Origin of the sequence: Spirillospora sp. NPDC052242 (genome assembly GCF_040679555.1) — a bacterium.
Taxonomy (GTDB): domain Bacteria; phylum Actinomycetota; class Actinomycetes; order Streptosporangiales; family Streptosporangiaceae; genus Spirillospora.
The window spans coordinates 1-54,970 of record NZ_JBFAUZ010000044.1 but is presented as its reverse complement, the minus strand read 5'-3'; the positions used below and the strand labels follow the sequence as shown (position 1 = coordinate 54,970).

General features: G+C 74.3%; 58 protein-coding genes (1 of these 58 cut by a window edge). 28 read left to right on the top strand and 30 right to left on the bottom strand.

The features are described 5' to 3' along the window. Positions 1–469, top strand: the 3' end of a protein-coding gene (locus AB0L25_RS30485) for an NADP-dependent oxidoreductase (protein WP_500176177.1). The gene continues 482 nt to the left of window position 1, outside the view; only the last 469 of its 951 coding nucleotides appear in the window; the start codon falls outside the window, past its left edge; its stop codon occupies positions 467–469. A 24-nt stretch (positions 470–493) separates the two neighbouring features. Here AB0L25_RS30485 and AB0L25_RS30480 read toward each other — a convergent pair whose 3' ends face one another. Further along, positions 494–1,201, bottom strand: coding sequence for a TetR/AcrR family transcriptional regulator (locus AB0L25_RS30480; protein WP_500176176.1), 708 nt, complete (start codon positions 1,199–1,201; stop codon positions 494–496). A 105-nt stretch (positions 1,202–1,306) separates the two neighbouring features. On the opposite strand from AB0L25_RS30480, the gene AB0L25_RS30475 reads away from it, so the two are divergent. Continuing rightward, on the top strand, positions 1,307–2,041 hold the full coding sequence (locus AB0L25_RS30475; protein WP_500176175.1) for an SDR family oxidoreductase: 735 nt from the start codon (positions 1,307–1,309) through the stop codon (positions 2,039–2,041). 68 nt (positions 2,042–2,109) lie between these two features. After that, the gene (locus AB0L25_RS30470; RefSeq protein WP_500176174.1) at positions 2,110–2,316 is read left to right on the top strand and encodes a 4-oxalocrotonate tautomerase family protein; all 207 of its coding nucleotides are present in this window, start codon (positions 2,110–2,112) and stop codon (positions 2,314–2,316) included. A 6-nt stretch (positions 2,317–2,322) separates the two neighbouring features. On the opposite strand, the gene AB0L25_RS30465 is transcribed toward AB0L25_RS30470, so the two are convergent. The 7 genes from AB0L25_RS30465 to AB0L25_RS30435 form a co-directional block, all read right to left on the bottom strand. Further along, a complete protein-coding gene (locus AB0L25_RS30465) occupies positions 2,323–2,727 on the bottom strand; it encodes a DUF3592 domain-containing protein (RefSeq protein ID WP_500176173.1) in 405 nt (134 codons plus the stop codon). Positions 2,728–2,864: 137 nt separating this feature from the next. Further along, positions 2,865–5,006, bottom strand: coding sequence for an MMPL family transporter (locus AB0L25_RS30460; protein WP_500176172.1), 2,142 nt, complete (start codon positions 5,004–5,006; stop codon positions 2,865–2,867). Positions 5,007–5,011: 5 nt separating this feature from the next. Continuing rightward, complete coding sequence (locus AB0L25_RS30455; RefSeq protein WP_500176171.1) at positions 5,012–5,254, bottom strand: hypothetical protein; 243 nt, start codon at positions 5,252–5,254, stop codon at positions 5,012–5,014. Positions 5,255–5,344: 90 nt separating this feature from the next. Next, entirely contained in the window at positions 5,345–6,028 is a 684-nt protein-coding gene (locus tag AB0L25_RS30450) for a response regulator (RefSeq protein ID WP_500176170.1), read from the bottom strand. Continuing rightward, positions 6,025–7,143 carry a sensor histidine kinase gene (locus AB0L25_RS30445; protein WP_500176169.1) on the bottom strand — a complete coding sequence of 373 codons (1,119 nt, stop codon included), beginning with the start codon at positions 7,141–7,143 and terminating at the stop codon, positions 6,025–6,027. The genes AB0L25_RS30450 and AB0L25_RS30445 overlap by 4 nt, the downstream gene beginning before the upstream one ends. A 107-nt stretch (positions 7,144–7,250) precedes the next feature. Then, on the bottom strand, positions 7,251–8,216 hold the full coding sequence (locus AB0L25_RS30440) for an alpha/beta hydrolase fold domain-containing protein (protein WP_500176168.1): 966 nt from the start codon (positions 8,214–8,216) through the stop codon (positions 7,251–7,253). Further along, positions 8,206–8,766, bottom strand: coding sequence for a quercetin 2,3-dioxygenase (locus AB0L25_RS30435; RefSeq protein WP_500176167.1), 561 nt, complete (start codon positions 8,764–8,766; stop codon positions 8,206–8,208). The genes AB0L25_RS30440 and AB0L25_RS30435 overlap by 11 nt, the downstream gene beginning before the upstream one ends. Positions 8,767–8,813: 47 nt before the next feature. Here AB0L25_RS30435 and AB0L25_RS30430 point away from each other — a divergent pair, with 47 nt between their 5' ends. Genes AB0L25_RS30430 through AB0L25_RS30415 form a run of 4 tightly spaced genes read left to right on the top strand, consistent with a single transcriptional unit; the run spans position 8,814 to position 10,779 of the window. Further along, the gene (locus AB0L25_RS30430) at positions 8,814–9,290 is read left to right on the top strand and encodes a MarR family winged helix-turn-helix transcriptional regulator (RefSeq protein WP_500176166.1); all 477 of its coding nucleotides are present in this window, start codon (positions 8,814–8,816) and stop codon (positions 9,288–9,290) included. Between the two features lie 60 nt (positions 9,291–9,350). Beyond that, positions 9,351–9,689 carry an ArsR/SmtB family transcription factor gene (locus AB0L25_RS30425; RefSeq protein WP_500176165.1) on the top strand — a complete coding sequence of 113 codons (339 nt, stop codon included), beginning with the start codon at positions 9,351–9,353 and terminating at the stop codon, positions 9,687–9,689. Next, the gene (locus AB0L25_RS30420; RefSeq protein ID WP_500176164.1) at positions 9,686–10,156 is read left to right on the top strand and encodes an SRPBCC domain-containing protein; all 471 of its coding nucleotides are present in this window, start codon (positions 9,686–9,688) and stop codon (positions 10,154–10,156) included. The genes AB0L25_RS30425 and AB0L25_RS30420 overlap by 4 nt, the downstream gene beginning before the upstream one ends. Then, positions 10,153–10,779, top strand: a complete 627-nt coding sequence (locus AB0L25_RS30415) for a dihydrofolate reductase family protein (RefSeq protein ID WP_500176163.1) — start codon at positions 10,153–10,155, stop codon at positions 10,777–10,779. The genes AB0L25_RS30420 and AB0L25_RS30415 overlap by 4 nt, the downstream gene beginning before the upstream one ends. A 50-nt stretch (positions 10,780–10,829) precedes the next feature. Here the strand turns inward: AB0L25_RS30415 and AB0L25_RS30410 are convergent, their stop codons facing one another. Then, positions 10,830–11,285, bottom strand: a complete 456-nt coding sequence (locus AB0L25_RS30410; RefSeq protein ID WP_500176162.1) for a MarR family winged helix-turn-helix transcriptional regulator — start codon at positions 11,283–11,285, stop codon at positions 10,830–10,832. An 89-nt stretch (positions 11,286–11,374) separates the two neighbouring features. Here AB0L25_RS30410 and AB0L25_RS30405 point away from each other — a divergent pair, with 89 nt between their 5' ends. Further along, on the top strand, positions 11,375–12,889 hold the full coding sequence (locus tag AB0L25_RS30405; protein ID WP_500176161.1) for an MDR family MFS transporter: 1,515 nt from the start codon (positions 11,375–11,377) through the stop codon (positions 12,887–12,889). 1 nt (position 12,890) lies between these two features. Here AB0L25_RS30405 and AB0L25_RS30400 read toward each other — a convergent pair whose 3' ends face one another. The 12 genes from AB0L25_RS30400 to tkt all read right to left on the bottom strand — a co-directional run bounded on the left by AB0L25_RS30400 (position 12,891) and on the right by tkt (position 27,610). After that, the gene (locus AB0L25_RS30400) at positions 12,891–13,550 is read right to left on the bottom strand and encodes a response regulator transcription factor (protein WP_500176160.1); all 660 of its coding nucleotides are present in this window, start codon (positions 13,548–13,550) and stop codon (positions 12,891–12,893) included. A gap of 29 nt (positions 13,551–13,579) precedes the next feature. Beyond that, complete coding sequence (locus tag AB0L25_RS30395) at positions 13,580–14,008, bottom strand: pyridoxamine 5'-phosphate oxidase family protein (protein ID WP_500176159.1); 429 nt, start codon at positions 14,006–14,008, stop codon at positions 13,580–13,582. 39 nt (positions 14,009–14,047) lie between these two features. Beyond that, positions 14,048–15,193, bottom strand: coding sequence for a sensor histidine kinase (locus tag AB0L25_RS30390; RefSeq protein ID WP_500176158.1), 1,146 nt, complete (start codon positions 15,191–15,193; stop codon positions 14,048–14,050). 84 nt (positions 15,194–15,277) lie between these two features. Further along, positions 15,278–15,610 (bottom strand): cupin domain-containing protein, encoded by a 333-nt coding sequence (locus AB0L25_RS30385; RefSeq protein WP_500176157.1) that lies wholly within the window; start codon positions 15,608–15,610, stop codon positions 15,278–15,280. Positions 15,611–15,681: 71 nt separating this feature from the next. Then, positions 15,682–16,440, bottom strand: coding sequence for a 6-phosphogluconolactonase (gene pgl / locus AB0L25_RS30380; RefSeq protein ID WP_500176156.1), 759 nt, complete (start codon positions 16,438–16,440; stop codon positions 15,682–15,684). Beyond that, entirely contained in the window at positions 16,437–17,366 is a 930-nt protein-coding gene (gene opcA, locus AB0L25_RS30375) for a glucose-6-phosphate dehydrogenase assembly protein OpcA (RefSeq protein ID WP_500176155.1), read from the bottom strand. The genes pgl and opcA overlap by 4 nt, the downstream gene beginning before the upstream one ends. Beyond that, positions 17,366–18,892 (bottom strand): glucose-6-phosphate dehydrogenase, encoded by a 1,527-nt coding sequence (gene zwf, locus AB0L25_RS30370; protein WP_500176154.1) that lies wholly within the window; start codon positions 18,890–18,892, stop codon positions 17,366–17,368. Before zwf ends, opcA begins: the two co-directional genes overlap by 1 nt. 174 nt (positions 18,893–19,066) lie before the next feature. Continuing rightward, complete coding sequence (locus tag AB0L25_RS30365; RefSeq protein ID WP_500176153.1) at positions 19,067–20,758, bottom strand: glucose-6-phosphate isomerase; 1,692 nt, start codon at positions 20,756–20,758, stop codon at positions 19,067–19,069. After that, a complete protein-coding gene (locus tag AB0L25_RS30360; protein WP_500176152.1) occupies positions 20,755–22,455 on the bottom strand; it encodes a phosphoheptose isomerase in 1,701 nt (566 codons plus the stop codon). The genes AB0L25_RS30365 and AB0L25_RS30360 overlap by 4 nt, the downstream gene beginning before the upstream one ends. A 179-nt stretch (positions 22,456–22,634) precedes the next feature. After that, positions 22,635–24,326: a glucose-6-phosphate isomerase gene (locus AB0L25_RS30355; RefSeq protein WP_500176151.1), complete on the bottom strand. Its 1,692-nt coding sequence runs from the start codon at positions 24,324–24,326 to the stop codon at positions 22,635–22,637. Next, complete coding sequence (gene tal, locus AB0L25_RS30350; protein ID WP_500176149.1) at positions 24,323–25,438, bottom strand: transaldolase; 1,116 nt, start codon at positions 25,436–25,438, stop codon at positions 24,323–24,325. Before tal ends, AB0L25_RS30355 begins: the two co-directional genes overlap by 4 nt. A 45-nt stretch (positions 25,439–25,483) precedes the next feature. After that, positions 25,484–27,610, bottom strand: coding sequence for a transketolase (gene tkt, locus AB0L25_RS30345; RefSeq protein WP_500176148.1), 2,127 nt, complete (start codon positions 27,608–27,610; stop codon positions 25,484–25,486). Between the two features lie 607 nt (positions 27,611–28,217). Here tkt and AB0L25_RS30340 point away from each other — a divergent pair. From AB0L25_RS30340 to AB0L25_RS30330, 3 genes are all read left to right on the top strand, one after another. Next, positions 28,218–29,153, top strand: a complete 936-nt coding sequence (locus AB0L25_RS30340; protein ID WP_500176204.1) for a heme o synthase — start codon at positions 28,218–28,220, stop codon at positions 29,151–29,153. Positions 29,154–29,238: 85 nt separating this feature from the next. After that, positions 29,239–30,447, top strand: coding sequence for a PrsW family intramembrane metalloprotease (locus tag AB0L25_RS30335; protein WP_500176147.1), 1,209 nt, complete (start codon positions 29,239–29,241; stop codon positions 30,445–30,447). Positions 30,448–30,509: 62 nt separating this feature from the next. Beyond that, entirely contained in the window at positions 30,510–31,511 is a 1,002-nt protein-coding gene (locus AB0L25_RS30330; protein ID WP_500176146.1) for a COX15/CtaA family protein, read from the top strand. 117 nt (positions 31,512–31,628) lie between these two features. On the opposite strand, the gene polX is transcribed toward AB0L25_RS30330, so the two are convergent. The 5 genes from polX to AB0L25_RS30305 form a co-directional block, all read right to left on the bottom strand. Further along, positions 31,629–33,347 carry a DNA polymerase/3'-5' exonuclease PolX gene (gene polX / locus AB0L25_RS30325; RefSeq protein ID WP_500176145.1) on the bottom strand — a complete coding sequence of 573 codons (1,719 nt, stop codon included), beginning with the start codon at positions 33,345–33,347 and terminating at the stop codon, positions 31,629–31,631. Positions 33,348–33,386: 39 nt separating this feature from the next. Beyond that, positions 33,387–34,199: a proteasome subunit beta gene (gene prcB / locus AB0L25_RS30320; RefSeq protein WP_500176203.1), complete on the bottom strand. Its 813-nt coding sequence runs from the start codon at positions 34,197–34,199 to the stop codon at positions 33,387–33,389. Between the two features lie 128 nt (positions 34,200–34,327). Further along, on the bottom strand, positions 34,328–35,263 hold the full coding sequence (locus AB0L25_RS30315; protein ID WP_500176144.1) for an EamA family transporter: 936 nt from the start codon (positions 35,261–35,263) through the stop codon (positions 34,328–34,330). 15 nt (positions 35,264–35,278) lie between these two features. Continuing rightward, a complete protein-coding gene (locus tag AB0L25_RS30310; RefSeq protein ID WP_500176143.1) occupies positions 35,279–36,076 on the bottom strand; it encodes an ABC transporter permease in 798 nt (265 codons plus the stop codon). Next, positions 36,073–36,999: an ABC transporter ATP-binding protein gene (locus AB0L25_RS30305; RefSeq protein WP_500176142.1), complete on the bottom strand. Its 927-nt coding sequence runs from the start codon at positions 36,997–36,999 to the stop codon at positions 36,073–36,075. The genes AB0L25_RS30310 and AB0L25_RS30305 overlap by 4 nt, the downstream gene beginning before the upstream one ends. Before the next feature lie 210 nt (positions 37,000–37,209). On the opposite strand from AB0L25_RS30305, the gene arcC reads away from it, so the two are divergent. The 12 genes from arcC to AB0L25_RS30245 all read left to right on the top strand — a co-directional run bounded on the left by arcC (position 37,210) and on the right by AB0L25_RS30245 (position 48,174). Beyond that, the gene (gene arcC, locus AB0L25_RS30300) at positions 37,210–38,145 is read left to right on the top strand and encodes a carbamate kinase (protein ID WP_500176141.1); all 936 of its coding nucleotides are present in this window, start codon (positions 37,210–37,212) and stop codon (positions 38,143–38,145) included. Next, complete coding sequence (locus AB0L25_RS30295) at positions 38,142–39,626, top strand: amino acid permease (protein ID WP_500176140.1); 1,485 nt, start codon at positions 38,142–38,144, stop codon at positions 39,624–39,626. The genes arcC and AB0L25_RS30295 overlap by 4 nt, the downstream gene beginning before the upstream one ends. Further along, on the top strand, positions 39,623–40,513 hold the full coding sequence (locus tag AB0L25_RS30290) for a universal stress protein (RefSeq protein ID WP_500176139.1): 891 nt from the start codon (positions 39,623–39,625) through the stop codon (positions 40,511–40,513). Before AB0L25_RS30295 ends, AB0L25_RS30290 begins: the two co-directional genes overlap by 4 nt. A gap of 121 nt (positions 40,514–40,634) precedes the next feature. After that, entirely contained in the window at positions 40,635–41,456 is an 822-nt protein-coding gene (locus AB0L25_RS30285; RefSeq protein WP_500176138.1) for a helix-turn-helix transcriptional regulator, read from the top strand. Beyond that, complete coding sequence (sufB, locus tag AB0L25_RS30280) at positions 41,453–42,865, top strand: Fe-S cluster assembly protein SufB (RefSeq protein ID WP_500176137.1); 1,413 nt, start codon at positions 41,453–41,455, stop codon at positions 42,863–42,865. The genes AB0L25_RS30285 and sufB overlap by 4 nt, the downstream gene beginning before the upstream one ends. Further along, complete coding sequence (gene sufD, locus AB0L25_RS30275; RefSeq protein ID WP_500176136.1) at positions 42,865–44,004, top strand: Fe-S cluster assembly protein SufD; 1,140 nt, start codon at positions 42,865–42,867, stop codon at positions 44,002–44,004. Before sufB ends, sufD begins: the two co-directional genes overlap by 1 nt. Further along, the gene (locus AB0L25_RS30270; protein ID WP_026406035.1) at positions 44,001–44,318 is read left to right on the top strand and encodes a non-heme iron oxygenase ferredoxin subunit; all 318 of its coding nucleotides are present in this window, start codon (positions 44,001–44,003) and stop codon (positions 44,316–44,318) included. Before sufD ends, AB0L25_RS30270 begins: the two co-directional genes overlap by 4 nt. A gap of 14 nt (positions 44,319–44,332) precedes the next feature. Then, positions 44,333–45,100 carry a Fe-S cluster assembly ATPase SufC gene (gene sufC, locus AB0L25_RS30265; protein WP_500176135.1) on the top strand — a complete coding sequence of 256 codons (768 nt, stop codon included), beginning with the start codon at positions 44,333–44,335 and terminating at the stop codon, positions 45,098–45,100. Further along, the gene (locus tag AB0L25_RS30260) at positions 45,097–46,359 is read left to right on the top strand and encodes a cysteine desulfurase (protein WP_500176134.1); all 1,263 of its coding nucleotides are present in this window, start codon (positions 45,097–45,099) and stop codon (positions 46,357–46,359) included. Before sufC ends, AB0L25_RS30260 begins: the two co-directional genes overlap by 4 nt. Positions 46,360–46,401: 42 nt before the next feature. Then, positions 46,402–46,860 carry a Fe-S cluster assembly sulfur transfer protein SufU gene (gene sufU / locus AB0L25_RS30255; RefSeq protein WP_026406032.1) on the top strand — a complete coding sequence of 153 codons (459 nt, stop codon included), beginning with the start codon at positions 46,402–46,404 and terminating at the stop codon, positions 46,858–46,860. After that, positions 46,857–47,276, top strand: a complete 420-nt coding sequence (locus AB0L25_RS30250) for a metal-sulfur cluster assembly factor (protein ID WP_500176133.1) — start codon at positions 46,857–46,859, stop codon at positions 47,274–47,276. Before sufU ends, AB0L25_RS30250 begins: the two co-directional genes overlap by 4 nt. A gap of 118 nt (positions 47,277–47,394) precedes the next feature. Beyond that, the gene (locus tag AB0L25_RS30245) at positions 47,395–48,174 is read left to right on the top strand and encodes a class I SAM-dependent methyltransferase (RefSeq protein ID WP_500176132.1); all 780 of its coding nucleotides are present in this window, start codon (positions 47,395–47,397) and stop codon (positions 48,172–48,174) included. Here AB0L25_RS30245 and AB0L25_RS30240 read toward each other — a convergent pair. Together AB0L25_RS30240 and AB0L25_RS30235 are read right to left on the bottom strand one after the other, a co-directional pair. Then, complete coding sequence (locus AB0L25_RS30240) at positions 48,171–48,719, bottom strand: hypothetical protein (RefSeq protein WP_500176131.1); 549 nt, start codon at positions 48,717–48,719, stop codon at positions 48,171–48,173. The genes AB0L25_RS30245 and AB0L25_RS30240 overlap by 4 nt on opposite strands. A gap of 4 nt (positions 48,720–48,723) precedes the next feature. After that, positions 48,724–48,909, bottom strand: coding sequence for a hypothetical protein (locus tag AB0L25_RS30235; RefSeq protein WP_500176130.1), 186 nt, complete (start codon positions 48,907–48,909; stop codon positions 48,724–48,726). A gap of 158 nt (positions 48,910–49,067) precedes the next feature. On the opposite strand from AB0L25_RS30235, the gene AB0L25_RS30230 reads away from it, so the two are divergent. Together AB0L25_RS30230 and AB0L25_RS30225 are read left to right on the top strand one after the other, a co-directional pair. Further along, entirely contained in the window at positions 49,068–50,270 is a 1,203-nt protein-coding gene (locus AB0L25_RS30230) for a sensor histidine kinase (RefSeq protein WP_500176129.1), read from the top strand. After that, the gene (locus AB0L25_RS30225; RefSeq protein ID WP_500176128.1) at positions 50,270–50,938 is read left to right on the top strand and encodes a response regulator; all 669 of its coding nucleotides are present in this window, start codon (positions 50,270–50,272) and stop codon (positions 50,936–50,938) included. Before AB0L25_RS30230 ends, AB0L25_RS30225 begins: the two co-directional genes overlap by 1 nt. 144 nt (positions 50,939–51,082) lie before the next feature. On the opposite strand, the gene AB0L25_RS30220 is transcribed toward AB0L25_RS30225, so the two are convergent. Then, positions 51,083–52,279 carry an EAL domain-containing protein gene (locus AB0L25_RS30220; RefSeq protein ID WP_500176127.1) on the bottom strand — a complete coding sequence of 399 codons (1,197 nt, stop codon included), beginning with the start codon at positions 52,277–52,279 and terminating at the stop codon, positions 51,083–51,085. 103 nt (positions 52,280–52,382) lie between these two features. Next, positions 52,383–52,778 (bottom strand): ABC transporter permease, encoded by a 396-nt coding sequence (locus AB0L25_RS30215; protein WP_500176126.1) that lies wholly within the window; start codon positions 52,776–52,778, stop codon positions 52,383–52,385. Positions 52,779–52,884: 106 nt separating this feature from the next. On the opposite strand from AB0L25_RS30215, the gene AB0L25_RS30210 reads away from it, so the two are divergent. The 3 genes from AB0L25_RS30210 to AB0L25_RS30200 are packed head-to-tail and all read left to right on the top strand — an operon-like array spanning position 52,885 to position 54,943. Then, positions 52,885–53,523, top strand: a complete 639-nt coding sequence (locus AB0L25_RS30210) for an AIM24 family protein (RefSeq protein WP_500176125.1) — start codon at positions 52,885–52,887, stop codon at positions 53,521–53,523. Continuing rightward, positions 53,523–54,176, top strand: coding sequence for an AIM24 family protein (locus AB0L25_RS30205; RefSeq protein WP_500176124.1), 654 nt, complete (start codon positions 53,523–53,525; stop codon positions 54,174–54,176). Before AB0L25_RS30210 ends, AB0L25_RS30205 begins: the two co-directional genes overlap by 1 nt. A gap of 2 nt (positions 54,177–54,178) precedes the next feature. After that, positions 54,179–54,943: an AIM24 family protein gene (locus AB0L25_RS30200; protein ID WP_500176123.1), complete on the top strand. Its 765-nt coding sequence runs from the start codon at positions 54,179–54,181 to the stop codon at positions 54,941–54,943. Positions 54,944–54,970 lie beyond the last annotated feature (27 nt).

The window sequence follows — 54,970 nt, the reverse complement described above, 5'->3', positions numbered from 1 at the left end:
GGCGGCCGCCCGCGGGGCCCGCGTCATCGGGACGGCGAGCGCCCGCAACCACGACTTCCTGCGATCGCTCGGCGCGGAGCCGACGGCGTACGGGCCCGGTCTGGTCGATCGGGTCCGGGCGCTGGCGCCGGAGGGGATCGACGCGGTGGTCGACTGCGCGGGCGGGGCGCTGCCGGACCTGGTTGCCGCCGCCGGGGACCCGGCGCGCGTGGTGACGATCGCCCCCGATCCCGCCGCGGCGGCCCATGGCGTCCACATGTCGCACACCGCGCCGTCCGGCGGCGCGGACGGGACCCTGGGCGGCGCCGACCCGCAGGCGCTGCACGGCCTCCGGACCGCGGCCGACCTCGCCGCCGCGGGGCGGCTGCGGGTGCCGGTCGCGGCGGCGTTCCCGCTCGCCGAGGCCGCCGCCGCCCACGAGCTGAGCGAGACCCGCCACGCCCGGGGGAAGATCGTCCTGGTGAACTGACGCCCCGGCCCGGCGAGGCGCCGCCTACGGCGCCTCGCCGGGCCTCGCGATGCGCTCCAGCCAGCGCATGAGCAGAGCGGCCTCGGCCGGCTCGAGGGCGTCGGTGCCGAGGAGTTCGAGCTGCGCGCGGAAACGCAGCGCCGTGGTGCGCAGGGGAGCCTCCTCCGCCGGCGCGGTCGCCGCGGTGAGCACGTGGGAGAAGACGGCGTCGCGCATCCCGTGCGACAGCGCCGGGTCGTCGAACCGCTCCGGCCGGGCGATGTGGTCGAGGGCGATCCCGACGTTCGCGGACAGGATCAGCCGCGCCGCCGTCCGCGGCGCGGCCCGCAGCGCGCCCGCCGCCGCGCACCGGACGAGCGTCGCCTCGAGCAGGTCGAACACGCGGTCCGCGGCCGTCGAGCGGGACCAGGGCCGCGGAGTGAACATCAGCCGGTAGAGGGCCGGGTTCTCCCGCGCGAACGCCATGTGGCCGTCCCAGCCGGCGTGCAGGTCGGCCACTGGGTCGCCCGTGCGCTCCTGGGCGTCCTTGAGCGCCGCGTAGCGCTCGTATCCGTGGTCGGCGACGGCGTCGAGGAGCCCGCGCTTGTCGCCGAACAGCCGGTAGAGCACGGGCTGGGTCACCCCGACCGCCTCGCAGACCGCGCGCGTGGCGACGTCCCCGTCCGCGGACGTCGCCAGCTGCCGTTCCGCGGCCTCGATCATCGTCGCGCGGAGCGCGTGCGGATCCGTCATGAAATCAATGATACGGGCTGACGGTAGCGATGATAACGAAAGGGTGGTACCGTCGTTCGTAACGGCGATACCAAGTATCGATATCACTGATAGCAGGGGGCTTTCATGAGCGAGCAGCGCGTGGCCGTCGTCAGCGGCGGCTCCCGGGGGATCGGCAGGGCGATCGCGACGAAGCTGGCGGCCCGCGGCGCCGCGGTCGTCGTCGGGTACCAGGGGGCGGCCGCGGCCGCGGGCGAGGTGGTCGACGCGATCGCCGCGGCCGGCGGACGGGCGATCGCCGCACAGGCCGACGTGGCGGACGAGGCGGCGGTGGCGGCGATGTTCGACGCCGCGGAGGAGGCGTTCGGCGGGATCGACGTCGTCGTCAACTCGGCCGGGCGGATGAGCCTGTCCCCGATCGCCGACCTCGACCTCGACGAGCTGGACGCCCTGCACCGCACCAACATCCGCGGCGCCTTCGTCATGGCCCGGGAGGCCGCGCGCCGCGTGCGGGGCGGAGGCGCGATCGTCAACCTGTCCACCTCGGTGGTGGGGCTTCAGTTCCCCGGTTACGGGGCGTACGTCGCGAGCAAGGGGGCGGTCGAGGCGATGACGCTCGTGCTGGCCCGCGAACTCCGCGGGCGCGACGTGACGGTGAACGCGGTCGCGCCCGGCCCGACCGCCACCGACCTGTTCCTGGAGGGCAAGGACGAGGCCACGATCGAGCGGCTCGCCCAGCAGCCCCCGCTGGAGCGGCTCGGCACCCCCGACGACATCGCCGAGGTCGTCGCCTTCCTGGCCGGCCCCGAGGGCCACTGGGTCAACGGGCAGGTCGTCCGCGCCAACGGCGGGATCATCTGACGATCGCCGCCGCGGACGCCGTCATCGGCGCGTCCACCTCCTCACGAACCACCACGAAGGGAAACGTCATGCCGTTCGCCAACCTCAAAGTCCCCGCCGAGACCCTGACGCCCGAGTCCAAGAAGAAGCTCATCGATGCCGTCACCGACGCCTACGCCGACGTGTACGGCGAGCGCGCGCGGGCGACCACGCTCGTGCTGGTGGAGGAGGTCCCCGACGGCGGCTGGGGCCTCGGCGGCGACGTCCTCACCGCGGAGATGCTCGGCCGGAGCTGAGCCGGGTCAGCGCAGCAGGACGGCCGCGGCGGTGATCAGCAGCCCCGCGCCGACCGCCAGGAGGACGGGCGCGAGCGCGAGCTGCGCGCGAAGGCCGCCGGGACGGTCGGCGGTGCCCTCCGGATCGGCCGGATCGTAGACGACCGGGATCCGTCGGCCGGCGCCCCGCCGCCACGCGGTCGACACCGAGCCGGCCGCCTGGACGGTCCGGCCGTCCTCGGCCGTGAAGCGGAACACCGGCGCGTACGTCGGGGACTCGCCGGGCGAGGCGATCTTCCGGTGCCCCACGATGACGCCGGTCGTCCGCCGCCACCGGCCCCGCATGCGCGCCCGCTCGCGCAGGACGGCCCCGGCGCACCCCAGGGCGGCCGCGCCGGGGAGAGCGCAGAAGGCGGCGACGAGGAGGTCCATCGCCGCCCGATCCTGGCGCCGCCCGGTGTCCGGCGCCCGCCGCCGCCGGCGACCGGGAGGCGAACCTCCGGTGACCTCTCGGTGGTGGTGCGGGCGGGCGCCCGCGGCCGTCGCGAGCGCCCGCCCGGGACGGGACGTCAGTGTTCCGGGCGCTCGAGGGCGACCCTGGGCAGGACGCGGGCGAGGGGAGCGGGGAGCCACCAGGCGCGGTCGCCCAGCAGGCGCATGATCGCCGGGACGATCAGGCAGCGGATCACGACCGCGTCGAGGAGGACGGCGACGGCGAGGCCGAGGCCGAACTGCTGGAGCATCCGGTCGGGGCTGAGGACGAACGCGCCGAACACCACGATCATGATGGCGCCGGCCGCCGTGATGACCTTGCCGGTGGCGGCGAGGCCCTCGCGGACCGCGTGCGCCGAGTCGCGGGTGCGTTCCCACTCCTCGTGCATGCGGGACACGAGGAACACCTCGTAGTCCATCGACAGCCCGAACACGATCGCGAAGATCATCACCGGGATGAAGGACTCGATCGGGCCCGGCGGGACGCCGAACCGGCCGTCCTGGAAGACGAGCGTGATCGCGCCGAGCGCGGCGGCGATCGACAGCAGGTTCAGCGCCGCCGCCTTGAGCGGGATCAGCAGCGACCGGAACACCACCATGAGCAGCAGGGCCGACAGCCCGACGACGACGGCGACGAACAGCGGCATCCGGTCGGCGACGGAGTCGGCGAAGTCCTGCGCGGCGGCCGTCGGGCCGCCGACGAGGTACTCGGCGCCGGTGCGGTCCGCGAGGGACGGCAGGACGTCGTCGCGGAGGTCGTGGACCAGGTCGGCCGTCCTCTCGTCCTGCGGGGACGTCTCCGGGTAGGCGATCACGGTGTGGGCCCGGCCGTCGGCGGAGGGGAACGCCGGGCTCGCCGAGGCGATGCCGGGGGCGTCCCGCAGCGTCTCGCTCAGGTTCGCGGGCGCGCCCTCGGTGACCACGATCAGCGGCCCGTTGAAGCCGGGGCCGAAGCCCTCGGCGAGCAGGTCGTACGCCTGGCGGCTGGTGCTCGCGGCGGCGCCGTTGCCCGCGTCGGCGAAGCCGAGCCGCATGTCGAGCGCGGGCGCCGACAGCCCCAGCAGGAGGACGACCGGGATCAGCAGCGCGGGCCACGGGCGGCGCTGCACGGCCGCGCCGAGCCGCCGCCACCGCTCGTCCCGGACCTTGTGCGCCCGCTTGCGGACGTGCCGCTGGATGCGGCCGCCGAACACGGCGAGGAGCGCGGGCAGCATCGTCAGCGCGGCCGCCATCGTCATCAGGACGGTCAGCGCGACGGCGAGCGCCACGCCCTGCAGGGCGCCGAGGCCGAGGACGATCAGGCCGAGCAGCGCGATGATCACGGTGCAGCCGGCGAAGAAGACGGTGCGCCCGGCGGCGTCGAGGGCGGTGCGGGTCGCGGCGGCGGGGTCGGCGCCGCGGATCAGCTCGTGCCGGAACCGGTAGAAGATCAGCAGCGCGTAGTCGACGCCGACGCCGAGCCCGATCAGCATCATGATCGGCGGGGTGAAGTCGGCGACGGTGAACACGTGCGAGGCCAGCGCGATCAGCCCGACCGCGCCGCCGACCGCGAACAGCGCGGTGGCCAGCGGCAGCGCCGCCGCGACGAGGGAGCCGAACAGGAACACGAGGATCACCAGGGCGGCGAGCATCCCGGCGCCCTCGGCGGCGCCGCCCCCGCCCTCCTCGGCGCCCCGGACCGGATCGCCGCCGAGCTCGATCCGCAGCCCGTCGCCCGCGGCGCCCTGCGCCGTCTCCATGATCTCGGTGACGTGCTCCTTCGGGACGTCCTCGGCCGAGCCGTCGAGGGTGACGGCCGCGTACCCGATCGTCCCGTCCTCGCTGAGGCCCCCGCCGCCGCGCGGGTCGAACGGGCCGCCGACTTCGGCGACGCTCGGCAGTCCCCGGATCTCGTCGAGCATCGGCGTGATGGCCGTCCGGTCGCCGCGCAGCCCCTCGGCGTCCTGCATGACGATCTGGACGGTCGCGCCCGCCTGCACGGACCCGTGCCGCTCCATCAGGTCCGACGCGGCCTGCGAATCCGTCCCCGGGAGCGAGAAGTCGTTGTGGTAGGCGCTGCCCGCCATCTGCGAGCCGGCGGTGATCCCGGCGACGACCACGACCCAGAGCAGCAGGGCCGTCCAGCGGTGCCGCTGCGACCAGGACGCCAGCCGCCCGAAGACGCCCGGACGCGCGTCCGGCGATCCCGCGCGGGCCGTCTCGGCGGTGTTCGCGCTCATCCGGCTCACCGCCCCGTCCCGCTGCGGCCCGCGACGCGGGCGCCGACGACCGCGCCGACGACGGCGCCGACGAGCGGCAGGCCGGCGAACAGGGCGAGCAGCGCGGCGTTGCCCTCGACGTCGAGGGTGGTGTCCAGCACGAAGTGGAAGAAGATGGCGATGGTCTCGGTCAGGACGAACCCGACCGCCCCGCCGACGAGGAAGCCGACGAGCGCGGCGCCGGCCTTCTTGCTCGCAGTCGATGTCATGCCCCCACGTTCGGGGCACGGCTTCCACCGCGGCATCGGCCCGCGGCGGGCATCGGCGCTACCACCCGGGTTGCGCGCGACCCGCCGCGACTACCGCCCCGGTTGCCGCTCGCTCATCCAGCGGGGGCTGACCATCGCCGACTCGTAGGCCATGACGACGAGCTGCGACCGGTCCCGCACGTTCAGCTTCGACATGATCCGGCTGACGTGCGTCTTGGCCGTCGCGGGGCTCAGCACGAGCTTCGCGGCGATCTCGTCGTTGCTCAGCCCGGCCGCGACCAGCAGCATCACCTCGCGCTCCCGGTCGGTGAGCGCGTTCAGCCGCGGGCCGGGCGCGGGCGCGGTGACCCGCCCGGCGAACTCCGCGATCAGCCGCCGGGTGACCGACGGGGTGATCAGCGCGTCGCCGCGCGCCGCCACCCGGACGGCGTGGATCAGCTCCGCGGGCTCGGTGTCCTTGAGCAGGAACCCGGTGGCGCCCGCGCGCAGCGCCCCGTACACGTACTCGTCGAGGTCGAAGGTGGTGAGGATGACGACGCGGACGTCGTCCAGCCGCCGGTCCCGCGCGATCAGCCGGGCCGCCTCGAGGCCGTCCATCCCCGGCATCCGGATGTCCATCAGGACCACGTCCGGGCGCAGCTCGCGGCACGCGGCGAGGGCCTGCTCCCCGTCGGCGGCCTCGCCGACGACGGTGATGTCCTCCTCGTCGTCGAGGATGGAGCCGAACCCGGCGCGCACCAGCCGCTGGTCGTCCGCCAGCAGGACCTTGATCATCGTTCGTCTCCGTTCCGGTACGGGAGGCGGGCGCGGACCAGATGGCCGCCGTCCGGGCCCGGCCCCGCGGTGAGGTCGCCGCCGAGCGCGCGGGCGCGCTCGCGCATCCCCAGGATGCCGCTGCCGGGGACCGCGGCGTCCTCGCCGGCGGTGACGGCGCCGCGGCCGTCGTCGGCGACCTCGACCAGCACCTCCCGGGCGCCCCGCTCCACGCGGACGGTCACGTGCGCGGCGCCCGCGTGCCGCACCACGTTCGTGAGGGACTCCTGGACGATGCGGTAGGCGGCCAGCCCCACCTCGGTGGGCACCGGTCGGTCCCCGCCGTCGATGCGGGCGCGGACGTCGAGGCCCGCCGCGCGCGCGGGTTCGACCAGCTCGCCGATCCGGTCCAGGCCCGGGACGGGCGCGGTGGGCGCGTCCTCGTCGGCCTGCCGCAGCACGCCGAGCGTCGCCCGCAGCTCCCGCAGCGCCTCCCGGCTCGTCTCCTTGATCGCCGCCAGCGCCGCCTCGGCCTGCGCCGGGTCGCGGTGGAAGCGGTGCAGCGCGGTGCCCGCCTGCACGTTGATCAGCGAGATGTGGTGCCCCGTGACGTCGTGCAGCTCCCGGGCGATGCGCAGCCGCTCGTCGCCCGCCGCGCGGCGCTCGGCCTCGACGAGGAAGGCGCGGCGGCTGTGGCGCACCCAGCCCAGTGCCACCATCGCCACCACCCAGCCCGCCAGCATGAACAGCGCGACGCCGTTGACGTCGCCGTTGCCGGACAGCGTACCGAGCGCGGTGCCGATGACGATCAGCGCCGCGATGCCCGACGCCGCCTGCAGCCGTCCGCGGGACGCCAGCAGGTACAGCGCCAGGATCGGCGCGATCATCAGCGGTCCGTCGTAGGTGCTGACGACGTAGTAGACGCCCGTCGCGACGGTCGAGACGATCGCGGCGGTGAGCGGCAGCCGCCGGGCGAACAGGATCCCGCACGCCACGAAGATCAGCACCCAGCCGGCCGCGGTCTGCGCCCACGGCTCCTCGCGCGCGCCGATGAGCGACCGCAGGCTGCCGACGGCGACGAGCGCCAGGACCACGACGGCGAGCGCATCGTCCGTCACACGCCATCGAGCACGCATGCGGTCAGCCTAGACGGCGGCCGGTCGCGGCGGCTCGGCGCGAAGATGCGACCAGCGGTGCGACCCGGGGTGTACGCGGGGGCCGCCGGCCGCAACCCGTGGGGTAGTCAGCCCCGCAGCACCCGGTCGAAGAAGTCGCCGACCGTCGCGTAGGAGAAGACGGTCCGCTCCTCGGCGCCGTGCGCGTCGCGGCGCGTGGCGCGGGGGAGCGGCGCGGCGTCGAGCCTGCCGTCGTCCATGAGCCCGCTCAAGGGCCCGCCCGTGGGCCCGTCCGTTCCGCCGATCTCGCCGGGGCCGCGCGGGTTGAGGAAGCCGTGCCGCACGCCGTCCAGCAGGTAGAGCGCGGCGTCGACGCCCGCCCCCGCGAGCGCGTCGTGCAGCATGACGCTCTGGTCCGGACGGACGAGCGCGTCGGCCGTCCCGTGCGCGATCAGGAACGGCGGCGCGGCCGGGGTCACGTACGCGAGCGGGCTCGCGGCCCGCGCCGCGTCCGGCAGCGCGTCCGGAGGCCCGCCGATCAGGCGAGCCTCGGGCGCGTTCGGCCCCGCCATGTGCGGCGGCGCGGCCGAGTCGGCGACGATCCGCGCGAGGTCGACCGGCCCGTACCCCTCGGCGACGGCCCGCACCGCCGCGCTTCCCGCCGCGCCGGGTTCGCCTGGCAGCGCGTCGAGGTGCCCGGTGAGGCCCGCCAGGGCCGCCAGGTGCCCGCCGGCCGACGAGCCCCACAGCCCGACGGCGTCCGCGTCGACGCCGAGCTCCCCGGCGTGCGCGCGCACGTACCGGACGGCCGCGCGCACGTCGTGGAGCTGGGCGGGGAACAGGGCCTCGCCGCTGAGCCGGTAGTCGATGCTCGCCATCGCGAAGCCCCGGGAGGCGAAGTGGACCGCGAGATCGGGCGCCATCGTCCGGTCCCCGGTGAACCAGCCGCCGCCGTGCAGCCAGATCACGACCGGCGGCGGGACGGGCGCGCCGGACGGTACGACGACGTCCATCAGCAGCGGCCCGGTGTCCCGCTCGGCGTACGCGACGGTGGAGCGGACCGTCCCGCCGGGGGCGGCGCCGTCAGCGGCCATCGGTGCGCCACTCGTGGTCGGGCATGAACAGCACGTCGTGCTCGCGCGCGGCGGCGCCGAACCGGTGCGGCTCGGGAATGAACGGACCCCGCGGCGTCTGCTCCTCCAGGGGAGTGCCGAGCGTCTCGAAGAACCGCTCGAACGTCTTTCCCGGTCCGGCGGCGACGCCGACGATCCGGCTGTGGTGCCGCTCGATGCGGTAGGCGTGCGGGCAGTCCTTCGGCACGAACCCGAAGTCGCCCTCGGTCAGCAGCCGTTCGTGCTGCTCGCCGTCGAGGTCCTCCACGAACAGCCGGACGGCGCCGTCGGTGATGTAGAAGACCTCGTAGGTGTCGGCGTGCCGGTGCGCGGGGATCGTATCGCCCTTCGGCCCTTCGCAGGTGAAGAAGTTGAAGGTGTTCTCGGTCTGCTCGCCGCCCGCGTAGATCGTGATCAGGTCGGTGAACAGCAGCGCCCGGTCGCCCATGCCCTTCTCGATGAAGTACGGCTTGCCCGGTTCCGGAGGGATGTGCGAGCGGGCGCGGTACCGCGTCGCGTACTCGATCGTCATAAATCGTCAGGCTACCTGACATTCTTTCCGGCGGCTATGCTCGGCCCGTGACGGACTCCGCGCCGGACCGCCCGGCCAGGTCGCTGCCGCAGCTGTTCGCCGACCGCAGGCGCTGGTTCGAGGAGGCGCTGTTCGGCAGCATGGAGCGCGCGGGGGAGCGGCCGGTGACCGCCGCGCAGGCGGCCGTGTTCGCGGTCCTCGACGACGGCGGCACGTCGATCTCCGAACTCGCCCGCCGGATCGGAGTCGCCCGGCAGACCGCCCACCAGGCCGTGCACGGGCTCGTCCGCATGGGGCTGCTGGAGCAGGTCCCCGACCCGGCGTCCGCCCGCAGCAGCCTGATCCGCATGACCCCGGACGGCGCCCGCGTCCACCGCCGCGCCCTCGCGACCCTGGACGTCATCGAGGACGTCCTCGTGGAGCGGCTGGGCGCGGACGCCGTCACCGCGCTCCGCGCCGCCCTCGCCGCCCCCTGGGGCGCCCCGCCCGTGGTCGAGGCCCCCGGCGGCGACGCGTCCGGCTAGGGCCTCCGCCCGATACTTAGCTCTTGCGCTAACCATTGCCGGGCTGTAACACTTAGCTTCGTGGCACAGTATTCGGCACAACTGGACGGGGTGTTCGCGGCCCTCGCGGACCCGACCCGGCGCGCCGTCGTCCGGCGCCTCGGCCGCGGGCCCGCGAGCGTCGGCGACCTCGCCGGCGAGTTCCCGATGACCCTCCCCTCGTTCATGAAGCACGTGCGGACGCTCGAATCGAACGGGCTGATCCGCACGGTCAAGACCGGCCGGGTGCGCACGTGCGTGCTCGACCGCGAACGGCTCGCCCTGATCGACGACTGGCTCGCGGAGCAGCGTCGCCTGTGGGAGGAGCGCACCGACCGCCTCGAGCGGTTCGTCACCGACCCGGAGGAGGACCCGCAATGAATCCCGATCTCGACCTCGGCCTGGAGCGGATCATCCGCGCGCCCCGCGCCGCCGTGTGGCGGGCGTGGACCGACCCGTCCCGGCTCGAACGGTGGTGGGTCCCGGCCCCGGCCCGCTGCCGGGTGGACCGCCTGGACCCGCGGCCCGGCGGGGCGTTCGTGACGCGGTACAGCGAGGACGGGGCCGCGTTCGGCCCGCACATGGACGCGTGCTTCCTCGCCGTCGACGAGCTCGAGCGCATCGTGTTCACCAACGCGGTCGACGGCTCGTGGACGCCCGTGACGCCCGACCCGGTCGCGATGACCGCGACGATCACGCTGGACGACCATCCGGACGGCACCGACTACCGGATCGTCGTCCGGCACGGCGACCCGGAGGCCCGCGCCCGGCACGAGCGGCTCGGCTTCGCCGACGGCTGGGGCACCGTCGCCGCCCAGCTCGCCGCGTTCGCGGAGGGCGCCCGATGAAGATCGCCCTCACCGAGTTCGTCACGCTCGACGGCGTCAGCCAGGGCCCCGGCTCGCCGGACGAGGACCCCTCGGACGGGTTCGCCCGCGGGGGCTGGCTCGTCCCGCACATGGACGGGACGTTCGTCCGGCGGGCGTCCGAATGGCTCGACCTCGCCGACGGCCTGCTCCTCGGGCGGCGGACCTACGAGGCGTTCGCCCGGGACTGGCCGCTGATCACCGACCCGGCCGACCCGTTCGTGGAGCGGATGAACGCGCTGCCGAAGTACGTCGTGACCGGCACCCTCAGCGAGGGGTCCTGGCATCCCACGACCGTCCTCAGGGGCGACCCGGCCCGGACGGTGGCCGAACTCAAGCGGCGGCCGGGCCGGGAGCTGCAGATCCACGGCAGTGCCCGCCTCGGCGGCTCGCTGCTGGCGGCGGGCCTGGTCGACACGCTCCGCCTCGTGGTCGCCCCGGTCGTCCTGCGGTCCGGCCGGCGGCTGGCGGCGGGCGCGGGCGAGCCGTCCGGGCTGCGCCTGCTCCGCCACGAAGCCACGCCCGGCGGCCTGCTGCTCCTCGAGTACGAGGTGACCGGCCGGGCGCGCCAGGGCGCGTACGAGGGCGTCGCCGCGTTCGTCTAGGGCCGGACGCGGCCGGGCGAGGCCGGACGCGTCCGGGCGGAGGCGCGGGATCAGTCGCCGTAGCCGTCGACGAAGCGGGACAGGAGGCGGGCGAACTCGGCGCGTTCGGCGTCGGTCCAGTTCCGCATCGCCCTCGCGAAGTGCTCCTGGCGGGTGCGGCGGGTGGCCTCGACGACCGCGCGGCCGGCGTCGGTGAGCTCGAGGTGGATGCGGCGGCCGTCCTCCTGGGAGGCGACCCGGCGGACGTAGCCGGACTTGACGGCCTCGGCGACGATCCGGCTGCCGCGCGAGGCGTCCACGCCGAGGCGGGCGGCGACGAGCCCGACGCTGACCTCCTGGCCGGGCCGGTCCGGGCCCTCGTCGACGATGTCGACCACGTGCAGGACCTGCACGTCCACGGGGAGGTTGTGCTCCCGGACCGCCGCCTTGCCGAGCCGCTGCCGGGACATCCCGCGGCGCAGCCGCACCATGCTCCGCTCGACGGCGTCGATCGCCTCCTCGCTCATGGCAGGAGAGTCTAACGCCGTCGTTGCGTCGCTCATGTATGTGCGTCTAGCATTCATTTGACTTTCGCATATGAATGTGGGGTGCACGTATGACCGTGGCAACGGACGGGCGGGCGCCGGGGGAGGGCATGACCCCCCGGCGCCGGGTGCTGGTGTTCGGCGGCCTCATGCTCGCGGGCCTGATGTCGGCGCTGGACGCGACGGTGCTCGCGACGGCGCTGCCCGCGATCGCCGGGGACCTCGGCGGCGCCGACCGGCTCGCGTGGGTCTCGACCGCCTACATCCTCGCGACGAGCGTCACCGTGCCGCTCTCGGGACGGCTCGGCGACCAGTTCGGCCGCAAGCCCGTCCACCTGATCGGGCTGCTGGCGTTCCTCGCCGGTTCGGCGGCGTGCGGGGCGGCGCCGTCGATGGGCTGGCTGATCGTGTTCCGGGCGGTGCAGGGCGCCGGGGCGGGCTGCCTGATGGGCTCGATGTTCGGGCTCACCGGCGACCTCTTCGAGCCCCGGGAGCGGGCCCGCTACCAGGGCTACTCCGCGATCAACTTCGCGGTGGCGACCGTCGCGGGGCCCATCCTCGGCGGCGTCCTCACCGACCACGCGTCCTGGCGGTGGGCCTTCTACCTGAACCTGCCGCTGGGCGTCGCGGCGGCCGTCGTGATCGTCGCGTTCCTGCGGCTGCCGAAGCCCGACCGCGAACCCCGCGTCGACTACCTCGGCATCGTGCTGCTCGGCGCCGCCGTCACCTGCTTCACCCTGTTCACAAGCTGGGCCGGGACACGCCACGCCTGGACGTCGCCGGTGGTGCTCGGCCTCGCCGCCGGGGCGGCCGTCCTGTTCGCGGCCTGGTTCCTCGCCGAACGGCGGGCCGCCGAACCGGTCGTGCCGCCGCGGCTGTTCCGCGACCGCTCGTTCGCGGCGGCCTGCGCCGTCGCGGCCGTCGGCGGCGCCACCGGCTTCGGGCTCGCGACCTACCTGCCGATGTACTTCCAGGTCGTCGGGGGAGCGGACGCCGCCCGCTCCGGGCTGCTCGTGCTGCCGATGATGCTCGGCCTGCTCGCGTCCTCGATGCTCGCCGGGCGGTACATCGCGCGGACCGGCCGCTACCACCGGCTCCCGGCCGCGAGCATGGCCGTCAGCGCCGCGGGCGTCGCGCTGCCGGCCGGCATGGACGCGGGCACGAGCATGCTCGCCGCCGGGCTGTTCATGGCGGTGCTCGGCTTCGGCGCCGGCCTGTCGCAGCAGGTCGTCGTGCTGATCGCGCAGAACGCGGCGCCGCCGCGCGACCTCGGGGCCGCGAGTCTCGGGGTGTTCGCGACGCGGATGCTCGGCACGGCGGCCGGGACGGCGGTGTTCGGCGCGATCGTGACGAACCGGTTCGCCGCGGAGGCCGCGGACCGGGTGCCCGGGGACGCGCCGCCGCTGCGGGACGCCGTCCGCCCCGAGGTCCTCGAAGCGCTGCCCGCGCCCGTCCGGGACGGCGTGGCCGACGCGTTCGCGCACGCGTTCTCGGTCGTGTTCCTGTCCGCGCTGCCGCTGCTGCTCGCGGGCCTCGCCGCCGCGCTCTCGCTGCGGCACGTCCCGCTGAAGCCGCGCGGCGGCTGAGCTACTGGCCGAGGTCGGCGTCGTGGACGAGCAGCGCGATCTGCACCCGGTTGTTCAGCTCCAGCTTGGTCAGCAGCCGGGACACGTACGCCTTGACCGTCGCGACGCTCAGCGACAGCTCGCGGCCGATCTCGGCGTTCGTCCGGCCCCGGCCGACCAGCAGCGCGACGGCCCGCTCCCCGTCGCTGAGCCGGTCGAGCGCCCCGCGGGCGCGGTCGCGGGCCGGGTCGACCCCGGAACCGGCCGCGTACGACATCAGCCGCCGCAGCACCGTCGGGGACATCATCGGCTCCCCGGCGGCGACCTGCCGGATCGCGCGGATGATCTCCGGGGGAGGGGTGTGCTTGAGCAGGAACCCGCTCGCGCCCGCCCGCATCGCCCGGACGATGTGGTCGTCGGTGTCGAACGTCGTCAGGATGATGATCTCCGGCGGCTCGCGGCGCGACCGCAGCAGCTCCGTCGCGGCCAGCCCGTCCAGCCGCGGCATCCGGATGTCCATCAGCACCACGTCGGGGCGGTGCTCGTTCACCGCGGGCACCACCTCGGCGCCGTCGGCGACGTCGGCGACGACGTCGAGGTCGCCGGCGTTCGACAGCATCATCGACAGCCCCGCCCGGACGAGCGCGTCGTCGTCCACGATGAGCACGCGGATGGAGTCCATGCCGCAAACCCTACGGGGCGGGAGAGGTGTCAGGAGCGGTGCAGGCGCCGCCCGCTCATCTCCCGCGCCGTCAGGCTGAACCAGGCGCCGCGGTGCCCGGCGGGCCACGGCTCCACCCGCGTGACGCCGTCCCGCTCCTCCTCCGACAGCGGATGGGCGCCGCCGCGCAGCAGGACGCTCCACCCCTCGTGCGTCCCGGCGTCGATCCGGTCGACCTCGAACGCGACGCGGACCTGCCCGCCCGGCACGGCCGTCAGCAGGCTGCGGTTCATCCGGGCCGACTCCGACGTCCGGAAGATCACCGACTCGCCGTCGACCGCGTAGTTCACCGGGATGACCGTGGGGCCCTCGCCGTCGTCGAACGCGACCCGGCCGATGCCGCCGGGAGCGATGAGGCGCAGGCACTCCGCCCGGTCGAGCTCTTCGAGGACGGGCTGCGCGGAGGACTCTGAAGCCATGTCCCTCCCCATGCCCGGCCCCCGGCCCGCCATGCATCCTCACAGGGGCAGCCGGGCGCGGAGCCGGAACCGGCCGCCCGCGGCGCCGTGCTCGAGCGTCCCGCCGAGCAGCGCGACCCGCTCCGCCAGCCCCACCAGGCCCGCCCCGGCGCCGGGCAGCGCCGGTTCCCGGCCGGGCGTCGTCGCGTTGTCCAGCTGGATCGTCAGCTCCCGCCCGGCCTCCAGGACGACCCGCACGACGGCGTCCGGCGCGTGCTTGCGGGCGTTCGTCAGCCCCTCCTGGACGATCCGGTAGGCGTGCCGCCCGACCCGGTCGGGGACGGCGGCGGGGTCGGCCACGCGGTCGTCCAGCTCGATCCGGGCCCCGGCGGCCCGCGCCTCCCGCACCAGCTCCGGGACGTCGGCGAGCGTCGGCTGCGGGCGCTGCGCGTCCTCGCCGGGGCCCGGGGCGCGCAGCACCCAGATCACCTCCCGCAGGTCCTCCATCGCCTCGTACGCGCTGCGCCGGATGATCCCGACGGCCTCGCGCTGCTCGGGCGGCGTGTCCGGGCGGAACTCCAGCGCGCCCGCGTGCACGGCCAGCAGCGAGATGCGGTGCGCGAGGACGTCGTGCATCTCCCGGGCGATCCGCTCCCGCTCCAGGTGGCGGGCCTCCTCGATGCGCAGCCGCTGCCCCTCCTCGGCCTGCCGGGCCCGCTCCCGCAGCGACTCGACGAGCTGCCGCCGGGACCGGAGCAGCAGCCCCGTGGCGACCAGCACCATGTAGCCGAGCACGAACACGACGACCGACTCCAGCCGTTCCCGCGTGCTCAGTTCGTGCGGCGCGACGGTGAAGACCACCACGAGGAACGCGCAGTTCATCAGGCACAGGACGGCCGTGGGCCGCCAGGGGCGGTGGATCGCGACCGTGAACACCGCCATCGCGGTGGCGCCCCACGAAACGGAGTTGGTGAAGCCCCAGGCCGTCAGGAACAGCGTCACCCCGAGCGGCCACCGGCGGCGGAACAGCATCAGGACCAGCAGGCCGATGCCGCCGAGCAGCGCCTCCTTGGCGTCCTCGAGCGGGCCCGGCGGCGCCGGGTACGTCTCCCTCGAGCCCGCCAGGACGACGAGACCGATCAGCAGGGCGCACGCCGTCACGAAGACGTCGCGCACCCACGCGCGGGCGGACCTGCGGAGAATCACGTGCACCAAGCTAGCCGCCGGGCGCCCCGCCGGCAGTGGCCGCAGGTCGCCCGGACGATCGACTTTGGTAGCCCCTCGCGCGGATCAGCCGAGCTTCGCGACCGTCAGCAGGACGACCGAGTCCTCCAGCGCCTCGAGGGCGTGGCGGGCCGGCGGGACGATCAGCAGATCGCCCGCGATCCCGTCCCAGGCGTCGTCGCCGCTGAGCAGCCGGACGCGCCCGGACCGCACCAGCACCGTGGCCTCCCCGGGATTCTCGTGCTCGGACATGCCCGTGCCGGCCGTCAGCGCGATCAGCGTCTGCCGCAGCACGTGCTCGTGCCCGCCGTGGACGGTCTCGGCCGCCCGTCCCGACGATGCGGCGGACGCCCGTTCGAGGAGCCCGCGGGCCTGCGCGTCCAACGAGAGCTTCTGCATGCCACGGTCCTTCCCGCGCCCCCGCCCGTCACACGGGCCGTTTGGGGCGCGGGAATCACGTCCCGGTCCGGCTACCGGGGTCCCGGCCCGTCGCCGGCGGCGGCGCGGTCCAGCAGGAGGAGGGTGCGCTCGACGCCCCGGGCGCCCACCACCGGCGCCTTCTCCGGGGGCGTGCCCGGCGCGAGCGCGAGCCGGACGGCGTCGGCCTTGCCCTCGCCCGCCGCCAGCAGCCACACCTCCCGCGCGGATCGCAGCGACGGGTACGTCAGCGAGATCCGGGTCGGGGGCGGCTTCGGCGCGTCCCGCACCGCGACGACCGGGTCCGCGGCGGTCAGCTGCGGCATCCCGGGGAACAGCGACGCGACGTGCGCGTCCGGTCCGACGCCCAGCATCAGCACGTCGAACGCGGGCACGGGACCGTTCCCGCCGGCCGCCGCCGCCAGCTCGGCGGCGTACCGCCGCGCCGCGGCCTCGACGTCGTCGCCGTCGGGACCGTCGGACGCGGGCATGGCGTGCACGCGGGCCGGGTCGGCGTCGACGCGGTCGAGGAGCGCCTCCCGCGCGCCCGTCTCGTTGCGCTCGGGATCACCGGACGGCAGGAACCGCTCGTCCCCCCACCACACGTCCACGCGCCGCCAGTCGACCGCGTGCCGGGCGGGGGAGGAGCCGAGCGCCGTGAGGACGGCGGTGCCGACGCCGCCGCCGGTCAGCACGATCGACGCGACGCCCCGCTCCGCCTGGGCGTCGGCGATCGCCGTGACGAGCCGGGCCGCGGCGGCCTGGGCGACCGCGTCCGCGTCCGGGTGCGGGACCGCCAGCGGGCCGCTCACGCGTCCCCCGCCGCGCCCGCGAGGTCCTTGGCGAACCGGGCCGCCGCGTCCTGGTACACCTCGTCGGGGTCGAGCCGCCGCAGCTCCTCGGCCAGCAGCTCCGACATCGGCCGCCGCATCAGCGACACCTGCCGGTCCGGCTGGTCCGGGCGGCACAGCGTCGCGACGCGGCCGTCCGGGCGGTCCACCACGATGTCGCCGGACGCCGTCCGCAGCCGGACGCCGGTGATGCCGGGGCCCTCGGAGACCGTGCGGCCCACGGTCACCCCGAGGCGGATCGACAGCCACGCCGCCAGCAGCTCCGCGCTCGGGCTGTCCGGCTCGGCCATCACCTCGCCGGACAGGATCTCGTCGTGGTCCTGGTCGAGCGCCGCCGCCAGCAGCGACCGCCAGTTCGTGATCCGCGTCCAGGTGAAGTCGGTGTCGCCCGGACGGTACCCGGCGGCGAGCTGCGCGAGGGTGCCGAGCCGGTCGCGGGCCGCGTAGGCGTCGGTCACCCGCCGCTGCGCCAGCCGGCCGAGGGGGTCCTTGGCGGGCGCCTTCGGCACCTTCCCGCCGGGCCACCACGTCACCACGGGGGTGTCGGGCATCAGCAGCGGGACGACGACCGAGTCGGCGTGCTCGGCGAGCGGGCCGTACATCCGCAGCAGCACCGTCTCGCCCGGCCCCGTCTCGCCGATGCGGATCTCGGCGTCCAGCCGGGACGAGTTGCCGCGCGGGTCGCGCGAGATGACGGTCAGCACCCGGCACGGGTGCTCGCGCGACGCCTCGGTCGCCGCGCGGACCGCGTCGTACTGCGCCGACTCGTCCGTCACGATGATCAGCGTCAGGACCATGCCGACCGCCGGACCGCCCATCAGGTGCCTGGCCTGGGTGAGCGCGTCCTGGATCTTGCGGGTCGAGGTCCCGGCGAGGTCGATGTTCATCAGAGCCTCCTCCACGTGCGGCCGTCCCGCGCCATCAGCTCGTCGGCGCTGTCGGGCCCGTAACCGCCGGACTTGTACTGGTCGACGTCGCCGCGCTCGGCCCAGAACTCCTCGATCGGGTCGAGGATCTTCCAGGACAGCTCGACCTCCTCCTGCCGGGGGAACAGCGGCGGGTCGCCGATCAGCACGTCCAGCAGCAGCCGCTCGTACGCCTCGGGGGACGCCTCGGTGAACGACTCGCCGTACGCGAAGTCCATGTTGACGTCGCGGATCTCCATCGAGGTGCCGGGCACCTTCGAACCGAACCGGACCGTGATGCCCTCGTCCGGCTGCACCCGCATGACCAGGGCGTTCTGCCCCAGCTCCTCGGTGTCGGTCTGCGAGAACGGCTGGTGCGGCGCCTGCTGGAACACCAGCGCCACCTCCGTCACCCGGCGGCTGAGCCGCTTGCCGGTGCGCAGGTAGAACGGGACGCCCGCCCAGCGGCGGTTGTCGATCTCCAGCTTGACCGCGGCGTAGGTCTCGGTGCGGGAGTCGGCGGGGATGCCGTCCTCCTGCAGGTAGCCCTTGACGTTCACGCCGCCCTGCCAGCCCGCCGCGTACTGGCCGCGCGCGGTGGACTCCGCCAGGTTGCCCGGCACCCGCACCGACGACAGGATCTTGGCCTTCTCGGCGCGGACGGCCTCCGCGCTGAACGACGTGGGCTCCTCCATCGCCGTCAGCGCCAGCAGCTGCAGCAGGTGGTTCTGGATCACGTCGCGGGCCGCGCCGATGCCGTCGTAGTAGCCGGCCCGGCCGCCGATCCCGATGTCCTCGGCCATCGTGATCTGCACGTGGTCGATGTACCCGCGGTTCCAGATCGGCTCGAACATCGAGTTGGCGAACCGCAGCGCCAGGATGTTCTGCACCGTCTCCTTGCCGAGGTAGTGGTCGATCCGGAAGATCGACTCCTCGGGGAACACCCGGTGGACGGTGTCGTTCAGCTCCTTGGCGGTCGCCAGGTCGCGGCCGAACGGCTTTTCGATCACGACCCGCCGCCACGACCCGTCCGTCCGGTCGGCCAGGCCGCTGCGCTGCAGCTGCTCCACCGCCTGCGGGAAGAACTTCGGCGGGATCGACAAGTAGAACGCGTAGTTGCCGCCGGTGCCGCGGCTCTCGTCCAGCTCCTTGACGGCCATCGCCAGCGCCTCGAACGCGCCCGGGTCGCCGAACTCGCCGGGGACGAAGTGCATGCCCTCCGACAGGTGCCGCCAGACGTCCTCGCGGAACGGGGTCCGGGCGTGCGCCTTCACCGACTCGTAGGCGATCTGCCGGAAGTCCTCGTTCTCCCAGTCCCGGCGGGCGAACCCGACCAGCGAGAACCCCGGCGGGAGCAGGCCCCGGTTCGCCAGGTCGTAGATGGCCGGCAGGAGCTTCTTGCGGGACAGGTCGCCGGTGACGCCGAACAGCACGAGCACGCACGGCCCGGCCACCCGCGGCAGGCGCTTGTCCCGCGGGTCCCGGAGCGGATTGGCTGACTCGGTCACGTGGCGGCCCCCTCTGCTCGCACCCTGTCTTCTCCTGCTCTGTCCACCGCGGGTTTCCTCACGGCCACTCTCGTCACTGGGCATCTGTCACTGGGCATCATGCTCAAGACACGCATACATGTTCTGATCCCGTGTGTCCCCCGACGGCGCCGAATTAGTGGCGCCGGGGCGGGATCACCCCTCTCCTCTTGCGGCGTCGAGCAGCCGGGCGAGTCCCGCCCAGCGGTTCTCCAGGTGCAGCCGGACCACCGGGCGGCCGTCCGCGCGCGCGGCCCGCGCGTCCCCGAGGGCCCGCGCGAGCTGCAGCATGCCGAGCCCGTGGTAGCGGTCCGGGACGGGCACGTCGCGGACGACATTGCCCGTCACCAACAGGTAGACGCCCCGGTCCCGCCGATCATTCCCCGCGCCGGACCCGCCGGGGGAGCCCTCCGGAACCGGGCCGCGGCCGCCCCACGCGACGGTCACCGGACGGTCGCAGCGCGCGGCCAGCAGCGCCGCCAGCCGCCGCACCTGCGTGCCCTGCCCGCGCGTCTCGTCCGGGTCCAGGTAGGCGACGACCGCCAGGTGCTCGCGGGGGCCGACCAGCGCCGCCAGGCCGTCCAGGAGGCGCGCCAGGTCGGGCGCCTCGGCGAGGGACGGGACGGTCGTGTGCACCTCGACGGCCCGGCCCGGGTCGCCGTCGGCGAACACCGGGTCGCCCGTCCCGTCGTCCACCGTCAGCGGGGCCCGCCGCGGCGGCGGGGCGAGCGGGTCGCCGCCCAGCAGGTAGGCGGCCACGGCCGCCGCGTATTCCCACACGACGAGCTGCGCGGCGAGCGGGCCCGTCACCGTGGCGTCGTCCTGGTGGGGGCGGCCGTCCAGCGTCACGAGGAACAGGTCCGGGTCGGGCACCACGGGCAGGCCGCCGCCCTGCACGACCGTCGTCAGCCGGCCGCCGGTCGCCTCGTCCAGCAGCCGCGCCGCCCACCCTGCCAGGCCCGGCAGCGCGGCGGGGTAGCCGCCGAGGACGAGCGTGCCGCGGCCCGCGCGCACCGCCCCGCCCAGGATCGCGCCGAGCACCAGCCCCGGGTTGCCCTCCGGGCGGGTCAGCGCGGGCAGCACCGCCGTCGCCCCGTCCAGCAGCGCCGCCGCGTCCGCGCCCGCGAGCGCCGCCGGGACGAGCGCGTACGGCGACAGCGCCCCGAACGCCGTCTGCGCGGGGGCCTCGACGAGCGGCCTGCCCTCCTCCGTCGCCGCCTTGGCCGCCGCCGAGTCGGCGGGCGCCACCGTGACGACCCGGCGCGCGAGGACGTCCGCGGGAACGTCCGCGTCGCGCATCAGGCCGAGCAGGACGCGCCGGAGCGTGTCGGTGACCGGGTCGTCCCCGGCGACCACGACCAGGGTCCCGGCGAGCCCCGCCGGGTCGGCGGCCAGGCGGGTGAGCGGCCCCGGCTCCAGGTCGTCCAGCACGGTCAGCGGCAGGACGTCCCGGGTGCCCGGTGCGCCCGGCCCGGCGGCCCGGACGATCGCCTCGGCGGCGCGCACCGCGGAGCCCCGCCCCACCAGGACGACCCGCGCCGGCGGCCCCGCCTCGGCGGCGTCCGCGAACAGCCTCCGCCGCAGCTCCGCCACCCGCTCCAGCACCGCGCGGCCGGGCCCCGGCTGGCCCGGCCAGCACAGCCGCCGCCCCTCGACCTCGGCCGTGGCGGCCGACGGCCACAGCATCGCGTCCTCCGACGCGAGCCGGACCGGGACCTGGTCGATCCACAGCCGTCCGAGCACCCGCTCGGCGGCGTCCTTGAGCGGCCTGCGCGCGGTGACGACGGCGTCGCCCGCGACGACCGAGCTGTGGTTCGCGACTCCGGGGGTGCCGTGTCCCGGGCTCACTGCCCCCGCCCCGCGGAGACCATCGACGCGACCTCCCGCACCGCCTCGGTCAGCCGTCCGGCGCCCTCCACCGGGTTGCGCAGATGAAGCCGGATGACCGGCAGGCGGCGCGCCCGAAGCGCCCGCAGCTCGCCCAGCGCGCGCGCCAGCCGCAGCTGCGCAAGGCTGTAGGGACGGCCGGGGACGGGGTGCGCGGCGAGCGCGTCCCCCGGCACCGGGTCCCCGGTGATGATCAGGAACGCGCCGTTGCCCGGCCCCTCCTTGTGCACCGGGGCGGTCGCGTGCGGGTAGGCGGGCCCCGGCCCGTACGCCACCGGACGTCCGGACGCGCGGGCCAGCGACGGCGCCAGGTAGCGGCCCGAGAAGTCGCCCGACAGGTACGTCATCACGGCCAGGTAGCCGTCGGCGGGCACCGACCCGACCAGGCCGCCGAGGACGGTGCGCAGGTCGGCGTGCGCGGGCCACGGGAAGTCGACGTACACCTCGATGTCGTCCTCGGTGTACGCGGGGCGCTCGGACGTCAGCGGGCCGCCCGCCGCCGCGCGCAGCAGCGTCGCCGCGTCGTCCTCGGCCTCCTGCACCGCCGTGGCGCCGGTCTCGAACGGGTTCACCCCGAGCAGCCACCCGGCGACCGCGGTCGCGTACTCCCACAGCAGGAACTGCGCGCCGACCGGCGCCAGCACCGCGGTGTCGGAGTCGTCGTGCGCCGCCGACGGCGGGTTCAGCGCGACGCCGTGCACGTCGGGGAACGACCCGCGGCAGCCGGACGGCTCGAACGCCACCACGCCGCGGCCCCGCCGCCCGGTGCCGACCGCGAGGAGCTGCGACACCCACGCGCTCAGCGCGCCGGGACCGCCCGGCTCGCGCAGCACCACCTTGTCGCGGGCGATCCCGCCGGGGCCCTGCTGCGCGCAGCCGCCCAGCACCGCCCCGAGCAGCAGCCCCGGGTTGTCCTCCTCCTTGGACAGCGACGGCACCAGCGACGCCGCGTCCTCCAGCAGCGCGTTCGCGTCGGCGCCCGCCAGCACCGCCGGGACCAGCCCGTACGCCGACAGCGCGCCGAAGTGCCCCGGCAGGTACGGGTCGGTCAGCCCGATCCGGTAGCCGTTCTGCCGGGCGAAGTCGTGCAGCGGGCTGCCGTGGTCGGTGATCACCAGGAAGCGGCCCGCGATCTCCCGCTGAGACAGCCCGCGGTCGCGGAACGCGCCCGCGAAGATGCGGCGGTAGGCGTCCCCCTCCAGGGACACGCCGGCCTTGCTGGCCAGCACCACGAGCGTCCGGTCCAGCCGCTCCAGCGCGAACGCGAGCGCCGCGGTGTCGCTGCCGTCCAGCACGGTCAGCTCACCGGCCGGGCGGTCCGGCCGCCCGGCCGCGGTCCCGGTCGCGCCGCCGGACGCGTGCGCCTCCATGATCGCCTGCGCGGCGAGGCTCTCGGCGCCGACGCCGATCAGCACGATGTGGTCGAGACCGGAGTAGCGCGCCTCGGCGACCAGGCCCTCGACCTGGTTCAGCAGCCCGCGGGACGCGAACGGCAGGTCGAGCCAGCCGAGCCGGCTGTGGTCGACCGCGCGCCGCCCCCACAGCTCGGGGTCCTTGGCGGCCAGCGCCCCGGGGACGCCGCAGCTCACCAGATAGTCCCGCGCCTGCAGCGCCGAGTCGAGCACGTCGCCGCGCGTCAGTACGTCGAATCCGGACACGTTCCCTCCTGCCTGTCCCCATCGTTTCGGGAGAGAACGGTCATTGGCGACCATCTCCGTTGATCTTCCGTTGTGCCGTGACGATCAGGGCGGCGCGGGACAGAGTAGCGCGACCCCGGGCGCTCCGTACCCGTCCGGCGGATCCCCGCGGTCCGGCGGCCGCCGTCCCGGACGGCCGGTCAGGAGAGCGCGTCGGCGAGCTGCGCCAGGCCCTCGGCCCGGTCCCGCAGGTGCAGCCGGACCGCCGGACGGCCCAGCGACCGCAGCACCCGCAGGTCGCCGAACGCCTGCGCGAGCTGCAGCTCGCCGAGGCTGTACGGCCGTCCGGGCACCGGCAGGTCCGTCCTGACCGTGCCCGTGACCTGCAGGAACGCGCCGTTCTGCGGTCCGCCCTTGTGGTACTGCCCGGTCGTGCGCAGGTGCCTCGGCCCCCAGCCGAACGTCACCGGGACCGGACGCCGCCGCGCCTTCGCCGCCCGCGCGGCCAGCAGCGGCCGCAGCCCGGCCGCCTCCGCGTCGGCGCGGCCGTCCAGGTACGCCAGCACGGCGAGGTAGCCGCCGTCCGGCGCCGCCTCCACGACGGCCTCCAGCGCCCCCGCGAGCGTCGCCGCGCCCTTCAGCGCGTCCTCCGGGCCGTGCACCTCCACCGCGCCCTCGACCAGGACGGGCGGGCGCCGCACCACCGTGGGCGCCGTGCCCTCCTCCGACCGCAGCAGCGCCGCGATGCTCTCCGCCGACTCGCGCACGTCCGGCTCGCCGAACGGGTCGACGCCGAGCACCCGCGCCGCGACCGCCACCGCGCACTCCCACAGCAGGAACTGCGCGCCGAGCGGCCCCGCGACGCTCACCCCCGCCTCGCGGCCGGGGCCGGGCTCGTCCGGGCGGCGGCCCAGGATCACGCGCCGCATGTCGGCCGTCAGCTCGAAGCCGGGCGCCTCGACGTCCTCGACCACGACCGGCAGCAGCCCCCGGCCGTCCTTGCCGAGCGCCCCCGCCACCAGCTGCTCCGCCCACGCCCCGAAGCCGGTCAGCCCCGAGCCGTGGTCGGCGATCACGAGCTTGTCGCGCCCGGCCAGCGCGGACGAGCCCAGCGCGGCGCCGAGCGTCAGCGCCGGGTTGTCGTAGGGCTGCCGCAGCGTGCCCGCCAGCGCGGCGGCGTCCTCCAGCAGCGCCGCGACGTCGACGCCCGCGAGCGCGGGCGCGGTCAACGCGCGCGCGTCGAGGGCGCCGTACCGCCCGTCCACGTCCGGCGCGGCCTCGACCAGGTGATGCCCGGTCTCCCGCGCGGCGCGTGCGGCGGCCGACCCGGGCGGCGCCACGACGACGAAGCGGCGCGCGAGGTCGGCGCCGGACAGGCCCGCGTCGCGGAACGCCCCCGCGAAGACGCGCCACAGCGCGTCCGTCTCGAGCCCGTGCCCGCCGCCCTCGCCGCCGTCGTCGTCCGCGCCGTCGTCCACAACGACGATGATCGTGCGGTGCGGGTCGCCCGCGAGCGCCCCCGTCACCTCGTGCGGGTCGGTGGAGTCGACGACGGTCAGGTCCGCCCCCGCGGCCGCGCAGATCGCCTCGGCGGCCACGGCGGGCCCGCCCGACGCGATCAGCACGACCCGGTCCAGACCGGCCTCGCGGGCGAACCCCGCCGGCCCGGACAGCCGGGCCGGCAGAGAACGCGCGGTCTCCGGCAGCCCGAGCCAGCCGAGCCGGCGGGCCGCCGTCGGGGCCGCGTCCGGGCCCCACAGATGCGGGTTGCGGGACGCGAGGGCCCCGGGCACCCCGTCGGAGACGAGACGGTCCAGGACCGTCTCGCCCTCGTCGACGACGGCGCCGCGGGTGGTGACCGAGATCCCCCCGGCGGTCACCACCGACGTCACGCGCCGGCCCTCTTGCTCTCCAGCTCACCGCTGATGGAGCCGAGCAGCTCCTTCCAGGACGCCTCGAACTTCTCGACGCCCTCCTCCTCCAGCACCCGCACGACGTCGTCGTAGTCCACGCCGGCGTCCTTCAGCGCCGCCATGTGCGCACGGGCGTCGTCGTAGGTGCCGCGGACGGTGTCGCCGCGCACCTGGCCGTGGTCGGCCTCGGCCACCAGCGTGGCCTCCGGCATCGTGTTCACGGTGCCGGGCGCCACCAGCTCGTCCACGTACAGCGTGTCGTTGAGGTTCGGGTCCTTCACCCCGGTCGACGCCCACAGCGGACGCTGGGGACGGGCCCCCGCGTTCTTCAGCGACGTCCAGCGCTCGGTGCCGAACTTCTCCTCGTACAGCGCGTACGCGAGCCGCGCGTTGGCCAGGCCCGCCTTCGAGCGCAGCGCCTTCGCCGCGTCCGAGCCGATCTTGTCGAGCCGCTTGTCGATCTCGGTGTCGACCCGGCTGACGAAGAACGACGCCACCGACGCGATCTTCGTCAGGTCGCGGCCGTTCTCCCGCGCTTGCTCCAGGCCCGCGAAGAACGCGTCGATCACCTTCCCATAGCGCTCCAGCGAGAAGATCAGCGTCACGTTCACGCTGATGCCCTCGGCGAGCGCCGCGGTGATCGCCGGCAGCCCCTCCTCGGTCGCCGGGATCTTGATGAACAGGTTCGGCCGGTCCACCGTCCACCACAGCGCCCGCGCCTCGGCGATCGTCCGCGCCGTGTCGCGCGCCAGCCGCGGGTCGACCTCGAGCGACACGCGGCCGTCGAGCCCGTCCGTCCGGTCGTACACGGGGCGCAGCACGTCGCAGCCCCACCGGATGTCGTAGGTGGTGATCGCGTGGGCCGCCTCGTCGACGGTCACCCCGCGCAGCGCCAGGTCGCGGACCTGCGCGTCGTAGGCCGTGCCCTTGCTCAGCGCCTTGGCGAAGATCGTCGGGTTGGAGGTGACGCCGACGACGTGGCTCTCCTTGACCAGGTCCTCGAGGTCGCCGGTGCGCAGCCGCTCCCGGCTGATGTCGTCCAGCCAGATCGACACGCCCTCGTCGGACAGCCGCTTCAGAATCTCACTCATCGCTTCGCTTTCTCCCTCGTCATCGAGTTCCGCGAGGCCGGAGGGTCAGTTGCCGGTGGTCTCGCCGCGCCCGGCGTGCTTGACGTTCGCCTTGATCAGGCTCGCCTCCGCCGCGGCGACGACCCGGTCGGCGGTGATGCCGAACTGCCGGAACAGCGTCTTGTAGTCCGCCGAGGCACCGAAGTGCTCCAGGCCCACCGACTCGCCGGCGTCGCCGATGTAGGTGCGCCAGCCCATCGCGATCCCGGCCTCCACCGACACCCGGGCCTTCACGCCGGGCGGCAGCACCTCCTGCTTGTAGGCGTCGGTCTGCGCCTCGAACCACTCCACGCACGGCATCGACACGACCCGGGTCGGGGTGCCCTTGGCCTGCAGCGCCTCGCGCGCCTCCAGCGCCAGCGGCACCTCGCTGCCGGTCGCGATGATGATCACGTCGGGACGCCCGTCGGTCGCGTCCGCCAGGACGTACCCGCCCTTGGCCGCGCACTCCGCCGCGGCGAGTTCGCCGCCGCGGTCCAGCGTGGGGAGCTTCTGCCGGGTCAGCGCCAGCCCCGCCGGACGGTCGTTGTGCTCCAGAATCGTGCGCCACGCGACGGCCGTCTCGGCCGCGTCCGCCGGGCGGACGACGTCCAGGCCCGGGATCGCCCGCAGCGCCCACAGGTGCTCGACCGGCTGGTGCGTCGGGCCGTCCTCGCCGAGGCCGATCGAGTCGTGCGTCCACACGAACGTCACCGGCAGCTTCATCAGCGCGGCGAGCCGCACCGCCGGGCGCATGTAGTCGCTGAACACCAGGAACGTCCCGCCGTAGGGACGGGTGCCGCCGTGCAGCGCGATGCCGTTGCAGATCGCGCCCATCGCGTGCTCCCGCACGCCGAAGTGCAGCGTCCGCCCGTACGGGCCGCCCGGGAACTCCTTGGTCTGGAACTCCTCGGGGATGAAGGACGGCTCGCCCTTCATCGTCGTGTTGTTGCTCTCGGCCAGGTCGGCCGAACCGCCCCACAGCTCCGGCAGCACCGGCGCCAGCGCGGCCAGCACCTCGCCGGACGCGGCGCGGGTCGCGATCTCCTTGCCCGCCGGGAACGTCGGCAGCGCCTTCTCCCAGCCGGGCGGCAGAGCGCGCGCGGAGATCCGGTCGAACTCGGCGGCCCGCTCGGCGTTCGCCGCGCGCCACGCCTGGTAGCGCTCGTTCCACCGGGCGTGCGCCTCGCGGCCCCGGCCGGACACGGCGCGGGCGTGCGCCAGGACGTCCTCGGGCACCTGGAAGCTCTCCGCGGGGTCGAGCCCGAGGAGCTTCTTGGTCGCCGCGACCTCCTCGGCGCCGAGCGCCGAGCCGTGCGCCTTGCCGGTGTTCTTCTTGTTCGGCGCCGGCCAGCCGATGATCGTGCGCAGCGCGATGAACGACGGGCGGGACGTCTCGGCCTGCGCGGCGGCGAACGCCGCGGCGAGCTTCTCGACGTTCTCCTCGTAGTCGCCGTTCTCCGTCCAGTCGACGGTGTGGACGTCCCAGCCGTACGCCTCGTAGCGGGCCCGCACGTCCTCCGACAGCGCGATGGCGGTGTCGTCCTCGATCGAGATGTGGTTGTCGTCCCACAGCAGCACCAGGTTGCCCAGCCGCTGGTGGGCCGCCAGCGCGGACGCCTCGTGGCTGATGCCCTCCTCGATGTCGCCGTCCGAGCAGAACGCCCAGATGGTGTGGTCGAAGGGGGACTCGCCCTGCGGCGCGTCCGGGTCGAACAGCCCGCGCTCGCGGCGCGCCGCCATCGCCATCCCGACCGCGTTCGCGATGCCCTGGCCGAGCGGCCCGGTCGTCGTCTCGACGCCCGCGGTGTGCCCGTGCTCCGGGTGCCCCGGCGTCAGGCTGCCCCACTTGCGCAACGCCTTCAGCTCGTCCAGCGTCAGCGGGTAGCCCGAAAGGTAGAGCTGGATGTAAAGGGTCAGGCTGGAGTGCCCGCAGGACAGGACGAACCGGTCCCGGCCCGCCCACTCGGGGTCGGTCGGGTCGTGCTTGAGGAACCGCTGGAAGAGCAGGTAGGCGGCCGGGGCCAGGCTCATGGCGGTGCCGGGGTGGCCCGAGCCCGCCTCCTCGACCGCGTCCATGGCCAGGGCGCGGACCACGTCCACCGCCCGCCGGTCCAGGTCAGACCATTCAAACGTGCTGTTGTCCCTAGTCACGGAACGCCAGGCTCCTCTCGAAACCGCTCTGTGTACATGATCGCGCCGTGCGGCGAGTCGACGTGCGGCGAAACGCCGCGCCCCCTTCGTGCGGAACGGTGCGCTGTGGGCAGGACGCCCGGCCGAAGATCACGCCGTGCCCGATTCGAGCCTATCGCGCGGGCGTGCGGCCCACGCGTGACCGCGCGCACGTCCGATCCCCGCCGGACGTTCGCGCGCACGCTCCGCCGGGGGCCGGGCCGCTCCCTGCACCCTTGCCCGATCGCCCTTCCGCTAACCCCCCCGACGGGGTGATAGGACGGGGGATTCGGGCGGGGGAACGGCCCGAGCCGCGGGGCCCGGCACGGCCGCCGCGGCACCGTCGACGCGCCGGTCACGGTGTGTCAGGCGACCCGGTGCACGACCCCCGGAGGGGTCGGACTACAGTGATTGCGCGGTTGACAACGAGCGGCCGCCGTATTCGCCAAGCCGAAAGTCGCACCCAGCCGAGGTCGGCCCGAACACGGGGGCACCGCCGAGTTGGTACGCGATTTCACATGCCTAGTTGAACGTGGACCCGATTGTGACGGTGCTCAGTAACAAGCGTGGGGTGGAGCTCGACGAGCACATGCCGCTCGCTCCCCCCGAGCCGACGATGGCCGAGCCGGCCGCGCGCCGGCCGATCGGCGAGAGCGTGCGCGCCTACGTCGCGCTCACCAAGCCGCGCGTGATCGAGCTGCTCTTGATCACCACGATCCCGGTGATGTTCCTGGCGGCCGGGGGCGTGCCGCCGCTGGGCACGGTGCTGCTCACGCTGGCGTTCGGCACGATGTCCGCCGGGGCCGCCAACGCGATCAACTGCTACATCGACCGGGACATCGACGCCAAGATGCGCCGCACCCGGCGCCGCCCGCTGGCCCGCGCCCAGGTCACCCCCGCCCGCGCCCTGGTGTTCGGGATCACCCTCGCCGTGCTGTCCACGGTCGGGTTCGCGGTCGCCGTCAACCCGCGCGCCGCCGCCGGTTCGCTGTTCGCGATCCTGTTCTACGTCTTCGTGTACTCGCTGCTGCTCAAGCGGCGCACCTCGCAGAACGTCGTGTGGGGCGGCATCGCCGGCTGCATGCCCGTCCTCATCGGCTGGACGGCCGTCACCGACGAGATCTCCTGGACGCCGTTCGTCCTGTTCGGCGTCGTCTTCCTCTGGACGCCGCCGCACACCTGGACGCTCGCGATGCGCTACCGCGAGGACTACGCGGTCGCCAACGTCCCGATGCTGCCGGTCGTCAAGGGCGAGCGGCGCGTCATCGTGGAGAGCCTGGTCTACACCTACGCCACCGTCGCGTGCTCGCTGCTGCTGTGGCCCGTCGGCGGGATGACCCCCGTCTACGGGGCGGTCGCCGCGGTGCTCGGCCTGGTGTTCCTCGCCGAGGGGCACCGCCTGCTGAAGGCGGTCCGCGCCGGGGTGACGGGCGTCCACCTGCGGCCCATGCGGTTCTTCCACCTGTCGAACGTCTACCTGGCGCTGCTGTTCACCGCCGTGTCGATCGACCCGCTCCTGCACTGACGGCCTCCCGCGCCCGGACAGCACGATCACGCAGCGTGACCGTCCCGTCTTAGCGTCGTGACCGGGCGCCGGTTACGCTCACGTCATGGCGCGCGTGGACCCGAAGGCGGTGCTCGAGGGGCGGATCCCCGGGCGCCCACCGGTCGGCCTGATCGCCGGGCTGACGGTCTCGGGGCTGTGCGCCGTCGTCGCCCTCGGCGTCGACGTCCTGTCCGGCGAGGGCGGCTTCTGGGTGGGCCTCCTGCTGGCCGTGCTGCCCATCCCGCCGCTCATCGCGCTCGCGCTCGCCCTGGACCGGCTGGAGCCCGAGCCGCCCCGCGCGCTCGTGTTCGCGTTCATGTGGGGCGCGGGCGTAGCCGTCCTGGGCGCCTTGGTCCTGAACACGGCGGGACTGCTCTACGTCACCGTCCCGATCTTCGGCGAGGCGGACGGCCATTTCGTCAGCGCCACGTTCGGCGCGCCCGTGATCGAGGAGACGCTCAAGGGCGCCGTCCTGTTCGGCATGCTGTGGCTGCGCCGCAACGAGATCGACGGGTTCGCCGACGGGCTGATCTACGCCGCGATGGTCGGCCTCGGCTTCGCGATGATGGAGAACGTCACCTACTACATGCGGGCGTTCGAGGACGGCGGCGCCCGGCAGCTCCAGGCCGTCTTCATCCTCCGCGGGCTCGTCGCGCCGCTGAGCCACCCGCTGTTCACCTCCATGACCGGCCTCGGCGTCGCCTACGCCGCCACGCACCGCCGCGGCCAGCTCCTCGCCCCCCTCGCCGGGCTGCTGGGCGCCATGATCCTGCACGGCCTGTGGAACGGGGCCGCCTCGACGGGCCTCGCCGGGCTCGGCGTCGTGTACCTGCTGGACTTCTGCATCCTCGTCGGGCTGATCGTCATCGTCGCCGTCGAGCGCCGCAGCACCGTCCGCCGCATCGAGACGTACCTGCCGCTGTACGCCGCGACCGGGCTCGTCACCGCCGCGGACGTCCGGATGCTGCGCTCGATCCCGGCCCGCCGCGCCGCCCGCCGCTGGGCCCGCGCCGTCGGCGGCCCGCCCGCGGGCCGCGCCATGGTCGACTACCAGCTCGCCGCCACCGAGCTGGCCCTGCTGCACAAGCGCGCCGACCGCGGCGTCGCCGACCCGCACTGGTTCACCGCGCGGCGCGACGCCCTGCTCAACCTCATGGCACTGGCCCGGCACGCGTTCCTGCGCACCCCGCAGGTGCCCCGGGCCCCCGGCGGACCGCCGTGGGCCCCGCGCGGGCCGTCCGGCTTCCTCCCGCCCGACCTGCGGAAACGGTGACCCGGCGGCGCTCCCGGGGGGTTGGGTCACGGGTGCGCGGGGGCGGCCATAGCATGGTCGGCGTGACAAAGCGAGAGTCGACCCCCAACCCGCTGATCCGCGCGCGGGACGCCGTGTGGCGTCCGACGGCGGGTGCGTTCCGGCTGCTCGCACTGCTCGGCGTCATCGGCAACGTGCTCATCGTCGCCAGCGGCGGCGCCGTCCGCGTCACCGAGTCCGGGCTCGGCTGCCCCGAATGGCCAAAGTGCACTGGCGACAGCCTCGTCCCCACCCCGCATCCCGAGCACGAGACCGTCAACATGGCGATCGAGTTCGGCAACCGGATGATCACCTTCGTGGTGCTGGCCGTCGGGATGCTCGTGTTCATCGCCGCGCTCCGCCTCGTCCCGCGCCGCAAGGACCTGGTCTGGTGGGCGCTCGCGCAGCCGATGAGCGTCGTCGCGCAGGCCGTCATCGGCGGCATCGTCGTCCTGACCGAACTGCACCCCGCGGCCGTCGGCCTGCACTTCCTCGTCTCCCCGGCCCTGCTGATCTTCTGCGTGGCGCTGTGGATCCGCGCGGGCGAGGGCGACGCGCCGCCCCGCCCCCTCGTCGCCCCCTGGATCCGCGCCCTCGGCGGCGCGCTGCTGGCCGCCAGTGCGGTCGTCCTCGTCGCCGGCACGGTGGTCACCGGCACCGGCCCGCACGCCGGCGACGCCTCGTCGCGCCGCTACGGCTTCGAGATCACCGACGTCACCCGGATCCACAGCCTCACCGCCTGGGCCGTCTGCGTGCTGACCGTGGTCATCGCCGTGGCCCTTCACCGGACGAACGCGCCCGCCGCGGCCCGCCGCCGCGTCCACGAACTCCTCGTGCTCATCGTCGCGCAGGGCGCGCTCGGCTACGTCCAGTACTTCCTCGGCGTCCCCGCCGTCCTGGTCGTCCTGCACATGTTCGGCGCGGTCCTGATGTGGGTCGCCGCGTTCCGCCTGTTCTTCGCCTTCCGCGACCGCGGCCCCCGCGCCGCCGCCGACCTGGCGCCCGGCCCCACCGAACCCGCTCTCCACACCCCCCAGCCCGCCTGACGCGCCGGCGGCCCCGCACCGGACGTGCTCGTCCGCGCAGGCCACCGCCGTGCGGGCGGGCAGCGGGACGACGCGGCCCCGCACGGGGCGGCGGGATCGACGGCGGCCGGTGGACGGTCAGGTCTTCTTGAGGAACTCGCGGAGGCGGGCGAGGGGCCAGGTGTTGATGACGTCGTCGGGCGTGAGCCAGCCGCGCTGGGCGGTGCCGACGCCGTAGCGGATGTTGCGGTGGTGGCCGACGGAGTGGGCGTCGGTGTCGACGGAGAACTTCACGCCGAGGCGCTTGGCGCGGCGGATCAGGTCGGCGGGGAGGTCGAGCCGGTCGGGGAACGAGTCGATCTCCAGGGCGGTGCCGGTGCGGGCGGCCGCGCGGAACACCTCGTCCCAGTCGGCGTCCACGGGCGGGCGGCGGCCGATGCTGCGGGCGGTCGGGTGCCCGATGACGTGCACGTGCGGGTTCTCGCAGGCCCGGACGAGACGGCGCGTCATCGCCTCCTGGTCCTGCGTGAAGTGGGAGTGGATCGACGCGACGCAGATGTCGAAGCCCGCGAGGAAGTCGGCGTCCCAGTCGACGCCGCCGTCGGGGTCGATGTTCAGCTCGGTGCCGTGCAGCAGCGTCAGGTCCGGCCAGGACGCCTGGAGCCGGCGGACCTGCTCGCGCTGGGCGAGCATCTTCTCGTCGGTCATCCGCTGCATGAACAGGTTCGGCGCGTGGTCGGTGATCGCGTAGTACTCCAGGCCGCGGGCCGCCGCGGCGGCGACCATGTCCTCGAGCGGGGCGATGCCGTCGGTGAGGTCGGTGTGGCTGTGCAGGTCGCCGCGCAGGTCGTCGACGGTGACGAGACGGGGGAGCCCGCCCGCGAGGGCCGCCTCGATCTCGCCGGTGTCCTCCCGCAGCGTCGGGTGCACCCAGGGCAGCCCGAGGCGCTCGTACACCTCGTCCTCGGTCTCGGAGACGATCAGCTCGCCGGACTCGGCGTCGAACAGGCCGTACTCTGACAGCTTCAGCCCCGCCTTCACGGCGATCTCGCGGGTGCGGATGTTGTGCGCCTGCGAGCCGGTGAAGTACTGCAGGGCCGCGCCCCACGACTCGGGCGGGACGACCCGCAGATCGACCTGCAGGCCCTTCGCCGTGCGGATCGAGGTCTTCTTGTCGCCGCTCGCGATCACCTCGTGGACGATCGGCAGCGCGGCGAACGCCTCCATGATCGGGTGCGGGTCGGTGGACGCCACGAGGACGTCCACGTCGCCGATCGTCTCGCGCATCCGGCGCAGCGAACCGGCGTGCTCGCAGCGCTCCACCTGCGGCAGCCCGGAGAGGGCCGCGACGACCTCGTCGGCGATGCCCGCGGCGGCGTCCACGAGCACGCGCTCCCCGGAGCCGCGCATCAGCTCGATGCCGCGCAGGATGTTCTCCTCGGTCTTGGCGCCGAACCCCTTGAGGCCGCGCAGCCGGCCCGCGCCGATGGCGGTCTCGAGCTCCTCCACCGACGACACGCCGAGCTCCTCGTAGAGGGCGAGGGCCTTCTTGGGGCCGAGGGTGGGGATCGCGGTGAGCGCTCGGACGCCCGCGGGGATCTGCGTCCGCAGCTCCTCCACCTGCCGGATCGTCCCGGTGGCGGTGTAGTCGAGGACCTTCTTGGCGATCGCGTCGCCGACCGTGGGGATCTTGCGCAGCCCGGCCAGGTCGAGGCCGGAGATGTCGTCGGGATGACCGGCGATCGCCCGCGCCGCCTTCTCGTACGCCCTGATCTTGAACGCGTCGCCGCCCGTGATGGACAGCAGGTCCGCCAGTTCCTGGATGAGGGCCGCAGCCTCGTCGTTCGCCCGTGCCATACGGTCGATGTTACGAGGCGGGTCCGACGTTTCCGGCGGTCAGCGCAGCGGCGCCACGGGGCCGTCCGGGTTCTCCATGCGGCCCGTCACGACCTCGTCGACGATCTCCGCCACCTCGTCCTCGCCGAGCGCCCGGTAGCCGTCGTCGGTGACGACCGCGATCGTCGGGTAGATCCGGCGGGCCGTGTCGGGGCCGCCGGTCGCGGCGTCGTCGTCGGCGGCGTCGTAGAGGGCCTGCACGCAGACGGTCGCGGCGTCCCGCTCGGACAGGTCCGGGCGGTACAGCTTCTTCAGCGCCCCCAGCGCGTACGGGGACCCGGAGCCGTCGGCGTGGTAGTCGCGGGCCTCCTGCGGCGCGCCGGTGATGTCGTAGGTGTAGATCCGTCCGGTGCCGGTGCGCTCCTCGTACCCGGCGAACAACGGGACGACGGCGAGGCCCTGCAGCGCCTGCGCGAGGTTCGCCTGGATCACGGCGCCGAGGCGCCGGGCCTTGCCCGGCAGCGACAGCGGCGCGCTCTCCATCTTCTCGTAGTGCTCCAGCTCGACCTGGAACAGCCGGACCATCTCCAGCGCCAGCCCGACGGTGCCCGCGAACGCGACGACCGAGTACTCGTCGGCGCGCTGGACCTTGTCGAGCTCGCGGTAGGCGATGCGGTTGCCCTGGGTGGCGCGGCGGTCCCCGGCCATCATGACGCCGCCCGGGAAGGTCAGCGCCAGGACGGTCGTGCCGTGCGGCAGGTCGGGCACGGTCCCGGCGCCGGGCACCCGGTTGACGGGCAGCAGGTCGGGGGAGTGGAGGCGCAGGAAGTCCACGAACGACGCCGATCCCGCCTCGAAGTACTCCGGCGGCATCCCCTGGTCCTCGTTCCGGCCGATCACGCGGACTCCAATCCGGTCGATTGCAGGTGGTCCCGTCCCGATCCTTCCACGCCCGGGCGCGCGGTCGCCACCGGCGCGCCCGTCCGGGCCCGGACGGGCCGTCAGGCCTCGGGCGCCTCGGGCGGGTCCTTCTGGCTCCGCGTGGCTCCCACGCTGGCCACGACCACGCAGACGATCGCGAGCCACTGTCGCCCGCTGAGGATCTCGCCGAGCAGGGCGACGCCGACGAGCGCGGCGGCGGCCGGTTCCAGGCTCATCAGGACGCCGAAGACCCGCGCGGGCATCCGCCGCAGCGCCTCCAGCTCGAGCGAATACGGGATCACCGACGACAGCAGCCCGACGCCGAGGCCGATCAGCAGCAGCCGCGGGTCGAGCATCTCCGCGCCGCCCTCGGCGACGCCCATCGGCAGGACGGCCGCGGTGCCGACGATGCTCGCGACGGCCAGCCCGGACGAGCCGGCGAACCGCCGCCCGGTCGCGGCCGTCAGCAGGATGTAGGCCGCCCAGCACACCCCGGCGACCAGGGCGAACGCGATGCCGACCGGGTCGAGGTCGCCGCCGCCCCGGGCGAGCATCACCACGCCCAGGCCCGCCAGCAGCGCCCACAGGGCGTCCCGGGGCCGCCGGGACGCGAGCAGCGCCACGCTCAGCGGCCCGAGGAACTCGATCGTCACCGCGACGCCCAGCGGGATGCGGGCGAACGACTGGTAGATCGAGAAGTTCATCCCGGCGAGCGCGAGCCCGAACCCGGCGGCGATCGCGAGGTCCCGCCGGGTGTGGTCCCGCAGGAGGGTCCGCAGCGCCTTGCGGGCCAGGAACGCCAGGACGATCGCCGAGGTCAGCAGCCGCAGCGTCACGACGGCGCTCGGTGGCAGCCGGTCGAACAGGTTCTTGGCGAGACCGGCCCCGACCTGCACGGAGATGATGCCGAGCAGGATCAGCGCGGGCGGGGGGACGGATCCGAGCGACAGCGGCCTCGTCCGGCCGGGCGCCCGGGTCGCGCAGCCGTGGGAGCCGGGCGCCTCAGCCAGTGCCATGCGTCACTTCCGCAATCACTCCCACTTGAAGAACCGGGCGGCGAGGGCGAGTCCGGCGACGGCCCACACCGCGAGGACGAGCAGCGGGCCGCCGGGGAACGCGGCGCCGTCCCGCAGGACGTCCCGCAGCCCCTCGGCCAGCGCGGAGATCGGCAGCAGCTCCAGCGCGCTCCGGACCGCCTCGGGGAACTTGTCCAGCGGGAATACCACGCCGCCGACGGCCAGCAGCAGGACGTAGACGAGGTTCGCCGCCGCGAGGGTCGCCTCGGCGCGCAGCGTCCCGGCCATGAGCAGGCCGAACCCGCTGAACGCGGCGGTGCCGAGCAGCAGCAGCGCGAGCACCGAGAACGGGTCGCCGTGCGGTTCCCAGCCGAGCCCGAGCGCGACGGCGCAGATCAGCGCGGCCTGGATCACCTCGACGGCGAGGACGGAGAGGGTCTTGGCGGCGATCAGCCCGGCGCGCGGCAGCGGCGTCGCGCCGAGCCGCTTCAGCACCCCGTAGCGGCGTTCGAAGCCGGTGCCGATCGCCTGGCCGGTGAACGCCGTCGACATCACCGCGAGCGCCAGGACGCCCGGGGTGAGGAAGTCGACGCGGCTGCCGGGGCCGAGGTCCAGCAGCGAGGTGGCGGCGAACAGCACCAGCAGCACCACCGGAATGATCATGGTGAGCAGCAGCTGCTCGCCGTTGCGCAGCATCGCGCGCAGCTCGTACGCCGTCTGCGCCAGGATCATCCGCGGCAGCGGCACCGCGCCCGGCGCGGGCGTGAAGTCCAGCGCGGCGGACGACTCCGCCCGCGCCTCCCCGACCGTCATGCGCGCAGCTCCCGTCCGGTCAGCTCCAGGAAGACGTCCTCCAGCGTGCGGCGCTCGATCCGCAGGTCCTCGGTCAGCACGCCGTGCGACGCGCACCACGCGGTGACGGTCGCCAGCAGCTCGGGCCGCACGTCCGCCTCGATCAGGTAGTGCCCGGCGGGCGACTCCTTGGCCGCGCACCCGGCGGGCAGAGCCGACAGCAGCTCCTCCAGGCCGAGCCCCGGACGGGCGCGGAACCGCAGCTGCCGCTCGGCGCCGGTGAGGGTCGCGGGGGCGCCCTCGGCGACGACCCGGCCGTGGTCGACGATCACGACGTGGTCGGCGAGGGTCTCGGCCTCGTCCATGTTGTGCGTGGTGAGCACGATCGACACCCCGGCGGCGCGCAGCTCCCCGATCAGGTCCCAGGTCGCGCGCCGGGCCTGCGGGTCGAGGCCGGTGGTGGGCTCGTCCAGGAAGACCAGCTCGGGACGGCCGACGACCGCGACGGCCAGCGACAGCCGCTGCTGCTGCCCGCCCGACATCCGCCGGAACGGGGTGCGGGCGTGCTCGGTGAGGCCGAGCCGCGCCAGCAGGGCGGCCGGGTCGAGCGGCGCGGCGTGGAAGGACGCGACGAGCTCGAGGAACTCGGCGGCGCGCGCCGTGCCCGGCACGCCTCCCGACTGCGGCATCACCCCGACCCGCGGCTTCAGCGCGCGGGCGTCGGCGGCCGGGTCCAGGCCGAGGACGCGGACCGTTCCCGCGTCGGCCCGGCGGAACCCCTCGCAAATCTCGATCGTGGTGGTCTTCCCGGCGCCGTTGGGGCCGAGCAGCGCGGTGACCTCGCCCCGGGCGGCGCGCAGCGACAGCCCGTCCACGGCCGTCGCCGCTCCGTAGCGCTTCACGAGCGACTCCAGCTCGACGGCGCCGTCTCCCGGGGGTGTCATGCCCACGAGTTTAGGACGAGGCGCGGACCGCTCGGCGCCCGCCTCCGGATGCCCGCCTCCACGCGCCCGCCGCGGGGGCGGCCGGACAGGCGGGCAGGTCGGGGGCGGGACGGAGGCCGGCCGCCGGACGGGACGCCGGACCGGACGGCCGCGCCCGGCGGGGTTTCGGCGGCGGCGCCGGGGGAATCGCGCGACCGGGGGGTGTTGATCATGCGGGTGGTCGTCGCGCTGGGCGGCAACGCGCTCGTCGGCCGCGGCGAGTCGCCCGACGACGGGCCGCAGCGCGCCAACGTGAACCGCGCGGTGCGGGCGCTGGCCCCGCTCGCCCGGCGGCACGAGCTGATCGTCACGCACGGGAACGGGCCGCAGGTGGGCGTGCTGTCGCTGGAGAGCGTCAACGACCCGAACCTGACCCGCCCGTACCCGCTCGACACCGTCGGCGCGGAGACGCAGGGGATGATCGGCTACTGGATCCTGCAGGCGCTGCAGAACGCGCTGCCCGGCCGCCAGGTGATGGCGATGATCACGCAGACGCTCGTGTCGGCGGTCGACCCGGCGTTCGAGGACCCGACCAAGTTCGTCGGGCAGGTGTACGAGCGGGACGAGGCGGAGAAGCTCGCCGCCGACTACGGGTGGACGATCCGGCAGGACGGGGAGCACTGGCGGCGCGTCGTCCCGTCGCCGCACCCGCAGCGCGTCATCGAGACCCGGCTGATCCGCGAGCTGGTGCGGCTCGGGACGGTCGTGGTGTGCGCGGGCGGCGGCGGCGTCCCGGTGTTCCGCAACGACGTGGGACGGCTGGAGGGCCTCGAGGCGGTGATCGACAAGGACCTGACCGCGTCGGTGCTGGCCGAGAGCCTGGACGCGGACGCGCTGCTGATCCTCACGGACGTCCCGCGGGTGATGCGGCGGTACGGCACCCCCGAGCAGGAGGAGATCACCCACACCACCCCGCACGAACTGCGCGGCGAGGAGTTCCCCGCCGGGTCGATGGGGCCGAAGGTGGAGGCGGCCTGCCGGTTCGTGGAGCGGACGGGCGACATGGCGGCGATCGGGCTGCTCGACGAGTGCGCGGAGATCCTCGACGGCGTCGCCGGGACGATCGTCACGCCGAACGCCACGTGGCCGCTGGAGAGCACGCTTTGACCGCGCCCTCCCCGCCGTCCGGCCCCTCCGGCCCGTCCGCTCCCTCCGCGTCCGGCGCCGGCGGGTTCGCGCGGAGCCTGCTGCGCACGAAGCCGGTCGACCGGATCGTCGCCGAGGGCGGGCGCGGCGCGGGCGGGGAGCTGCGGCGGACGATGGGGCTGCTGCAGCTCACCCTGTTCAGCGTGGGCGCGACCCTCGGCACCGGCATCTTCGTCGTGCTCGGGTCGGCGGTGCCGCTCGCGGGCCCCGCGGTCGTCGCGTCGTTCGTCCTCGCGGCGGTCACCGCGCTGTTCTCGGCGCTGTCGTACGCCGAGCTGGCCGGGACGATCCCGGTCTCCGGCTCGTCCTACTCGTACGCGTACGCGACGCTGGGCGAGCTGGTCGCGTGGGTGTGCGGCTGGTGCCTGCTGCTGGAGTACGGGGTGTCGGTGTCGGCGGTCGCGGTCGGCTGGGGCGCCTACCTGAGCGCCTTCTTCGACACCACGCTCGGGTTCACGATCCCCGCGGAACTGGCCGACCCGCCGGGCGGCGGCGGCATCGTGAACGTCCCCGCGGTCGTCGTCGTGGCGCTGGCGGCGTTCCTGCTGCTGCGCGGCGCGTCCGAGACCGCCGCCGCCAACACGGTCATGGTGTTCCTCAAGATCGGCGTGCTGCTGTTCTTCTGCGCCGTGGCCTTCACCGCGTTCCGGTCCGGGAACCTCGACGGGTTCGCGCCGATGGGCTGGGCGGGGATCAGCGCGGCCGGGTCGAAGGTGTTCTTCTCCTACATCGGCTTCGACGCCGCCTCCACCGCCGGCGAGGAGGCGAAGAACCCGCGCCGCGACCTGCCGCTGGCGATCGTCCTGTCCCTCGCGATCGTCACCGCCGTGTACGTCCTGGTCGGGCTCGCCGCGGTCGGCGCGATGAACTGGACGCGGTTCGGCGAGGACGACTCGGAGGCGTCCCTGGCGAACGTGCTCGACGCGGCCACCGGCGCCGCGTGGCCGTCGGCCGTCCTGTCGATCGGGGCCGTGATCGCGATCGCGAGCGTCGTCCTGACGGTCATGTACGGGCAGACTCGCATCCTGTTCGCGATGTCGCGGGACGGGCTCATGCCGCCCGTCTTCCAGCGGGTGAGCCCCAGGCGGTCGGTGCCGGTCGCCAACACGGTCATCGTCGCGGCGTTCATCGGGCTGCTCGCCGGGTTCGTCCCGCTGGGCCGCCTCGTGGACGCCACCAGCATCGGGACGCTGTTCGCGTTCGCGCTCGTCAACGTCGGCGTGATCGTCCTGCGGCGGACCCGGCCCGACCTGCCGCGGTCCTTCCGGGCCCCGCTGTACCCGCTCACGCCGCTGCTCGGCGTGGCCCTCTGCCTGTACCTGATGGTGGGGCTCGGCGGGGTCACGTGGGTCGTGTTCCTGCTGTGGGGGCTCGCCGGGCTCGCCGCGTACTTCGCCTACGGCCGCCGCCACTCGCGGCTCGGGAGGGGGGCGGGGGCATGACGGCGCGGGTGCTGGTCGGGTGCTCCCCGGACGAGCGCGGCGACGACGCGCTCGTCCTCGCCGCGCTCGTCGCGCGCGCCACGGGCGCGGGGGTGACGGCGGCGAACGTCCACCCGCCGCCGTGGCCCGCCCGCGGGCCCGGGTCGGTGGACGCCGAATGGCTCGCCTACCTGCGGAGCCGCGCGGACGAGGTCGTCCGGGCGGCGGCGGTGCGGCTCGCGGAGCTGGGGGTCCCGGAGGCCGGCGTCGAGGCCCGGGTGCACGCGCACCGGGGCAGCGGCCGCGGGCTCATCGAGGTCGCCGAGGACGTCGAGGCCGGGGTGGTCGTGATCGGTTCCGCGCCGCGCGGGCGGCGCGGGCGGATCGCCGTCGGCAGCACCGCCGACCAGCTCCTCCACGGCTCGCCGGTGCCGGTCCTCATGGCGCCGCGCGGCTACGGGGCGGAGGCGCCCCCGCGGCTGGAGCGGCTCACGGCCGCGTACTGGCGGCTCCGGGAGGCCGAGGGCCCGCCGGCCGTCGCCGCCGGGTGGGCCGCGGCGCTGGACGTCCCGATGCGGCTGCTCACGCTGGTGCTCCGGCCGCCCGGGGTCGCCGCGCGGTTCCGGGACTCCGGCGAGATCCTGGAGCGGCAGCGGGAACGGGCCGAGGAGGACCTCGCCCGCGCCGCCGGGTCGGTGGACGGCGTCCCGGTGACGACCGAGGCGGTCACCGGGGTGAGCGTGGGCAAGGCCCTCGCGGCGGTCGATATGCTGCCGGGCGAGGTTCTGACCTGCCAGTCCGGGCATCACGGCCCGTTGCGCGGGGTCTTCCTGGGGGAGAGCTCCGGCAAGATCGTGCGCTCGGCGTCCTGTCCGGTGCTGATGCTCCCGCGCGTCGCGCCCCGGTGATGAACCGCACGTGAACCGGGGCGGACGACCTGTTTAGGTAAGGCTTACCTGCGTGAGCCACGACATCGACAAAGCGGTGTTTCGCGGGAAGGAATTACGGCACACTGATGTTGTGAAAAACGTGAGCGAGGATCGGGCGAGCGCGGAGGCCGTGGTGACACGGCCGTCCGGCGTGCCGTCTCCGGCCGGGACCGAGCGCGACACCCGCGCCCGGGTGGCCCGGCTGATCCTCGAGCACGGCCCCGTCACCGCGTCCGCGCTCGGCGAGCGGGTCGGCCTCACGCCGGCCGCCATCCGCCGGCACCTGGACGCGCTGCTGGCCGAGGGCATGATCGAGGTCCGCCGGGCCCGGCCGCAGACGCGGCGCGGCCGCGGGCGCCCCGCCAAGTGGTTCGCCATCACCGACGCGGGACGCAGCGCGTTCGTGCACGCCTACGACGACCTGGCGACCAGCGCGCTGCGCTTCATCGCCGAGACGGCCGGCGCCCACGCGGTCGCCGAGTTCGCCCGGCGCCAGATCGCCGACCTCGAGCGGCGCTACCGGCCCGTCGTGCAGGCGGCCCCGCCCCACCAGCGGGTCCGCACGCTCGCCGAGGCGCTGTCCGGGGACGGCTACGCGGCGGCCGCCGCGAAGGCCCCGCAGCCGGGCGGCGGCGAGCAGCTGTGCCAGCACCACTGTCCGGTCGCGCACGTGGCGGCGGAGTTCCCGCAGCTGTGCGAGGCCGAGACGGAGGCGTTCAGCCGGCTGCTGGGCACCCCCGTCCAGCGGCTCGCCACGATCGCCCACGGCGACGGCATCTGCACCACCCACGTCAGCCCCCGCTCCCTGTGCGGGGACGGGACGGACGCCGCCGGGGAACCGTCGGACGGGCCGGGGGACGCGGGTGAGACCCCCGCAAGCACACTGACCAGTGACGAGGAGTCCGGGAGGACGCCCCTATGACTACGGCAGCCCACCCTGAGCTGGAAGGGCTCGACAGGTACAAGTTCGGCTGGGCCGACTCCGACGAGGCCGGAGCCTCGGCCCGCCGCGGCCTGAACGAGGACGTCGTCCGCGACATCTCGGGTAAGAAGAACGAGCCGGACTGGATGCTCGACCTGCGCCTCAAGGGGCTGCGGCTGTTCGACAAGAAGCCGATGCCGACCTGGGGCTCGGACCTGTCGGACATCGACTTCGACAACATCAAGTACTTCGTCCGGTCGACCGAGCAGCAGGCCGCCTCCTGGGAGGAGCTCCCGGAGGACATCAAGAACACCTACGACAAGCTCGGCATCCCGGAGGCGGAGAAGCAGCGCCTCATCGCCGGCGTCGCCGCCCAGTACGAGTCGGAGGTCGTCTACCACAAGATCCGCGAGGACCTTGAGGAGAAGGGCGTCATCTTCGTCGACACCGACACCGGCCTGCGCGAGCACCCGGAGATCTTCCAGGAGTACTTCGGCTCCGTGATCCCGGTCGGCGACAACAAGTTCGCCGCGCTCAACACCGCCGTGTGGTCGGGCGGCTCGTTCATCTACGTCCCGCCGGGCGTCCACGTCGAGATCCCGCTCCAGGCCTATTTCCGGATCAACACCGAGAACATGGGCCAGTTCGAGCGGACGCTGATCATCGCCGACGAGGGCTCCTACGTCCACTACGTCGAGGGCTGCACCGCCCCGATCTACAAGTCGGACTCCCTGCACTCGGCCGTCGTCGAGATCGTCGTGAAGAAGGACGCGCGCGTCCGCTACACGACCATCCAGAACTGGTCGAACAACGTCTACAACCTGGTGACCAAGCGCGCCGTCGCCTACGAGGGCGCCACCATGGAGTGGGTCGACGGCAACATCGGCTCCAAGGTCACCATGAAGTACCCGGCGGTCTACCTGCTCGGCGAGCACGCCAAGGGCGAGACCCTGTCGATCGCGTTCGCGGGCGAGGACCAGCACCAGGACGCCGGCGCCAAGATGGTGCACGCCGCGCCCAACACCTCCAGCAACATCATCTCCAAGTCGGTGGCGCGCGGCGGCGGCCGCACCTCCTACCGGGGCCTGGTGCAGATCCAGGAGGGCGCCGAGCACAGCAAGTCCACCGTCAAGTGCGACGCGCTGCTGGTCGACCAGATCAGCCGCTCCGACACCTACCCCTACGTGGACGTTCGCGAGGACGACGTGGAGATGGGCCACGAGGCCACCGTCTCCAAGGTGTCGGAAGACCAGTTGTTCTACCTGATGAGCCGCGGTCTCACCGAGGACGAGGCCATGGCGATGATCGTGCGCGGGTTCGTCGAGCCCATCGCGCGCGAGCTGCCGATGGAGTACGCCCTCGAGCTGAACCGGCTCATCGAGCTGCAGATGGAAGGAGCCGTCGGCTGATGGGGCTGGACGTGAAGCCTCTCTCGACGCTGCACGACAAGGCGTCGTACGACCTGGGCGACTTCGAGGTCCCCACGGGCCGCGAGGAGGAATGGCGGTTCACCCCGCTGCGCCGCCTCCACGGCCTGCACAACGGGACCGCGCAGGACGGCGGCAAGGTCATCGTCGACGTCGAGGCCGCGCCGGAGGCGACGGTCGAGACGGTCGGCCGCGACGACGCCCGCCTCGGCAAGGCGTACGTCCCGGCCGACCGGGTCTCCGCCCAGGCGTGGAACTCGTTCGCGCACGCCACGGTCGTCACCGTGCCGAAGGAGGCGGTGGCGTCCGCGCCGACCGTCCTGCGGCTGCGCGGCGAGGACGCCTCGGCCGCCGCCTACGGGCACACCACCGTGATCCTGGAGCCGTTCGCCGAGGCCACCGTGGTGCTCGCGCACCGCGGCTCGGCGACCTACGCCGACAACGTCGAGTTCGTCGTCGGCGACGGCGCCCGCCTCTCGGTGATCAGCCTGCAGGACTGGAACGACGACAGCGTGCACGTCTCGCACCAGCACGCCCGGCTCGGCCGCGACGCCCGGTTCGTCTCCCACAACATCTCGCTGGGCGGCGACCTGGTGCGGATCTCCCCGTCCGTCGCGTACGAGGCGCCCGGCGGCGACGCCGAACTGTACGGCGTGTACTTCGTCGACGGCGGCCAGCACCTCGAGCACCGGCTCCTGGTCGACCACACCGTCCCGCACTGCCGCAGCCGCGTCGACTACCGCGGCGCCCTGCAGGACGCCGACGCGCACGCCGTCTGGATCGGCGACGTCATCATCCGCGCCGAGGCCGAGGGCACCGACACCTACGAGCTGAACCGCAACCTCGTCCTCACCGACGGGACGCGCGTCGACTCGGTGCCGAACCTGGAGATCCTCACCGGCGAGGTCGCCGGCGCGGGGCACGCCTCCGCGTCCGGACGCCTCGACGACGAGCACCTGTTCTACCTGCAGGCCCGCGGCATCACCTTCGACGAGGCCCGGCGCATGGTCGTCCGGGGCTTCCTCGGCCAGCTCGTCGACCGCATCGAGGTCGACGAGGTGCGCGACAAGGTCCGGCAGGCCATCGAGGCGGAGCTCGACGTGAGGGGCGGTGACCGGTGACGTACGTGAAGGTGTGCGCGCTCGCCGACGTCCCGGCGGACGGGGCGCTCGGCGTGGAGGTCGACGACACGCCCGTCGCGATCGCGCGCAGCGGCGACGAGGTGTTCGCCGTCAACGACATCTGCTCGCACGCCGAGGTCTCCCTCTCCGAGGGCGAGATCTACAACGGCACCATCGAGTGCTGGCTGCACGGGTCCTGCTTCGACCTGCGCACGGGCAAGCCCACCAACCCGCCGGCGACGCAGCCGGTCGCCACCTACAAGGTCAAGGTCGAGGACGGCGACGTCTACGTCTCGCTCGGCTCCGACGACTAAGGAACGACAACACCATGGCCACGCTTGAGATCCGCGACCTCCACGTCTCCGTCGCCGAAGGCACCGACGGGACCAAGGAGATCCTGCGCGGGGTCGACCTCACCGTGCAGGCCGGCGAGACCCACGCGCTGATGGGGCCGAACGGCTCCGGCAAGTCCACCCTCGCCTACGCGGTCGCCGGGCACCCCAAGTACGAGGTGACCGCCGGCACCGTGACGCTCGACGGCGAGGACGTCCTGTCCATGAGCGTCGACGAGCGCGCCCGCGCCGGGCTGTTCCTGGCGATGCAGTACCCGGTCGAGGTGCCGGGCGTGTCCGTCTCGAACTTCCTGCGCTCGGCCGTCACCGCCGTCCGCGGCGAGGCCCCGAAGCTCCGCGAGTTCTCCAAGGAGATGAAGGCTGCGATGGACGGGCTGTCCATCGACCCCGCGTTCGCGCAGCGCTCCCTCAACGAGGGCTTCTCCGGCGGCGAGAAGAAGCGGCACGAGATCCTCCAGCTGGAGATGCTCAAGCCGAAGATCGCCGTGCTCGACGAGACCGACTCCGGCCTCGACGTCGACGCCCTCAAGGTCGTCTCCGAGGGCGTGAACCGGTTCTCCGCCGCCCCGGGCACCGGCGTCCTGCTGATCACGCACTACACGCGCATCCTGCGCTACGTGAAGCCGGACTTCGTGCACGTGTTCGCGCACGGCCGGGTCGTCGCCGAGGGCGGCCCCGAGCTCGCCGACCAGCTGGAGAACGAGGGCTACGAGAAGTACGTGAAGGCGGGCGCGTCGGCATGACACTGCTGCCCGAGGAGCTGAAGAAGGACTTCCCGCTCCTGCAGCGCACCGTCCGGGGCGGGCGGCCCCTGGTCTACCTGGACTCGGGGGCCACCTCGCAGAAGCCCGTCGCGGTGCTGAACGCCGAGCGGGAGTTCTACGAGCGGCACAACGCGGCGCCGCACCGCGGCGCCCACCTGCTCGCCGAGGAGGCCACCGAGGCCTACGAGAAGGCGCGCGCGTCCATCGCCCGGTTCGTCGGCGCGACGCCCGGCGAGATCGTGTTCACCAAGAACGCCACCGAGGGCATCAACCTCGTGGCGTACGCGATGAGCAACGCCGCGACGGCCGGGCCCGAGGCCGAGCGCTTCCGGGTGGGCCCCGGCGACGAGGTCGTGGTGTCCGAGATGGAGCACCACGCGAACCTCGTCCCGTGGCAGGAGCTGTGCCGCCGCACCGGCGCGACGCTCCGCTGGTTCGGGATCACCGACGAGGGCCGTCTCGACCTGACGGACCTGGACGACCTGGTCGGCGAGCGCACGAAGATCGTCGCGCTGACGCACCAGTCGAACGTCCTCGGCAGCGTCACGCCGGTCGATCGCATCGTGGAGCGTGCCCACGCCGTCGGCGCGCTCGTCCTGCTGGACGCCGCGCAGTCGGTCCCGCACCAGCCGGTGGACGTCCGCGCCCTCGGCGCCGACTTCCTCGCCTTCTCCGGGCACAAGATGCTCGGCCCCACCGGCATCGGCGTGCTGTGGGGCCGCCGCGAGCTCCTCGAGGCCATGCCGCCGTTCATCACCGGCGGTTCCATGATCGAGCTCGTGCACATGGAGTCGTCCACGTTCATGCCGCCGCCGCAGCGGTTCGAGGCGGGCGTCCCGATGACCGCGCAGGCCATCGGGCTCGGCGCGGCCTGCGACTACCTCGCCGACATCGGCATGGACCGGGTCCACGCGCACGAGGAGGCCCTCGTCGCCTACTCCCTCGAGCGGCTGTCGGAGATCCCCGGTGTCCGGATCATCGGCCCGGGCACCACCGAGGCGCGCGGCGGGGCCGTGTCGTTCACCGTCGAGGACATCCACCCGCACGACGTCGGCCAGGTGCTGGACGACCTCGGCGTCGAGGTCCGCGTCGGGCACCACTGCGCGTGGCCGATCTGCCGCCGGTTCGGCATCCCCGCCACCACCCGGGCGACGTTCTACCTGTACAACACCCTCGCGGACGTGGACGCGCTCGCCGACGGGGTGCGGCAGGCGCAGAAGTTCTTCGGAACAGCCTGAGGGCCGCCCCGGTTGTAGCCAGAAAGGCTTGGAAAGGACGACATGCAGCTGGAGGCGATGTACCAGGAGGTCATCCTGGACCACTACCGCAATCCCCTGCACAAGGGCTTGCGGGAGCCGTACGAGGGTGAGGCGCACCACGTCAACCCGACGTGCGGCGACGAGGTGACGCTGCGCGTCCACCTGGACGGCGACGGCCGGGACGCCACGGTGGCGGACGTCTCCTACGACTCCATGGGCTGCTCGATCAGCCAGGCCAGCGCGTCGGTGATGGCCGACCTGCTGATCGGCAAGTCGGTCAAGCAGGCCATGGAGGTCGGCGACGAGTTCCTGGCGCTGATGCAGTCCCGCGGCCAGGACGTCGAACCGGACGAGGACGTCCTGGAGGACGCCGTCGCCTTCGCCGGGGTGTCGAAGTACCCGGCACGGATCAAGTGCGCCCTCCTCGCCTGGATGGCGTGGAAGGACGCGACCGCCCGCGCACTGGGAGAGGCATCATGAGCGAGACGACCGAGACCGCCGAGACGACCGAGACCGAGGGCGTCGAGACCGCCGAGGCCGCCGAGGCCGCCGAGGCCGCCGAGGCCGCCGCGCCCGGCACCGGCGCGGACGCCGCCGCCGAGGAGGAGGTCCTCGAGGCGCTCAAGGACGTCGTCGATCCCGAACTCGGCATCAACGTCGTCGACCTGGGCCTGGTGTACGGGGTGAACCTCGACGGCGGCGTCGCCACCCTGGACATGACGCTCACCAGCGCCGCCTGCCCGCTCACCGACGTGATCGAGGACCAGGCGCACAGCGCCCTGGACGGCCTGGTGCAGGACGTCAAGATCAACTGGGTGTGGCTCCCGCCGTGGGGCCCCGACAAGATCACCGAGGAGGGCCGCGACCAGCTCCGCGCCCTCGGCTTCAACGTCTGACGCGCATCCGCGGAGGCCGCGCCCCACGCCGGGGCGCGGCCTCCGCGCGTCTCCGGGGACGGCGATCGCCGCCCCTCCGTGCGCCCGCCGCCGTGGCGTTTGCGTAGGGTCGTCCGATGTGAAGGATGCATTTCCCGACAGCGATCCCGAGCTCGTGGCCCGGCGCGCGGCCTCGTTCGGCGGCGACGCCGCGGCGTACGCGGCGGAGCGGCCCGACTATCCGGCCGCCGCGGTGCGGTGGGCGCTGGAGCCCCTCGGCGGACGGGCGCCGCGGGTGCTCGATCTCGGCGCGGGCACCGGCAAGCTCACCGGCGTCCTCCTGCGGGACGGCCTGCGCCCCGCGGACCTCGTGGCCGTCGAACCCGATCCGGCGATGCTCGCCGAGCTCCGCCGCGGGCTCCCCGGCGTGCGCGCCCTGCGGGGCGGCGCGGAGGAGATCCCGCTCGGCGACGCGAGCGTTGACGCGGTCCTGGTCGGGCAGGCGATGCACTGGTTCGACCTCGACCGGGCGTTCCCCGAGATCCACCGGGTGCTCGCGCCGGGCGGGGTGCTCGCGGGGCTGTGGAACCTGGACGACGACCGCGTGCCGTGGGTCGCGGGGCTGCAGGAGGTCGCGCGCAGCAGCGTGTCGCTGCGGCGGTGGCGGCCGAAGACGATCCCGCCGACGCGGTGGTTCCCGGAGATCGAGCGGGCCGAGTTCCCGCACGCCCAGCGGCGGACGGCCGAGTCGATGGCGGCGACCGTCGGCACGCACAGCCACGTGCTGGTGCTGGACGGCGCCGAACGCGCCGAGCTGCTCGGGCGGGTGCGCGACTACCTGCGGGGGAGGCCCGAGACGGCCGCGGGCGAGTTCGACCTGCCGATCGTCACCACGGCCGTCCGGACCCGGCGGGGCTAGCGCTTCGCCTCTTCCGGCGCCTTGGACGGCCACAGGGTGTGGCTGACGGGCCAGATCGCCCAGATCGCCAGGACGACGCCGAGGCGGGCCGCCCACTGCCAGAGGGCCGCGGTGCGCTCGGCGTCGCCGACCATGGCGATCATGCCGACGAGGAGGCCGCAGGCGATCGCCGTGGCGGCGGCCGCCTTGCCGAACTCGCGCCACTCGTACCGGGTGCGCGCCCGGCCGCCCTGCGGCTTCCCGCGCGGCGGCGGGCCGTCCGCGAACCGGTGCGCGAAGCGCTCGTCGGCCCAGCGGACCATGCTGTGCCCGAACGCGATCGAGTAGCCGAGGTACGCGGCCGACAGCCCGTGCGCGAAGCCCGCCTCGCCGCCCCGGCGCAGGTCGAGGACGGTCGCGACGAGCAGGACGACGTCGATCAGCGGCACGCAGAGCAGGAGCAGCCCGCCGAGGCGCCGCCTGCGCAGCGGGTAGCGGGCGAGCAGCCCGGCGCCGAGGACGACCCAGAAGCCGATCTCGCACGCGGCGATGATCGCGATGAGCACGGCGTCACCGGTCCCTGGAGAGGGCCGCGCCGGCGGCGTAGAGGGCCAGGCCGAGCAGGCCGAGGCCGATTCCGGCGAGCGGCTGGTGGGCGTCCGTCCACTCCAGAACGTCCATCTGGTTCCCGCCGAAGGCGTGATTGACGATCGAGAGCAGGCCCGCGATCGCGACGATGGTTCCGATGGTGCGCACTGCACGTTCCTTCCGACTGGCGTTACCCCTCGATCGTCGAACACGCGGGGGGCCGGATTCGTCGTCTGCGGTGAGGTTTCGCGGGTCGTCCGAAGGATGTACGCGCCGCCCTCACATGGGTGGAAGCACCACGGGCGCGGAGGTGCTGAGATAGGGGCGTGCCGTCATCCGCCCGCCGCCTCACCACCCCGCAGGACGCGCTCATCGCCGCCGCGGCGCTGGTCGGCGGCCTGCTGATGATCCTCGCGGACGGCTACGTCAAGTGGGCGGACGCCTGGCTGCCCAACCTGGCGCTGCGGTGCGTCCCGCTGGTGGGCCTGTGCGCGGCGATGCTGCTGCGGCGGACGGCGCCCCTCACCGGGCTGGCGGTGGCGACGCCGTTCAACTTCCTCGACGTGGCGATGGGGCCGAGCCTCGCCACCTTGATGATCTACGGGGACGCGCTGTACGCGGCGAGCCTGTACGGGCGGCGCCGGACGGCCGAGTGGCTCCTCGGCGTGACGGTCGCGGCGACCCTGGCCGCCACGGTGGCGGTGGGCGTCCTGCTGGGCGGCGTCTCCATCGCGGTGCTGCTGGGCGCGGTCGCCGGGATCACCTGGGTCGCGCCGGTGCTGACCGCGATGGCGGTCCGCGAGCACCGCTTCCGGGCGGAGGCGGAGCGGCAGCGCGCCGAGCAGGTCGCGCGGCTCGCCGAGCTCGACCGGCGCGCCGCGGTGGGCGCCGAGCGGGCCCGGATGGCGCGGGAGCTGCACGACGTCGTCGCGAACCACCTGAGCGCCGTGGCGCTGCACTCGTCGGCCGTCCTGAAGGTCCGGGACCTGGACCGGGAGACGCTGGAGCGGTCGCTGGAGGTGATCCGGGAGAACAGCGTGCAGGGGCTGGCCGAGATGCGCCGGATGATCGGGCTGCTGCGCGACGGCGACGGCGGCGAGGCCGATCCGCCCGCGCAGCCGCGGCTGTCGGAGCTGGAACGGCTGGTGGCGCGCACGTCGCGCGCCGACCTGTCGGCCCGGCTGCGGATCGCCGGGGAGCCGCCCGAGCTGCCCGCGGCGGTGGAGCTGGCCGCGTACCGGATCGTGCAGGAGTCGCTGACGAACGCGCTCAAGCACGCCGGTCCCGGCCGCGCCGACGTGCTGGTCGAGTACGGGCGCGACGGCCTGACGATCGACGTGCTGAGCCCGCTCGGGGCCGAGGACGCGCGGCTGCCGGGCACCGGCAGCGGACTGATCGGGATGCGGGAGCGGGCGACGCTGCTGGGCGGGCGGTTCGACGCGGGCCCCTGGCCGGAGCCGGACGGCTCCCGCTGGCGGGTGCGCGCCGAATTGCCCGTGGACCCGCCCGCCGAGAGGGAGACGACCTGATGATCGACGTGCTGGTGGCCGACGACCAGGCGGCGGTGCGCGCCGGGCTGGTCCTCATCCTGGGCGCCGCGCCGGGCGTGCGGGTCGTCGGCGAGGCCGGCGACGGGGAGCGGGCCGTCGAGCTGGCCCGCGAGCTGCGCCCGGACGTGGTGCTGATGGACGTGCGCATGCCGCGGCTGGACGGCATCCGCGCCACCCGGGAGATCGCCGGGTTCACCGACGTGCTCGTGCTGACGACGTTCGACCTCGACGAGTACGTGTTCGGCGCGCTGCGGGCGGGTGCGGCCGGGTTCCTGCTCAAGGACGTCGACGCCGACCGGCTCGTCGACGCGGTGCGCACGGTGGCGGCGGGGGAGGGCGTCATCGCCCCGAAGGTGACCCGGCGGCTGATCGGCGCGTTCGCCGCGCGCCCGGCGGTGCCGGAGCCCGTCCCCGGGCTGGCGGAGCTGACGCCCCGCGAGCGGGACGTCTTCCGGTGCCTGGGCGAGGGCATGTCGAACGGGGAGATCGCGGCGCGCCTCGACATGGCCGAGACCACCACCAAGACGCACGTCAGCCGCATCCTGGCGAAACTCGGGCTGCGCAGCCGCGTCCAGGCGGCCATCCTCGCGCAGGAGACGGCCGCCGACGGCCCGGCGGACCCCGGCCGTCCCCCGCATCCCGGCTGACGCCCCCGCCCCGCCGTACGCCCGCTCAGCGCGCCGCCGGCCGGTCCATGCGGACGGTGCGGCGCACTCGGCGCCGCGCCGACCGGGGCGCACGCGCGACGTGCCCGGCGCGCGGCGGCCGGGGGCGCCCGGGGCCGGTGCCGGTCAGGGGGACAGGCCGCGGATCAGGTCGGCGACCCGGACGATGCCGAGGCAGCGGCCCACCTCGTCCACCACGACCAGGTCGTCGTAGACCCGCTCGTCCTCCCGGCCCGCCGCCCGCAGCGCCGCCACCGCCGGGACGGTGCGCGGCACCGGCCGGGGCGGATCGGCGAGCCGCGCGGCCGGCCGGTTGGCGTGCAGCGCGTGCCCGTAGGGTCCCGACAGCCGCAGCAGGAAGCGCGTCCGGTCCACCGTGGCGTACGGGCGCTGCCGGTCGTCCACCAGGACGATGCTGGTGACGCCGCTCTCGGCGTTCAGCGCGTCCAGCACCTCGTCGGCGGTCGCCGTGTGCGGCATCGTGATCGCCGGCAGCGTGAACTCCGACACGCGCGGCCCGAGCGAGGCGTACGGGAGCTGCGCCGCCGGCTCCTCGCGCGCCGCGACGGGGACGCTGACCGGCATGCCCGGCCGCCACTCCGGCCCGGCCAGCACCGGCCCCTGCGCGAGCCGGGCGCCGAGCCCGCGCAGGTGCAGCACCTGCTCCTGGGTCTCCAGGCCCGGCGCGAGCACGTGGGTCTCCAGCCGGTGCGCCAGGTCCATCAGGCTCGCGGCCAGCGCGGAGCGGCGCGGCTCGCCGGGCGCCCGCCGGGCCAGGTCGGCGTCGAGCTTGAGCAGGTAGGGGGCGACGTCGGCGAGCAGGTCCAGGGGCGCGTGCGCGGCGCCGAGCCCGGCGAGCCCGACGAGGTAGCCGGCGCGGCGCAGCCCGCCGAGCGCGGCCGCCACCGCGGGCCGGATGCCGGGCGGGAACCCGCCGGTCGCGCACAGGATGATCTCGTTCGGGCGGCGTCCCGTCGAGCCCAGGCCCTGGTGCAGGTCGGACAGGACGTGCTCGCCCGCGGCGAGGGTCTCGGCGCGCAGGCCGATCAGCAGCGGCAGCCGCGTGCCGAGCTCCGCCGCCGCGCCCGCCGCGTCGACCGCGCGGCGCACGTCGTCGGCGGCCGGGTCGGGCCACATCGCGGGCGTGGAGGGCGCGGCGTACGGGTCGGCACGGGGATCTCCGGCCGGGTCCGGGAAGGGCCCGGCGGACGTGTCCGCGGTCGGGCCCGCGTGCGCCTCCACGGCCACGACGGTGCCGGTGCCCAGGTCGACGACCGGGTGGAACACCGCGCGGGCCGGGAGAAGTACATCAAGGGCTGACACATCCGCATGATGCCGCCTCTAAACGCCCGAAACCACAGTTGTCAGGAACTGTTAACGCATAATTTGCCAGGTCAGGCGTGCCCCGCATGATCATAAACGATGATCACAGGTCGCGTCCTGCGAACAGCGTCGCCAGCAGGTAGGTGACGCCCGCGAGGGCGGCGAGCCAGGCGTACGGGGCGATCTCGGCGCCGCGCAGCGCCTGCACGATCAGCGCCGCGACGATCGCGACCGTCAGCACGTCCCCGGTGACGGCGGCGCCGCGCCGGTGCGCGCGCGTCCGGTGCCCGGTGCCGAAGCCCTCGCCGAGCGCCGGGCCGGCGTCGTGCCGGCGGTGCGCCAGCAGCCCCGCATACCCGGCGAGCGCGCAGAGCGCGACCAGGCCGGTGCCGGTGCGGCCGTCGGCGGCGAGCACGGCGCCGACCACGACCGCGGCGGCCAGGACGAGGCCGGGGACGGCCCACCGGCTGATGCTGCGGCGTTCGGGAGCGATCCACATGGGGGCCATCCTCCCCGATCACCGGGCGGTCCCACCCGCAACGCGCCGGGCCGCTCGAGGTCGATGCCTGTGGTTGGGCGGGGGCAGGCCGGTATGTTATCGGCCCGTGGCGCAATTTCGATTGAACGGCTCCAAGATGCTGGCCGTCGATCTCGCGGGCGAGTCGATCAGGGCGCTGAACGGCTCCATGGTCGCCTACGAGGGACAGATGGCCTTCAAGCGGCAGGGCATGAGCGGGGGCGAGGGGCTGCGGGGCGCGCTGAAGCGCAAGATCGCGGGCGAGAGCATGACCCTCATGGAGATCAGCGGCCAGGGCACGGTGTACCTGGCGAGCGAGGCGACCGAGGTGACGCTGGTCCGGCTCGCCGGCGACACCCTCTTCGTGGAGTCCGAGAGCCTCCTCGCCCTGGACGGCGGGCTGCAGACCGGCGTCCACTTCGTCGGGCTGCGCGGCATGGGCACCGGGCAGGGCCTCGCGACCACCAAGGTCGACGGGCACGGGACCGCGGCGATCCTGTCGGACGGGCCCGCGATCGCCCTCGAGGTGACGCCGCAGGCGCCGCTGAGCGTGGACCCGCACGCCTACGTCGGGCACATCGGGCAGCTCAAGCAGGACGTCGTCACCGACGTCAACTTCCGGACCGTCCTCGGCCAGGGGTCCGGGGAGAGCGTCCAGTTCCGGTACCAGGGGCACGGCCTGGTCTACGTGCAGCCCGCCGAGCGCGGCGGAATTCTGGAGATCTGATGCCGGGATACCAGTCGATCAACCCCAAGATGCTCCAGGTGCGGGTCGGGCCGGGGCGCGAGGTCTACAGCAGGCGCGGCGCGATGCTCGGCTACACCGGCCCGGTGTCGTTCGCGCCGTCCTCCACCGCCGGGCAGGGCCTCGGCCAGACGCTCGGACGCGCCGTCGCGGGCGAGCGCACGTCGATGATGCACGTCACGGGGCAGGGCGAGGTGATGTTCGGGTACGCGGGCATGGAGGTCACCACGGTCGAGCTCGACGGCTCCGACACGCTGTTCGTCGAGGCCGACCGGCTCCTCGTGCACGACGCGACCCTGCAGGTCGGGACGATGTTCATGGGCGAGCAGGGCGGCGTCCGCGGCGTCATCCGCGGCGCGGTGACCGGCCAAGGCCTGTTCACCACCACCCTTACGGGACAGGGCTCCTGCGCGCTGCTGTCGCACGGCGGCGTGATGGAGATGCCGATCGCCCCGCAGCGTCCCGTCCACGTCGATCCGCAGGCGTACGTCGCCCACCGCGGCCAGGTGCAGAACAAGCTGAGCACCGCCGTCGGCCTCCGCGACCTGGTGGGCCGCGGCTCCGGCGAGGCGTTCCAGCTCGAGCTGAGCGGCTCCGGCGTCGTCTACGTCCAGGCCAGCGAGAGGAAGATCTGACCGTGACCAGCTACGGCACGCAGACCTGGAACGCCGGCACGCTTCCGGTCAACGACAACGTCAACCCCTACGCCTTCAGCGTCGACCTCAACGGGCAGTGGTTCGCGCAGAAGGGCAAGATGATCGCCTACTACGGGCAGATCAGGTTCGAGGCGCTGTCGGCCGGTCCCCTCGACGCCCTCGTCGCGCACACGTTCAACTCGCCGCTCTACGCGCAGGACTGGATCGTCGCGCAGGGCCAGGGCAAGCTGCTGCTCGCCGACCGGGGCTTCGACGTCAACTCCTTCGACCTCGACGACGGCAACCTCACGGTCCGCGCCGGCAACCTGCTGGCGTTCGAGCCCGGCCTGGAACTGAAGCAGTCGATCATCCCGGGCTTCCTCACGCTGATCGGCACCGGCCGGTTCGTGGCCGCCTCGAACGGGCCCGTCCACTTCGTCGAGCCGCCCGTCCGGGTCGACCCGCAGGCGCTGCTCGGCTGGGCCGACTGCCCGTCGCCCTGCCACCACTACGACCACTCGTACATGCGGGGGGTGCTCGGCGCCGCGCGGGCCGCGTTCGGCATCGGGGGCGCGTCCGGCGAGGAGCACCAGTTCGACTTCACCGGCCAGGGCACCGTGCTGATGCAGTCGTCCGAGGTCGTGATGAACGAGGACGTCCTGCTGCGCGACCTCGAGGGCCAGATCGGGATGGTCGGCGCGTCCGGGCTGCAGCGCCTCCAGCACACGATCAACCAGCGCCTCGCCGCCGAACGCCAGCACGATTGACCGGCCGGCCGGTGCCGGACGGACGCG

What these genes read in the sequence shown, in the direction of transcription:
- AB0L25_RS30480 (WP_500176176.1), bottom strand. Translation starts at nt 1,201, where the DNA reads ATGACGGATCCGCACGCGCTCCGCGCGACGATGATCGAGGCCGCGGAA.
- AB0L25_RS30475 (WP_500176175.1), top strand. Translation starts at nt 1,307, where the DNA reads ATGAGCGAGCAGCGCGTGGCCGTCGTCAGCGGCGGCTCCCGGGGGATC.
- AB0L25_RS30470 (WP_500176174.1), top strand. Translation starts at nt 2,110, where the DNA reads ATGCCGTTCGCCAACCTCAAAGTCCCCGCCGAGACCCTGACGCCCGAG.
- AB0L25_RS30465 (WP_500176173.1), bottom strand. Translation starts at nt 2,727, where the DNA reads ATGGACCTCCTCGTCGCCGCCTTCTGCGCTCTCCCCGGCGCGGCCGCC.
- AB0L25_RS30460 (WP_500176172.1), bottom strand. Translation starts at nt 5,006, where the DNA reads ATGAGCGCGAACACCGCCGAGACGGCCCGCGCGGGATCGCCGGACGCG.
- AB0L25_RS30455 (WP_500176171.1), bottom strand. Translation starts at nt 5,254, where the DNA reads ATGACATCGACTGCGAGCAAGAAGGCCGGCGCCGCGCTCGTCGGCTTC.
- AB0L25_RS30450 (WP_500176170.1), bottom strand. Translation starts at nt 6,028, where the DNA reads ATGATCAAGGTCCTGCTGGCGGACGACCAGCGGCTGGTGCGCGCCGGG.
- AB0L25_RS30445 (WP_500176169.1), bottom strand. Translation starts at nt 7,143, where the DNA reads ATGCGTGCTCGATGGCGTGTGACGGACGATGCGCTCGCCGTCGTGGTC.
- AB0L25_RS30440 (WP_500176168.1), bottom strand. Translation starts at nt 8,216, where the DNA reads ATGGCCGCTGACGGCGCCGCCCCCGGCGGGACGGTCCGCTCCACCGTC.
- AB0L25_RS30435 (WP_500176167.1), bottom strand. Translation starts at nt 8,766, where the DNA reads ATGACGATCGAGTACGCGACGCGGTACCGCGCCCGCTCGCACATCCCT.
- AB0L25_RS30420 (WP_500176164.1), top strand. Translation starts at nt 9,686, where the DNA reads ATGAATCCCGATCTCGACCTCGGCCTGGAGCGGATCATCCGCGCGCCC.
- AB0L25_RS30415 (WP_500176163.1), top strand. Translation starts at nt 10,153, where the DNA reads ATGAAGATCGCCCTCACCGAGTTCGTCACGCTCGACGGCGTCAGCCAG.
- AB0L25_RS30410 (WP_500176162.1), bottom strand. Translation starts at nt 11,285, where the DNA reads ATGAGCGAGGAGGCGATCGACGCCGTCGAGCGGAGCATGGTGCGGCTG.
- AB0L25_RS30405 (WP_500176161.1), top strand. Translation starts at nt 11,375, where the DNA reads ATGACCGTGGCAACGGACGGGCGGGCGCCGGGGGAGGGCATGACCCCC.
- AB0L25_RS30400 (WP_500176160.1), bottom strand. Translation starts at nt 13,550, where the DNA reads ATGGACTCCATCCGCGTGCTCATCGTGGACGACGACGCGCTCGTCCGG.
- AB0L25_RS30395 (WP_500176159.1), bottom strand. Translation starts at nt 14,008, where the DNA reads ATGGCTTCAGAGTCCTCCGCGCAGCCCGTCCTCGAAGAGCTCGACCGG.
- AB0L25_RS30385 (WP_500176157.1), bottom strand. Translation starts at nt 15,610, where the DNA reads ATGCAGAAGCTCTCGTTGGACGCGCAGGCCCGCGGGCTCCTCGAACGG.
- opcA (WP_500176155.1), bottom strand. Translation starts at nt 17,366, where the DNA reads ATGAACATCGACCTCGCCGGGACCTCGACCCGCAAGATCCAGGACGCG.
- tal (WP_500176149.1), bottom strand. Translation starts at nt 25,438, where the DNA reads ATGAGTGAGATTCTGAAGCGGCTGTCCGACGAGGGCGTGTCGATCTGG.
- AB0L25_RS30340 (WP_500176204.1), top strand. Translation starts at nt 28,218, where the DNA reads ATGCCGCTCGCTCCCCCCGAGCCGACGATGGCCGAGCCGGCCGCGCGC.
- AB0L25_RS30335 (WP_500176147.1), top strand. Translation starts at nt 29,239, where the DNA reads ATGGCGCGCGTGGACCCGAAGGCGGTGCTCGAGGGGCGGATCCCCGGG.
- polX (WP_500176145.1), bottom strand. Translation starts at nt 33,347, where the DNA reads ATGGCACGGGCGAACGACGAGGCTGCGGCCCTCATCCAGGAACTGGCG.
- prcB (WP_500176203.1), bottom strand. Translation starts at nt 34,199, where the DNA reads ATGCCGCCGGAGTACTTCGAGGCGGGATCGGCGTCGTTCGTGGACTTC.
- AB0L25_RS30315 (WP_500176144.1), bottom strand. Translation starts at nt 35,263, where the DNA reads ATGGCACTGGCTGAGGCGCCCGGCTCCCACGGCTGCGCGACCCGGGCG.
- AB0L25_RS30310 (WP_500176143.1), bottom strand. Translation starts at nt 36,076, where the DNA reads ATGACGGTCGGGGAGGCGCGGGCGGAGTCGTCCGCCGCGCTGGACTTC.
- AB0L25_RS30305 (WP_500176142.1), bottom strand. Translation starts at nt 36,999, where the DNA reads ATGACACCCCCGGGAGACGGCGCCGTCGAGCTGGAGTCGCTCGTGAAG.
- arcC (WP_500176141.1), top strand. Translation starts at nt 37,210, where the DNA reads ATGCGGGTGGTCGTCGCGCTGGGCGGCAACGCGCTCGTCGGCCGCGGC.
- AB0L25_RS30290 (WP_500176139.1), top strand. Translation starts at nt 39,623, where the DNA reads ATGACGGCGCGGGTGCTGGTCGGGTGCTCCCCGGACGAGCGCGGCGAC.
- sufB (WP_500176137.1), top strand. Translation starts at nt 41,453, where the DNA reads ATGACTACGGCAGCCCACCCTGAGCTGGAAGGGCTCGACAGGTACAAG.
- sufD (WP_500176136.1), top strand. Translation starts at nt 42,865, where the DNA reads ATGGGGCTGGACGTGAAGCCTCTCTCGACGCTGCACGACAAGGCGTCG.
- sufC (WP_500176135.1), top strand. Translation starts at nt 44,333, where the DNA reads ATGGCCACGCTTGAGATCCGCGACCTCCACGTCTCCGTCGCCGAAGGC.
- AB0L25_RS30260 (WP_500176134.1), top strand. Translation starts at nt 45,097, where the DNA reads ATGACACTGCTGCCCGAGGAGCTGAAGAAGGACTTCCCGCTCCTGCAG.
- sufU (WP_026406032.1), top strand. Translation starts at nt 46,402, where the DNA reads ATGCAGCTGGAGGCGATGTACCAGGAGGTCATCCTGGACCACTACCGC.
- AB0L25_RS30250 (WP_500176133.1), top strand. Translation starts at nt 46,857, where the DNA reads ATGAGCGAGACGACCGAGACCGCCGAGACGACCGAGACCGAGGGCGTC.
- AB0L25_RS30225 (WP_500176128.1), top strand. Translation starts at nt 50,270, where the DNA reads ATGATCGACGTGCTGGTGGCCGACGACCAGGCGGCGGTGCGCGCCGGG.
- AB0L25_RS30215 (WP_500176126.1), bottom strand. Translation starts at nt 52,778, where the DNA reads ATGTGGATCGCTCCCGAACGCCGCAGCATCAGCCGGTGGGCCGTCCCC.
- AB0L25_RS30205 (WP_500176124.1), top strand. Translation starts at nt 53,523, where the DNA reads ATGCCGGGATACCAGTCGATCAACCCCAAGATGCTCCAGGTGCGGGTC.